This is a genomic window from Methylobacterium sp. J-001, assembly GCF_022829565.1.
Taxonomy (GTDB): Bacteria; Pseudomonadota; Alphaproteobacteria; order Rhizobiales; family Beijerinckiaceae; genus Methylobacterium.
Genome location: NZ_JAKSYN010000094.1, coordinates 1 through 57,040 on the forward strand (window position 1 = coordinate 1; position 57,040 = coordinate 57,040).

49 protein-coding genes and 2 pseudogenes (1 of these 51 cut by a window edge) are annotated in these 57,040 nt (G+C 68.9%); 28 read left to right on the forward strand and 23 right to left on the reverse strand.

Annotated elements, in window-relative coordinates; translation table 11 throughout:
* Positions 1-391 (forward strand): annotated as a pseudogene (locus MKK65_RS10135) (sugar transporter); the annotation flags it as partial.
* A 138-nt stretch (positions 392-529) separates the two neighbouring features.
* On the opposite strand, the gene MKK65_RS10140 reads toward MKK65_RS10135, so the two are convergent.
* From MKK65_RS10140 to MKK65_RS10150, 3 genes are all read right to left on the reverse strand, one after another.
* Complete coding sequence (locus MKK65_RS10140; RefSeq protein ID WP_243957461.1) at positions 530-1,897, reverse strand: aminotransferase class I/II-fold pyridoxal phosphate-dependent enzyme; 1,368 nt, start codon at positions 1,895-1,897, stop codon at positions 530-532.
* Entirely contained in the window at positions 1,894-9,336 is a 7,443-nt protein-coding gene (locus MKK65_RS10145; RefSeq protein WP_243957462.1) for a type I polyketide synthase, read from the reverse strand. Before MKK65_RS10145 ends, MKK65_RS10140 begins: the two co-directional genes overlap by 4 nt.
* A 369-nt stretch (positions 9,337-9,705) precedes the next feature.
* On the reverse strand, positions 9,706-11,061 hold the full coding sequence (locus MKK65_RS10150; protein ID WP_243957463.1) for a UDP-glucose dehydrogenase family protein: 1,356 nt from the start codon (positions 11,059-11,061) through the stop codon (positions 9,706-9,708).
* Positions 11,062-11,370: 309 nt separating this feature from the next.
* Here MKK65_RS10150 and argB point away from each other — a divergent pair, with 309 nt between their 5' ends.
* The 3 genes from argB (at position 11,371) to rplS (ending at position 13,802) form a co-directional block, all read left to right on the forward strand.
* Complete coding sequence (gene argB / locus MKK65_RS10155) at positions 11,371-12,264, forward strand: acetylglutamate kinase (RefSeq protein ID WP_058192023.1); 894 nt, start codon at positions 11,371-11,373, stop codon at positions 12,262-12,264.
* A 248-nt stretch (positions 12,265-12,512) separates the two neighbouring features.
* Positions 12,513-13,268 carry a pyrimidine 5'-nucleotidase gene (locus MKK65_RS10160; RefSeq protein WP_243957464.1) on the forward strand — a complete coding sequence of 252 codons (756 nt, stop codon included), beginning with the start codon at positions 12,513-12,515 and terminating at the stop codon, positions 13,266-13,268.
* A 135-nt stretch (positions 13,269-13,403) separates the two neighbouring features.
* Positions 13,404-13,802 (forward strand): 50S ribosomal protein L19, encoded by a 399-nt coding sequence (gene rplS / locus MKK65_RS10165; protein ID WP_058192021.1) that lies wholly within the window; start codon positions 13,404-13,406, stop codon positions 13,800-13,802.
* Positions 13,803-13,893: 91 nt separating this feature from the next.
* On the opposite strand, the gene MKK65_RS10170 is transcribed toward rplS, so the two are convergent.
* Both MKK65_RS10170 and MKK65_RS10175 read right to left on the reverse strand, forming a co-directional pair.
* Entirely contained in the window at positions 13,894-15,486 is a 1,593-nt protein-coding gene (locus MKK65_RS10170) for a methyl-accepting chemotaxis protein (protein WP_243957467.1), read from the reverse strand.
* Between the two features lie 567 nt (positions 15,487-16,053).
* Positions 16,054-17,253, reverse strand: coding sequence for a lytic murein transglycosylase (locus tag MKK65_RS10175; RefSeq protein ID WP_243957469.1), 1,200 nt, complete (start codon positions 17,251-17,253; stop codon positions 16,054-16,056).
* 241 nt (positions 17,254-17,494) lie between these two features.
* Between MKK65_RS10175 and MKK65_RS10180 the strand changes: the two genes are divergently transcribed.
* The 3 genes from MKK65_RS10180 to MKK65_RS10190 are packed head-to-tail and all read left to right on the forward strand — an operon-like array spanning position 17,495 to position 19,638.
* Complete coding sequence (locus tag MKK65_RS10180; protein WP_243957470.1) at positions 17,495-18,094, forward strand: hypothetical protein; 600 nt, start codon at positions 17,495-17,497, stop codon at positions 18,092-18,094.
* Positions 18,094-18,330: a helix-turn-helix domain-containing protein gene (locus tag MKK65_RS10185; protein ID WP_243957472.1), complete on the forward strand. Its 237-nt coding sequence runs from the start codon at positions 18,094-18,096 to the stop codon at positions 18,328-18,330. The genes MKK65_RS10180 and MKK65_RS10185 overlap by 1 nt, the downstream gene beginning before the upstream one ends.
* A gap of 54 nt (positions 18,331-18,384) precedes the next feature.
* A complete protein-coding gene (locus MKK65_RS10190) occupies positions 18,385-19,638 on the forward strand; it encodes a peptide-binding protein (RefSeq protein ID WP_243957475.1) in 1,254 nt (417 codons plus the stop codon).
* Positions 19,639-19,655: 17 nt separating this feature from the next.
* Here the strand turns inward: MKK65_RS10190 and leuD are convergent, their stop codons facing one another.
* Complete coding sequence (gene leuD / locus MKK65_RS10195) at positions 19,656-20,258, reverse strand: 3-isopropylmalate dehydratase small subunit (protein ID WP_058192016.1); 603 nt, start codon at positions 20,256-20,258, stop codon at positions 19,656-19,658.
* Between the two features lie 65 nt (positions 20,259-20,323).
* Positions 20,324-21,058, reverse strand: a complete 735-nt coding sequence (locus MKK65_RS10200; RefSeq protein ID WP_243957478.1) for a HisA/HisF-related TIM barrel protein — start codon at positions 21,056-21,058, stop codon at positions 20,324-20,326.
* Here MKK65_RS10200 and MKK65_RS10205 point away from each other — a divergent pair, their 5' ends adjacent.
* Genes MKK65_RS10205 through MKK65_RS10215 form a run of 3 tightly spaced genes read left to right on the forward strand, consistent with a single transcriptional unit; the run spans position 21,059 to position 23,119 of the window.
* Positions 21,059-22,108: a hydantoinase/oxoprolinase family protein gene (locus MKK65_RS10205; protein ID WP_243957480.1), complete on the forward strand. Its 1,050-nt coding sequence runs from the start codon at positions 21,059-21,061 to the stop codon at positions 22,106-22,108.
* A complete protein-coding gene (locus tag MKK65_RS10210; protein ID WP_058192013.1) occupies positions 22,105-22,305 on the forward strand; it encodes a hypothetical protein in 201 nt (66 codons plus the stop codon). The genes MKK65_RS10205 and MKK65_RS10210 overlap by 4 nt, the downstream gene beginning before the upstream one ends.
* A gap of 28 nt (positions 22,306-22,333) precedes the next feature.
* Positions 22,334-23,119 carry a hypothetical protein gene (locus MKK65_RS10215; protein ID WP_243957481.1) on the forward strand — a complete coding sequence of 262 codons (786 nt, stop codon included), beginning with the start codon at positions 22,334-22,336 and terminating at the stop codon, positions 23,117-23,119.
* A gap of 46 nt (positions 23,120-23,165) precedes the next feature.
* Here MKK65_RS10215 and MKK65_RS10220 read toward each other — a convergent pair whose 3' ends face one another.
* Together MKK65_RS10220 and hpnH are read right to left on the reverse strand one after the other, a co-directional pair.
* Positions 23,166-23,936, reverse strand: a complete 771-nt coding sequence (locus MKK65_RS10220) for a septal ring lytic transglycosylase RlpA family protein (RefSeq protein WP_243957482.1) — start codon at positions 23,934-23,936, stop codon at positions 23,166-23,168.
* A gap of 426 nt (positions 23,937-24,362) precedes the next feature.
* Positions 24,363-25,526, reverse strand: a complete 1,164-nt coding sequence (gene hpnH / locus MKK65_RS10225) for an adenosyl-hopene transferase HpnH (RefSeq protein ID WP_058192011.1) — start codon at positions 25,524-25,526, stop codon at positions 24,363-24,365.
* Between the two features lie 607 nt (positions 25,527-26,133).
* On the opposite strand from hpnH, the gene MKK65_RS10230 reads away from it, so the two are divergent.
* On the forward strand, positions 26,134-28,797 hold the full coding sequence (locus MKK65_RS10230) for an MMPL family transporter (protein ID WP_058192037.1): 2,664 nt from the start codon (positions 26,134-26,136) through the stop codon (positions 28,795-28,797).
* Positions 28,798-28,812: 15 nt separating this feature from the next.
* Here MKK65_RS10230 and MKK65_RS10235 read toward each other — a convergent pair whose 3' ends face one another.
* Positions 28,813-29,688: a helix-turn-helix domain-containing GNAT family N-acetyltransferase gene (locus MKK65_RS10235; protein WP_243957483.1), complete on the reverse strand. Its 876-nt coding sequence runs from the start codon at positions 29,686-29,688 to the stop codon at positions 28,813-28,815.
* Positions 29,689-29,841: 153 nt separating this feature from the next.
* Here MKK65_RS10235 and MKK65_RS10240 point away from each other — a divergent pair.
* Positions 29,842-30,099: pseudogene (locus MKK65_RS10240) on the forward strand (type II toxin-antitoxin system Phd/YefM family antitoxin); the annotation flags it as partial.
* Between the two features lie 4 nt (positions 30,100-30,103).
* Positions 30,104-30,541 (forward strand): type II toxin-antitoxin system VapC family toxin, encoded by a 438-nt coding sequence (locus MKK65_RS10245; protein ID WP_243957485.1) that lies wholly within the window; start codon positions 30,104-30,106, stop codon positions 30,539-30,541.
* On the opposite strand, the gene hpnK is transcribed toward MKK65_RS10245, so the two are convergent.
* The 5 genes from hpnK to MKK65_RS10270 all read right to left on the reverse strand — a co-directional run bounded on the left by hpnK (position 30,510) and on the right by MKK65_RS10270 (position 35,995).
* Positions 30,510-31,352, reverse strand: a complete 843-nt coding sequence (gene hpnK, locus MKK65_RS10250; protein WP_243957487.1) for a hopanoid biosynthesis-associated protein HpnK — start codon at positions 31,350-31,352, stop codon at positions 30,510-30,512. The genes MKK65_RS10245 and hpnK overlap by 32 nt on opposite strands.
* Before the next feature lie 123 nt (positions 31,353-31,475).
* Entirely contained in the window at positions 31,476-32,909 is a 1,434-nt protein-coding gene (gene hpnJ / locus MKK65_RS10255; protein ID WP_058192006.1) for a hopanoid biosynthesis associated radical SAM protein HpnJ, read from the reverse strand.
* Positions 32,910-32,966: 57 nt separating this feature from the next.
* On the reverse strand, positions 32,967-34,175 hold the full coding sequence (gene hpnI, locus MKK65_RS10260) for a bacteriohopanetetrol glucosamine biosynthesis glycosyltransferase HpnI (protein ID WP_243957488.1): 1,209 nt from the start codon (positions 34,173-34,175) through the stop codon (positions 32,967-32,969).
* A 102-nt stretch (positions 34,176-34,277) separates the two neighbouring features.
* Positions 34,278-34,892, reverse strand: a complete 615-nt coding sequence (locus MKK65_RS10265) for a phospholipid-binding protein MlaC (RefSeq protein WP_243957489.1) — start codon at positions 34,890-34,892, stop codon at positions 34,278-34,280.
* The gene (locus MKK65_RS10270) at positions 34,883-35,995 is read right to left on the reverse strand and encodes a flippase-like domain-containing protein (RefSeq protein ID WP_243957490.1); all 1,113 of its coding nucleotides are present in this window, start codon (positions 35,993-35,995) and stop codon (positions 34,883-34,885) included. Before MKK65_RS10270 ends, MKK65_RS10265 begins: the two co-directional genes overlap by 10 nt.
* 210 nt (positions 35,996-36,205) lie before the next feature.
* Here MKK65_RS10270 and MKK65_RS10275 point away from each other — a divergent pair, with 210 nt between their 5' ends.
* Positions 36,206-37,381 carry a hypothetical protein gene (locus MKK65_RS10275; protein WP_058192002.1) on the forward strand — a complete coding sequence of 392 codons (1,176 nt, stop codon included), beginning with the start codon at positions 36,206-36,208 and terminating at the stop codon, positions 37,379-37,381.
* Between the two features lie 272 nt (positions 37,382-37,653).
* Here MKK65_RS10275 and MKK65_RS10280 read toward each other — a convergent pair whose 3' ends face one another.
* Positions 37,654-38,652 (reverse strand): alpha/beta fold hydrolase, encoded by a 999-nt coding sequence (locus MKK65_RS10280; protein WP_243957491.1) that lies wholly within the window; start codon positions 38,650-38,652, stop codon positions 37,654-37,656.
* Between the two features lie 178 nt (positions 38,653-38,830).
* On the opposite strand from MKK65_RS10280, the gene MKK65_RS10285 reads away from it, so the two are divergent.
* Together MKK65_RS10285 and kdsA are read left to right on the forward strand one after the other, a co-directional pair.
* Positions 38,831-39,316, forward strand: coding sequence for a hypothetical protein (locus tag MKK65_RS10285; RefSeq protein ID WP_058192036.1), 486 nt, complete (start codon positions 38,831-38,833; stop codon positions 39,314-39,316).
* Between the two features lie 10 nt (positions 39,317-39,326).
* Positions 39,327-40,181, forward strand: a complete 855-nt coding sequence (kdsA, locus tag MKK65_RS10290; protein WP_243957492.1) for a 3-deoxy-8-phosphooctulonate synthase — start codon at positions 39,327-39,329, stop codon at positions 40,179-40,181.
* 6 nt (positions 40,182-40,187) lie between these two features.
* Here kdsA and MKK65_RS10295 read toward each other — a convergent pair whose 3' ends face one another.
* Positions 40,188-40,856: a class I SAM-dependent methyltransferase gene (locus MKK65_RS10295; protein WP_243957494.1), complete on the reverse strand. Its 669-nt coding sequence runs from the start codon at positions 40,854-40,856 to the stop codon at positions 40,188-40,190.
* Positions 40,857-41,222: 366 nt separating this feature from the next.
* Here MKK65_RS10295 and MKK65_RS10300 point away from each other — a divergent pair, with 366 nt between their 5' ends.
* Positions 41,223-41,564, forward strand: a complete 342-nt coding sequence (locus tag MKK65_RS10300) for a hypothetical protein (protein ID WP_058191999.1) — start codon at positions 41,223-41,225, stop codon at positions 41,562-41,564.
* A gap of 64 nt (positions 41,565-41,628) precedes the next feature.
* Here MKK65_RS10300 and queF read toward each other — a convergent pair whose 3' ends face one another.
* Entirely contained in the window at positions 41,629-42,081 is a 453-nt protein-coding gene (gene queF, locus MKK65_RS10305; RefSeq protein ID WP_243957496.1) for a preQ(1) synthase, read from the reverse strand.
* Between the two features lie 119 nt (positions 42,082-42,200).
* Here queF and MKK65_RS10310 point away from each other — a divergent pair, with 119 nt between their 5' ends.
* Positions 42,201-42,410 (forward strand): hypothetical protein, encoded by a 210-nt coding sequence (locus tag MKK65_RS10310; RefSeq protein WP_243957498.1) that lies wholly within the window; start codon positions 42,201-42,203, stop codon positions 42,408-42,410.
* Positions 42,411-42,563: 153 nt separating this feature from the next.
* Entirely contained in the window at positions 42,564-43,853 is a 1,290-nt protein-coding gene (gene eno, locus MKK65_RS10315; RefSeq protein ID WP_058191996.1) for a phosphopyruvate hydratase, read from the forward strand.
* 124 nt (positions 43,854-43,977) lie between these two features.
* Here eno and MKK65_RS10320 read toward each other — a convergent pair whose 3' ends face one another.
* On the reverse strand, positions 43,978-45,159 hold the full coding sequence (locus MKK65_RS10320) for an adenylate/guanylate cyclase domain-containing protein (RefSeq protein WP_409565397.1): 1,182 nt from the start codon (positions 45,157-45,159) through the stop codon (positions 43,978-43,980).
* A gap of 105 nt (positions 45,160-45,264) precedes the next feature.
* On the opposite strand from MKK65_RS10320, the gene MKK65_RS10325 reads away from it, so the two are divergent.
* From MKK65_RS10325 to lpdA, 7 genes are all read left to right on the forward strand, one after another.
* Complete coding sequence (locus MKK65_RS10325) at positions 45,265-45,576, forward strand: FtsB family cell division protein (protein WP_007566199.1); 312 nt, start codon at positions 45,265-45,267, stop codon at positions 45,574-45,576.
* A gap of 139 nt (positions 45,577-45,715) precedes the next feature.
* Complete coding sequence (gene pdhA, locus MKK65_RS10330) at positions 45,716-46,804, forward strand: pyruvate dehydrogenase (acetyl-transferring) E1 component subunit alpha (protein WP_058191994.1); 1,089 nt, start codon at positions 45,716-45,718, stop codon at positions 46,802-46,804.
* Between the two features lie 54 nt (positions 46,805-46,858).
* The gene (locus tag MKK65_RS10335; protein ID WP_243957500.1) at positions 46,859-48,301 is read left to right on the forward strand and encodes a pyruvate dehydrogenase complex E1 component subunit beta; all 1,443 of its coding nucleotides are present in this window, start codon (positions 46,859-46,861) and stop codon (positions 48,299-48,301) included.
* 70 nt (positions 48,302-48,371) lie between these two features.
* On the forward strand, positions 48,372-48,659 hold the full coding sequence (locus MKK65_RS10340; RefSeq protein ID WP_058191992.1) for a DUF5076 domain-containing protein: 288 nt from the start codon (positions 48,372-48,374) through the stop codon (positions 48,657-48,659).
* Between the two features lie 14 nt (positions 48,660-48,673).
* Positions 48,674-49,267, forward strand: coding sequence for a Uma2 family endonuclease (locus MKK65_RS10345; protein WP_243957501.1), 594 nt, complete (start codon positions 48,674-48,676; stop codon positions 49,265-49,267).
* A 4-nt stretch (positions 49,268-49,271) separates the two neighbouring features.
* Complete coding sequence (locus MKK65_RS10350) at positions 49,272-50,702, forward strand: pyruvate dehydrogenase complex dihydrolipoamide acetyltransferase (RefSeq protein ID WP_243957502.1); 1,431 nt, start codon at positions 49,272-49,274, stop codon at positions 50,700-50,702.
* A gap of 13 nt (positions 50,703-50,715) precedes the next feature.
* The gene (gene lpdA / locus MKK65_RS10355) at positions 50,716-52,155 is read left to right on the forward strand and encodes a dihydrolipoyl dehydrogenase (protein WP_243957503.1); all 1,440 of its coding nucleotides are present in this window, start codon (positions 50,716-50,718) and stop codon (positions 52,153-52,155) included.
* Between the two features lie 320 nt (positions 52,156-52,475).
* Here lpdA and MKK65_RS10360 read toward each other — a convergent pair whose 3' ends face one another.
* Complete coding sequence (locus MKK65_RS10360; RefSeq protein ID WP_243957504.1) at positions 52,476-52,661, reverse strand: hypothetical protein; 186 nt, start codon at positions 52,659-52,661, stop codon at positions 52,476-52,478.
* 322 nt (positions 52,662-52,983) lie between these two features.
* Positions 52,984-53,208 (reverse strand): hypothetical protein, encoded by a 225-nt coding sequence (locus MKK65_RS10365; RefSeq protein WP_243957507.1) that lies wholly within the window; start codon positions 53,206-53,208, stop codon positions 52,984-52,986.
* A gap of 302 nt (positions 53,209-53,510) precedes the next feature.
* Between MKK65_RS10365 and MKK65_RS10370 the strand changes: the two genes are divergently transcribed.
* Together MKK65_RS10370 and MKK65_RS10375 are read left to right on the forward strand one after the other, a co-directional pair.
* Entirely contained in the window at positions 53,511-54,506 is a 996-nt protein-coding gene (locus MKK65_RS10370) for a threo-3-hydroxy-L-aspartate ammonia-lyase (protein WP_243957509.1), read from the forward strand.
* A 122-nt stretch (positions 54,507-54,628) separates the two neighbouring features.
* Complete coding sequence (locus MKK65_RS10375; RefSeq protein ID WP_058191986.1) at positions 54,629-55,006, forward strand: HesB/IscA family protein; 378 nt, start codon at positions 54,629-54,631, stop codon at positions 55,004-55,006.
* A 9-nt stretch (positions 55,007-55,015) separates the two neighbouring features.
* Here MKK65_RS10375 and MKK65_RS10380 read toward each other — a convergent pair whose 3' ends face one another.
* Positions 55,016-56,077, reverse strand: coding sequence for a sensor domain-containing diguanylate cyclase (locus tag MKK65_RS10380; protein WP_243957511.1), 1,062 nt, complete (start codon positions 56,075-56,077; stop codon positions 55,016-55,018).
* Positions 56,078-56,170: 93 nt separating this feature from the next.
* On the reverse strand, positions 56,171-57,040 hold the 3' portion of the coding sequence (locus tag MKK65_RS10385) for a DEAD/DEAH box helicase (protein ID WP_243957512.1). The gene runs 735 nt beyond the window's last position; the window shows 870 of its 1,605 coding nt (coding positions 736-1,605); its start codon lies beyond the right edge, outside the window — the gene reads right to left on this strand; it ends in the stop codon at positions 56,171-56,173.

Below are 57,040 nucleotides of genomic sequence, written 5' to 3' on the forward strand. Positions count from 1 at the left end.
GGCGGTGGGCGCGCTCGGCCAGGCGACCGAATTGCCGTTCCAGGCCGACGGCATCACGCTCGCCCAGGCGCTCGCCAAGGCGCGCGGCCTCTCGGACTTCGCCGCCGATCCGGCCGGAACGTTCATCTTCCGGTTCGAGCCGGCAAGCGTGGTACGCCGCCTGAACCCGGCCACGAAGCTCACCGGCACGCCGCTGGTCCCGGTGGTCTACCGGATCAACATGCGCGACCCCAACAGCCTGTTCACCACCCAGGCCTTCCGCATGCGCAACCGCGACCTGATCTACGTTTCCAACGCGCCGTTCACCGAGGTCCAGAAGGTCCTGACCGCCTTCAGCGGTGTCACGGGCCCGCTCAGCTCCGCGGCCACCGCCTACGCCTACGCCAAGTAGGCCAGGCCATCCCGCCGGCTTCAGGGCCGGCGGGGTCGGGATCTTGAAAACGCAAACAGGGCGCGGATGCCATCCGCGCCCTGTTTGCGTTTCCACATGGTGGACCGCGCGGGAGTCCCCGGCGCGGCTCGGAAGAATTCAGCCGCGCTTGGCCAGCAGCTGCTCGATCAGCGAGCCGCCCTTGTCGATCGCCACCATCTCCTCAGCCACCGCGTTCACGGTGTCGCGGATCTGGTCCGCGGTGTGCTCGGAGGTGAGGAAGAAGCGCAGGCGCGAGGCCCGCTCCGGCACCGCCGGGTGGATGATCGGCTGGACGTTGATGCCCCGGCGGTAGAGCCGGTCCGACAGGGTCACGGCCTTGAGCGAGTCGCCCACGATGATTGGCACCACCGCGAGGCCGAGGCTGAAGCCGGTGTCGAGGCCGAGCTTCTTGGCGGTGGCGAGGAACAGGGTGCCGTTCTGGCGCAGGCGCTCGACCCGCTCCGGCTCGGCCTGCATCACCGCCAGGGCCGCCTCGGCGGCGGCAGCGAGCGGCGGCGACATGCCGACGCTGTACACGAATCCGCCGGCCGTGTGCTTGAGATACTCGATGAGCGCGATCGGGCCGCAGATATAGCCGCCGCAGGTCGAGAGCGTCTTGGACAGGGTGCCCATCCAGATGTCGACCTCTTTGGGGTCGACACCGCAATGCTCGAACAGGCCCGCGCCGGTGCGGCCGGTGACGCCAAGGCCGTGAGCCTCGTCCACCATGAGCCAGGCGTCGTAGCGCTTCTTGAGGGCGACGAGGCCAGCCAGGTCCGGCGCATCGCCGTCCATGCTGTAGAGGCCCTCGACCACGATCAGCGCCCGGCGGTGCTCGTGGCGGGTGTTCTGGAGCAGGCTCTCCAGGGCGTCGAGGTCGTTATGCGCGAAGGAGCGCCGCTGGGCGCCGGAGAGCTGCGCGCCGGTGACGATGCTGTTGTGGGAGAGCGCGTCGTGGAAGATCACGTCGCCGGCTTCCAGAAGCGCCCCGATCGTCGTGACGTTGGTGGCGTGGCCGCTCACCATCACGATGCAGCCCTCGGTCCGGTAATGCTTGGCCAGCGCCTGCTCGAGGCTGATATGGCCGGGCCGCTCGCCCGCCACCACGCGGCTCGCCGACGCCGAGGTGCCATAGGCCTCGATCGCCTCCCGAGCCGCGTTGCTGACCCGGGGATGCCCGTTCAGGCCGAGATAATCGTAAGAAGAGAAGTTGGTGAAGGTCTTCTGGTCGATCCGCGTGGTTGCGCCGGCCTTCGCGTCGTGGACGCGGAAGAACGGGTTGCCCAGGCCGATCAGCTGCGCCGCCTGACGTTGCAGCTGCAGCTCGCGATAGCCGGGCAGGTTCTCGAAGTTCTGCGCGGCCGACTGCCCGGCCGGGGAGGCCGCCTTGACGGGGGCCGGGCGCGGCGTCGCGCGTCCGAGGCGGTTCGTCACGAAGCCGGCGAGCGCCGCGCGCCCGCCGTCAGGCCGTGCCGTATCGGTCATGGGTTGGTCTCTTTGATCTCGCTGGAAGTCTGCGCGATGAGTTCCCTGAGCGGCGCCATCATCTGCGCGTCGATCTCACCGCCGATATGCTTCGAGACGAGGCTCATCGCGACACCGGCGGCCTCATCCATGGGGGCCGAAACCGCCTGAATTAAGGACTCCGACAGCTCATTGACCGTCATGCCGGACGAGAGACCGGCCGGCGGTGCGTCGAGGGCGAAGCGCTCCTGCAGGCTGGCGCCCAACTCGACACCCATAAGCGAATCGAGGCCGATTTCGGAGAGCTGGCGGACCCGGCTGATATCGTCCTTCGGCAAGCGCAGGATGCGGGCGATATCCTCGACAATCGCGTCCGACACGGACTTGCGGACCGCCTCCACGTCGCCCCCCTTGAGGAGCGCGCCGATATTGATCGCCTGGACGCCGCCGGCCTCCACCTGCTGGTCCGACCCGAGGTCGGCGTAGCTCGGCGAACGCATGGTCGCGAGCCGCTCGCGCGCCTTGCCCCAATGCATCGCCGCGATGGCGATCACCGCCTCGTCCGACGACGCGCCCTGAGCCTCCAGCGCATCGGCCATCAGTTCGAGGCAGCGACGGGCCTCCATCGGGGTGACGCCGACGCGGCCGGCGAGCCCTTCCATGACCGCCTTGTTGCGGGCGAGCATGCCGACATCGCCGATCGCGCCCCAGGCCACCGCCAGCGCGGGCAGGCCGCGGCGGCGGCGCTGCCGAGCCAGCCCCTCCATGAAGCCGTTGGCGGCGACGTAGGAGCCCTGACCGGGATTGCCGATGAAGGTGGTCGCCGAAGAGAACATGACGAAGTAGTCGAGGCTCCGGTCCCGGGTGGCGGCGTCCAGGTGCTGGGCGCCGATCACCTTCGGGCCGATCACCGCGTCGAGCGCTGCCGCGTCGATGTTGGCGATCAGGCCGTCCTGGAGTACCGCCGCGGCATGGAGCACGCCGGCGAGCTTCTTGCCGCCCTGCTCGATCTCCGCGATCAGGCGGTCCACCGCCGAGCGGCTGGTGATGTCGACGGCCTTGGCCTCGACCGTCACGCCGCGCCCGGCGAGTTCGGCGACGATCGCCTTGGCCTCGTCGGTGGTCGCGCCCTTGCGGCCGGCGAGCACGAGGTGCCTGGCGCCCTTGTCGACGAGCCAGCGCGCCGCCTCCAGGCCGAAGCCGCCGAGTCCGCCCGTCACCAAGTGGACGCCGTTCTCCGAGACCGTGAACGGCCGGCGCGTGTCCTTGAGGATCGTCCCGGCCTTGGGCGGGCTGATCACGATCTTACCGATGTGACCCGATTGCTGCATCAGCCGGAAGGCGTCCGAGGTCTCGGCTGCCGTGAACGGCTGGTAGGGCAGGGGCTTCAGGCCGCCGTCGTTGAACAGCGCCATCACCTCACGGAACATCCGCGCACCGTCGTCGCCCTGATGCTGGAGCACCTGGTCGAGGTCGACGCCGAAGTAGCTGAGGTTCCGCCGGAACGGACGCAGGCCGATATGGGTGTTGGCGACGTAGTCACGCTTGCCCAGTTCGACGAAGCGGCCGAAGGGCCGCAGCGCGTTGAGCGAGCGCTCCATCGCCTCGCCGAACAGGCTGTTCAGGACGATGTCGACGCCGTCGCCGGTGATCGCCCGGACTTCGTCCACGAAGGCGAGGGAGCGGGAATCGAGCACGTGCTCGGCGCCCAGGGCCTTCACCAGGGCCCGCTTTTCACGGGAACCGGCGGTGGCGATGACCCGCGCGCCCTTCAGCTTGGCGATCTGCAGCGCGGCGAGTCCGACGCCGCCCGCGCCGCCATGGACCAGCACCCACTCGCCGCGCCGCATCCGGGCGCAGGAGACGAGGCCGTAATAGGCGGTGAGGAAGGCCACCGGGACGGTCGCCGCGGCCATCGGGTCGAGACCCTGCGGCATCGGCGCGACCACGAGTTCGGGCACCACGATATGGGTGGCGAAGCCCGACTGGGCGAAGGCGACGACGGGGTCGCCGACCTTGAAGCCCTTGATGCCCGCCCCGACGGCCGTGACCCGGCCGGCGCATTCCAAGCCCAGGCGCGGGCCGGCGAAGCCGTCCTCCAGGATCTCCTCGGGCAGCATCGAGAGCGCCCACAGAACGTCGCGGAAGTTGAGGCCGGTCGCCTCGACCGCGATCTCGATCTCGCCCTTGCCGGGGGTGCGGCGCGCGGCAGGCCCCCAGACCATCTCGTTGAGGCCGCCGGTGTTGCTGCGCTCCAGGCGCGCGGCCTCGGCCGGGACGGCATCGGCCGGATCCCGGTGCTTCGGCCGGCCGGCATGGAAGCGCACGACCTGCGTCCGCTCGTCGTCGAGCACGATCTCGGTCTCCGGCGTGCCGGAGAGGATGAGGTCGCGCAGGCGCTCGGAGGCGCGCTTCGACGACATCTCGGGCGAGAGGTCGATGCGGCGCACGTCGAGATTGGGCGCCTCGTTGGCGAGGGTGCGGGAGAAGGCCCACACGCCGGCCTCGATGTTGGTGGTCTGGCCGCCGCGGTCGCGGGTGGCACCCGGCGCCACGACCCACAGGCGGGTCTGGCGGGCGCCGAGATGCTCGGTGCAGCGCTTCAGGCTGAGGCAGCGGTCGCGCAGACGCTCGGCCGCCTCGCCGCCGCGGGTGAAGGCACCGGCCAGGAACACCACCGTGTCGGGGGTCTCCTTCTCCAGCTCCATCAGCGAGGTCTCGGAGTCGAGGATGATCGAGACATGCACGCCGCCCGCGACCAGCAAGGTCGCCAGGGAGGAGGCGGTCTCGGCCGCGAACTCGTCGTCCGAACCGATCACGAAGGCGAAGCTCTGGGCCGGGGCGGGGCCCGGACGCACCGGAGCCTCGGCGACCAGCAGCAGGTCGTCGCCGTTGGCCGAGGCCGCGCGCTCGACCGCGACCTTGACCAGACCGTGGGCGCTGAGCGTCCGTTGCCAACCCTCGATATCCTCAAGGCGCCCGACCGGCATGCCGCCGACCGCCTCCTCGAACCAGCCGTTGGTGAGGCCGAACACGAGGTCGCGGAACAGGGACGCGCCCGGCTCCACGGCGACCAGCAGACCGCCGGTGGCGAGCGCCCCGGCGAGCTGGCCCGGGAGGGCGCGCTCGCCGCGATGCAGGCTGCCGGAGGCCAGGATCAGGTCGAAGCTGCCGGGGGCGAGCTCGTCGGCCGCCTCGACGACCGCGGCGCCGTGGGTGAGCGACAGGCGGGCACGCTCGGCGAGCCGGCGATCGGTCTCGAACACGGTGAGCCGGGCCTCGGCAGCCGCGGCGAAGGCCGCGGCCTGGGCCGAGAGCGGGCCGAACCCGACCTGCAGGACCCGCAGGGCCCGCTCCTTCGGGAGCTGCCCGCGGCTCGTCTCGATCAGGTCGGCGACCACGTCGGCGGTGTGGCGCGCGGTGGCCGAGCGCATCACGAAGGCGTCGATGGCGCCCTGCGGCAGGGCCGGGGCCTCGGTCAGCTTGCCCGCGAGCAGGCGGTCGACCATGGCGCCGACATCAGCGATCAGCACCAGCTCGGCGGAGAGATCGGGATGGTCGCCGGCGATCCAGCGCATGATCTCGTCCGGAGCCGGCAGCGCGGAGCCGTCGCCCAGGGTCCAGTTCTGGCCGGCACGCTCGGCGAGCCCGCTGCTCTCCAGGGCGTAGAGGGCGTTGAGCAGCCAGGGGCGCAGGGCCTCCGGCACGCGCCGGTCGGTGACCGAGACGGTCTCGCCCTCCGCCAGCCCGGAGGCGAGGCGGTAGGCCAGCGAAGTCGCCCAGCCCTCCAGCAGGAGGTGCCCCGGCGACAGGGCGGCATCGGCCGGACCCTTGGCCTCGGCGGTGAGCGGACGCAGGCGTGCCGCCACGCTCGGCCGGCGCTCCATCGGGATTGCGGTCGGCTCGGTGGCGAGTTCCGGCACCTGCGAGATCGCGTAGGCTGCGAGGTCGCCGCCGCCCTTGGCGCGCAGGGCCTGGAAACGGCCCTCGCGGATGGTCGCGACCACCGCGCCGTCGGCGTCGAGCAGGGTGAAGTCCGCCAGGATCGAGCGCTCGTTGCAGCGCCGGGTCCGGATGATCGAGCGGGTGATCACCGCGCCGGGGCGCAGCAGCCGGACCTCGCCGAAGCGGACCGGGATATAGGCCTTGCCGGCATTCTCGCCGAGCAGGTCCGCGAACAGCAGGATCAGCCCGTGGAAGCAGGCGTCGAGCCGGGCCGGGACCAGCGTGAAGCGGGTATCGGGCTCGGCCGGAGTGAGGTCCGACACGATGGTGGCGTCATCGAGCCGGGCGCTCATGGCGACCTGCCGGAAGCTCGGGCCGAAGCCGAGGCCGGAGGCGCGGGCGCGGGCATAGAGCGCCTCGCCGGTCAGAACCTGCTCGCCGGCGCTGTCGAAGTCGAACCCGTTCAGGTCGGGCGCCTTGGGAGCCGTGAATGTGCCATCGACGATCTTGGCCTGGGCGTGGAGCTGCCAGGGGGTCTGGGTCAGGCGCGGGCGACTGAGGACCTGGATGCCATTGCCGGTCCCCGACAGGCGTACCGCGACCTCGCGCAGGGCCTCCTCGGCGAACACCATCGGCGACAGGATCTCGAAATCCGCCAGGACGACCTCGTCGTGGCGCGTCGCCTCGCGGACGCAGGCCAAAGCCATCTCGACGAAGCCGGCGCCCGGCATGATCACCTGGCCTTCGACGCTGTGATCCTCGAGCTCCGGCAGGGTCGCGGGATCGACGAAGCCGTTCCACTCCAGACCGTCGAAGGTGGTCCGCGAGCCGATCAGCGGGTGATAGGGGCGGGCGCTCATGGCGCCGACGCTCTCGGGGGTGTCGGCCAGGCGGAACGGGCGCCGCTGCCACGGATAGGTCGGCAGGCGCACGTCGCCCCGGGGCGCGTCGCCGAAGAGCAGGGCCTCGTCGACCTGGGCCCCCTGAACCAGGGCGGCGCTGACCGCCTTGGCGATCGGGTCACCGCCGGACGCCTTGCGGTGCATGACGCCGACCGTGGCGGTCTCGATGCCGAGCGGCTCGACCGCATCGCCGACATGGGACATCAGGGTCGCACGCGGGCCGACCTCGACGAAGACGCGGGCGCCGCGACGGGTGGCATCCTGCACGGCCTCGCTGAAGCGCACCGGCTCGCGGATGTTGCGCCACCAGTAGCTGGCACCGAAATTGTCGCCCTCCAGCACGCTGCCGGTGACGGTGGAGACCATCGCGGTGATACCGGCGTTGGCCTTCAGCCCGGCGAGGTCGCGCAGCAGCGGCTTCTCGGTCGGGTCCATCAGCCTTCCGTGGAAGGCGTAGGCGAGGTCGAGCTTGCGGCCACGGCGGCGCTTGCGCGACAGGGCCTTGAGGGCGGCCTCGATATCGGCCACCGGCCCGGCGACCGTGACGGCCTTGGGGCTGTTGTAGGCGGCGATGTCGAGGGAGGGGTAATCCTTGAGGAAGGACTCGACCTCCTCGGCCGGCATCAGCAGCACCGCCATGGTGCCCTGGCCGTGCGTCGTCTCCTGGTGATGGCTGCGGTAGTAGATGACGCGGACGGCGTCCTCGAGGGTGAGGATACCGGCGGCCTCGGCAGCGGCGATCTCGCCGACGCTGTGGCCGAGCACGTAGGAGGGGATGAGCCCCTTGGCCTTGAGGGCCGCCGTCGAGGCGCTCTCAATGGCGAAGATCAGCGGCTGCGAGATGCTGGTGAGCGCCAGGCGCTCGTCCAAGTCCTCGGCGTAGAGGGCCTGCTTCAGCGACCAGTCGGCATAGGTCTGGAACAGCGTGTCGACCCGGTCGAAGGCGGCCCGGAAGGTCGGGTTCTCCTCATAGGCCTCGCGGCCCATGCCGGCCCACTGGCTGCCGTTGCCGGAATAGACGAACGCCACCTCGGCGGCGCGGTCGACTGCGGTACCGGTGAACGCGTCTTGGGCATCCTCACCCTCGCCGACGGCGCGCAGGGCGGCGGCCACGTCGGTCTTGCCGTCCAGCGCGATCGCCAGGCGGGCGGGCAGGCGCTCGCGCCGATGGGCGACCGCGGCGGCCACCGTGGCGACCCGGTCGGGCTCGGCCTCGAGGCGCTCGGCGTAGTCGAGGGCGAGCTCGTTCAGAGCGGCGCGGGTCTGGGCCGAGAGCAGCAGAACCTGGGCGGACGGCGCCGGGGTAACGGCGTCCGACTGGGAACCCGAATTGCCATCGGTGATCACGACGTGCGCGTTGGTGCCGCCGAAGCCGAAGGAATTCACGCCCGCATAGCGCTCGCGCGCGCCGCGGGTGATCGGCAGGGCTTCGCGGACGACGCGCAGATTCAGCTCGTCGAACGGGATGTCGGGGTTCAGCTCGGCCGCGTGCAGGGATGGCGGCACGAGATCGTGCTCCAACGCCAGCGTCGCCTTCATCAGACCGGCCAGGCCCGAGACCGGCTCGGTATGGCCGATATTGGTCTTAATCGAGCCGATCGGCAGCGGCGCCTGGCGGCCGCGCCCAAGCTTGGTCCCGATGGCTGAGGCCTCGATCGGGTCGCCGACCGGGGTGCCGGTGCCGTGCGCCTCCATGAACGCGAGATCGTCGAGGCGGATCTCCGCGTCGCGGTACACCCGCTCCAGCAGGGCACCCTGGGCGTAGCCGGAGGGCAGCGAGATACCGGTGGTGCGGCCGTCGGAATTGATGCCCGAGGCCACGATCCGGGCGCGCACGGTGGCGCCGTTGCGCCGCGCAGCCTCAGCCGATTGCAGCACGAACACCACGCCGCCCTCCGAGCGCACGTAGCCATCGGCGTTCTTCGAGAACGCCTGGCACAGGCCGGCGCGCGAGAGCATCTGCGCGGTGGAGAAGCAGATGAAGTTGAACGGGCTCGCCAGCACGTTGACGCCGGCCACGACCGCCGTGTCCACGCGGCCGGACTGGATCGCCTGCACGGCGTTGTCGAAGGCGACGAGCGAGGACGAGCAGGCGGTGTCGACCGTAAAGCTCGGACCCTTCAGATCGAAGATGTACGAGATGCGGTTCGAGATGATCGAGAGCGTGTTGCCCGTGGCCGCGTAGGCATCGCCCGAGGCCGCGTCGAGAATGCGCAGGTTGCCGTAATCGAGCGAGGAGGCGCCGACGAACACGCCGATGTTGCTGCCGGCCACGCTCGACGGGCGCAGACCCGCATCCTCGAGGGCTTCCCAGGTCAGCTCCAGCAGCATCCGCTGCTGCGGATCCATCTGCTCGGCCTCGCGCGGCGAGATGCCGAACACGGCGGGGTCGAACGACCAGATGTCGTCGATGATGCCGGCGGCCCAGGTGTAGCTCTTCCCGCGCTCCTGGGCGCGCGGATGCGCGAACCGGTCGAGGGAGAAGCGGTCGCTGGGGACCTTGCTGACGGCGCAGCGGCCCTCGGAGAGGAGTTGCCAGAGCCCGTCGACGCTGGGGGCCCCGGGCAGTCGGCATGCGCGTCCGACGATCGCAATATCTGTACGTTGTGTCACGTTCGGTTCGCACACGCTCGTTATCGGAAGTCGGCTCGGCTCGCGACGAGTGAGTAACCTCTCACCCCTTACTGTGGCACCATTGCGGTGTCCAACCTGCCCCCAGGCAAGGTCATCCCTGCCCAGCCAGATTGCGCTGGGCTGTGACATGTATTCATCAGACTGCAGTCTAGTGCCAACAGCCGAAATGCCAAGTTTGCACCATTTGACCGCCTGTTGAGACGGTCCCACGACCATCGAAATGCCACAGTTGCGGACTCGCGGACGGAGCCCGTCTAGCGGTATCGCCAGGGTTTTCCAAAGAGATCTTTGCCGCAGCCTGCAGATCTAAGACCGCAAAGCGACGACTCGACGCCGTCCGGCCGACGGTCAAGACGCGGCCGGACCGGCCTTATCCTTGGTGCTATCCTTCGATCGTCCGACGCCGCGATAGATGAACCCGTGACGCTCGGCGGTCTCCGGATCATAGATGTTGCGCAGATCGATCAGCACGGGCGCCGGCCCCACGGACGCCATGGTCTGGCGCACCCGGTCGAGGTCCAGCGCGCGGAACGCGTTCCACTCGGTGACGATCACCAGGGCGTCCGCCCCCTCCGCGCAGGCATAGGCGTTCGCGGCGTAGTCCACATCCGGCATCAGCGCGCGCGCCTGCTCCATCCCCTCCGGATCGTAGGCGCGCACCTTCGCACCCGCGTCCTGAAGTCCGGCCACGATCGACAGGGACGGCGCCTCGCGCATGTCGTCGGTGTCGGGTTTGAAGGTCAGGCCGAGCAGCGCCACGGTCTTGCCGCGGACGCTGCCGCCGCAGGCCTTGATCACCTTGCGGGCCATGGCACGCTTGCGCTGGTCGTTGACGGCCACCACGGTCTCGACCAGCCGAAGCGGCGTCCCGGCATCCTGCGCCGTCTTGACGAGCGCCAGCGTGTCCTTGGGAAAGCACGAGCCGCCGTAGCCGGGGCCGGCATGGAGGAACTTGCTGCCGATCCGGTTGTCGAGGCCGATACCCCGGGCGACCTGCTGGACGTCGGCGCCGACCTCCTCGCAGAGATCTGCCATCTCGTTGATGAAGGTGATCTTGGCGGCCAGGAACGCGTTGGCGGCGTACTTGGTCAGCTCGGCGGTCCGGCGGCTCGTGACCACGATCGGCGCGGCATTCAGGTAGAGCGGCCGGTAGACCTCGCGCATCACCGCCTCAGCGCGGGGATCCTCACTGCCGACCACGATGCGGTCTGGGCGCTTGAAGTCGGAGATCGCCGCACCCTCGCGCAGGAATTCCGGGTTCGAGGCCACGGCGACATCTGCCTCGGGACGAAGTTCGCGGATGATCCGTTCCACCTCGTCGCCGGTGCCCACCGGCACGGTCGACTTGGTCACGACCACGGTGAAGCCCGAGAGCGCCCCGGCGATCTCCCGGGCGGCGTCGAATACGAAGGACAGGTCGGCGAAGCCGTCGCCGCGCCGCGAGGGGGTACCCACCGCGATGAACACCGCATCCGCTTCGCCCACCGCGTCCCGAAGGCTCGTCCCGAAGGCGAGCCGGCCCTGGCGGACGTTCTCGGCCACCAGCGCATCGAGGCCGGGCTCGTAGATCGGCATGCGGCCGGCGTTCAGGCTGGCGATCTTGTTCGGGTCGCGGTCGATACAGACCACGCTGTGGCCGAAATCGGCCAGGCACGCCCCGGACACCAGGCCGACATACCCGGCCCCAATCATCGCAATCCGCATCCGGCCCTCCCGGCAGCCGGCCGCGCGGCTTGTTGCGACGCAGCATGGTCCGGGACCGGCAGCGATGCAACCCGGGCCGCTCGGCCGCGTCCGATTCTGTCGCGACGATGCAACACCGCGGAATCACGACTGTTTTTTGACACTGCGCCCGGGGCCGCGGTGACGTCGGCCGGAGCTTGTTGCCGGCGCGAGACCGGAACGTGCACGTTCGCGGCTTCGCAGCGCCGTCGGCTTCCTGTAGAAGCGCGGCCGCCGGCCTGGCGAGGCCGGGCGCCGCCAAGCCCATCGAAAAATCGGCGAAGGACCGCGATGACCGAATTGCCGAACGTGCACGTGCGCGCCGAAGTCTTGGCCCAGGCGCTGCCCCATATGCAGCGCTACGACCAGGAGATCGTGGTCATCAAGTACGGTGGCCACGCCATGGGCGACCGCGCCGCGGCCGAGGATTTCGCCGAAGACATCGTGCTGCTCGAGCAATCCGGCCTGAAGCCGATCGTCGTGCATGGCGGCGGCCCGCAGATCGGCAAGATGCTCGACCGGCTCGGCATCCAGTCCGAGTTCCGCGGCGGCTTGCGGGTGACCGACGAGGCCACCGTCGAGGTGGTCGAGATGGTCTTGGCCGGCTCGATCAACAAGCAGATCGTCGGCTGGATCTCGGCCGAGGGCGGCCGGGCCATCGGCCTGTGCGGCAAGGACGGCAACATGGTCCGCGCCAAGCGGGCGATGAAGACCGTGGTCGATCCCGAGAATCACACCGAGCAGGCGATCGATCTCGGCCTGGTCGGCGAGCCGGAGCATGTCGAGCGCGGCGTCCTCGACGCGGTGCTGAAGGCAGAGCTGATCCCGGTGCTGGCCCCGGTGGCCTACGGGGCGGACGGTCAGACCTACAACGTCAACGCCGACACCTTCGCGGGTGCCATCGCGGGGGCGCTCCGGGCCAAGCGCCTGCTGCTGCTCACCGACGTTCCGGGCGTGCTCGACAAGGACAAGAAGCTGATCCCCGAGCTGACCGTGGAGGATTGCCGGCGCCTGATCGCCGACGGCACCATCACGGGCGGGATGATCCCCAAGATCGAGACCTGCATGTACGCGATCGAGCGCGGCGTGGAGGCGGTCGTCATCCTGAACGGAAAGGTCAACCACGCGGTGCTGCTGGAGCTGTTCACCGATTACGGTGCCGGCACCCTGATCCGGCGGGGCTGATCCCCGGCAGGGCGGGACGACGGTGGGTGGATTGGACGCGGCAACGACGACGCCGCTACCGCATTATCGTCGTCCCGGCTCAGCCTCGCGCAAGCCTGCGCTGCAAGCCTGACCGTTTCAGGTCGCCGTTTCCGAAGGGACAGACGGCCGGGGCCGCGTCGCACCGCGGGTCTTAGGATTGCGCACGATTGCAACGCGATCGAGCCTGGTTCTAGAATCCCGTGGGATCAGGATCTCAAAGGGACACGGTGCACCACCCGGAGAAAGCCCAGTTCACCACCCCCGCGTCCCGAGGGTTTGCCGATGTCGACACCTGGGTGTTCGACCTCGACAACACGCTCTATCCGAGCGACGCGCAGGTCTGGCCGCAGGTGGACGAGCGCATCACCCTCTACGTCATGCGGCTCTACGGGCTCGACGGCATCTCGGCCCGCGCCTTGCAGAAGTATTTCTACCACCGCTACGGCACGACCCTGTCGGCACTGCTGACCGAGACGGACGTCGACCTGCACGAGTTCCTCGATTTCGCCCACGACATCGACCATTCGACGATCAAGCTGGACCCCGATCTCGGCGACGCGATCGAGCGGCTGCCCGGGCGTAAGCTGATCCTGACCAACGGATCGCGCCGGCATGCGGAGAATGTCGCGGCCAAGCTCGGAATCCTCGACCATTTCGAGGACGTGTTCGACATCGCCGCCGCCAACTTCATCCCCAAGCCCGAGCGCTCGACCTACGAGCGGTTCCTGGAGACCCACGGGGTCGAGCCGACCCGGGCTGTCCTGTTCGAGGACATTGCCCGCAACCTCGCGGTGCCGCACGATCTCGGCATGGCCACCGTGCTGGTCGTGCCCAAGATCGTCGACCCCTATCGGGAGGCCTTCGAGCAGGAGGCGGTGCGCGAGCCGCATATCGACCACATCACGGACGACCTCGCCACCTTCCTGTCCGCCTGCGTGCTGCCCGAGGTGACACGGGGCGCGCTGGGGGCGACGCGCCCCTGAGGCGGCGGCGCGCATCCCCAATCGACAAGCCAGCAACGATCCTGTAGAGAGCCGCCCAACTCACAACAGGATCGCCGAAATCCTGGTGCCGGACGCCCATGAGGGGCGACACGGCGCAACGGCTGGAGCTATGCCATGAACATCATCGAGCAGCTGGAGCGCGAGGAAGTCGCGCGCCTTGCCAAGACCATTCCCGATTTCGAGCCGGGCGACACGCTCATCGTCAACGTCCGCGTCAAGGAAGGCGAGCGCACCCGCGTCCAGGCCTACGAGGGCGTCTGCATCGGCCGCCAGGGCGGTGGCCTCAACGAGAGCTTCACGGTCCGCAAGATCTCTTACGGCGAGGGCGTCGAGCGCGTCTTCCCGGTGCATTCGCCGATGATCGATTCGATCAAGGTCGTCCGCCGGGGCAAGGTGCGCCGGGCCAAGCTGTACTACCTGCGCGACCGCCGCGGGAAGTCGGCCCGCATCGTCGAGCGGACCGATCGCTACAAGGCCAAGGATGCCCCGAAGGCGGCCCCCGCCGCCGAGTAAGGGGTTTCGGACGCCCCTGGCGCATCGCCGGGGGATCCATGGTTCTCGACCGGTCCGGCTCAGCCGGACCGGTTTTTTCATGCCTTGGGGGTCACGCGGCCCGGACCCGGTCGAGGAACTGGGTGATCTCGGCGGAGAGCCGTCCGGATTTCTGCGACAGGTCCGCCGCGGCGCCGAGCACCTGTTCGGCCACCGCGCCGGATTCTTGAGCGGCGATCGAGACCTCGGTGATGTTGCCCGTCACCGCGCTGGTGCCGTCCGCCGCCTGCGCGACGCTGCGCACAATTTCCCCGGTGGTCGCCTCCTGCTCCTCGATCGCAGCCGCGACGCTGGTCGCGAGCGTGTTGACCTCGTCGATGGTGCGGCCGATCTCCTGGATCGCCTCGACGGCCTGTCGGGTCGAGGCCTGCACGGCCCCGACGCGTGTCGCGATCTCCGCCGTCGCCTGCGCGGTCTGGTCGGCGAGTTCTTTGACCTCGGACGCGACTACCGCGAAGCCGCGCCCGGCCTCGCCCGCCCGGGCCGCCTCGATCGTGGCGTTGAGTGCGAGCAGATTCGTCTGGCTGGCGATCGCAGCGATCATGCTGGCCACGGCGCCGATCTTCTCCGCGCCCTCGGCGAGATCCCGCACGATCACGTCCGTGCGCTGGGCTTCGGTCGCGGCCTGCGCCGTCATGGCCGAGGAGCGCGCCATCTGGCCGGAGATTTCCCGAATCGTCGTCGACATCTCTTCGGTCGCCGCGGCCACGGTCTGTACGCTGGCTGAGGTCTCCTGAGCGGCATCGGCGACCTGACCGGAGCGCGCGCTGGTCCGTGCCGCGCTCTGCGCCATGGTGGCCGCATTGGCTTGCATCTCCGTGGCGGCGGAGGTCAGGCCCTGCATCAGGGTCCCGGCGCTGCCCTCGAACTGACGGGTGAGGGTGTCCAGAGCTTGGGCGCGCTCGATCTTGGCCCGGGCGTCCCGGGCGGCGGCGACATCCATCTCACCCTTGGCGACCAGGGCCTGGCGAAACACCTCCACGGCCTCGGCCATCCGACCGATCTCGTCGCGCCGCTCCGTATCGGAAATCAGGCTCGCGATATCGCCCTCCGCCAGCGCCTGCATCCGCCGATGCAGGCGGCCGAGCGGCCGGGTGATGCTGCGCCCGATCAGCAGCGAGCCCAACACCGAGACGCCGACGATGCCCACGAGCAGGCCCAGCACGATGATCGCCGCCGACCGGAACGATGCGTGGATATCGTCGATGTAGGCACCGGTGACGATGAAGATGTCCCACGGCGCGAAGCGGGTCGCGAAGGAAACCTTCGGATAGACACCCTCTCGACCGGGCCGGAGATACGCGTATTCCAGCAACGCCGTGTCGGACGATTTGAGTCCATCGAGGAATGCGCGGATGATCGGTATGCCGTTGACGGTGAGGTCCAGCTGATTCTTGCCGATATCCTGACGGTTCGGCACGGCCACGGCGACGCCGTCCATCGTGTAGATCGCGATGTAGTTGGTTCCGCCGCTGTAGCGCATCGCCATGGTCGACTCGGCCAGCTCGGACAGGGCCGCCTGTCTGGTCAGGACGCCAGCCTTGACGCGTTCGTCGAGAACCTGGGCGTGCGACTGAATGAGCTCGACGATCGTGCGCAGAGATTGGACGCGCTCATTGACTTTCTCGCGTTGGTAGAACTCCAAACCAACGCCACCCATCAGCGCAATAATTAAACATGTCAAAAGCGTTTGCAGCGAAAGCTTGTGAGAAAGCGATAAGTTCTTCAACGAAATGCGCATATCGATCTCAGCTCAACGCGTTGCTTGATCGATATATATTAACGCGCGTGCTGAACTCAAGATTTCGCTCTGCGGTAAAATTTTCGCAACTCAATATTTTCAGCAGGCAAATTGTTGAGATCGGAAATTGATACCTTAGCGTTGTCGTGCTACTGAACTGCACCAGCTCTCATGCAAGAGTTCGTATTGAAATCACATTTGCGAATATGACATTCTGAATAAAAAGACACAGATCCCTCCCATTGTTGCATGGCAGATCCGCGATTGGGCGTGGATGAAACGACCGCACAGGTATGTCTGCGCCGCGGTGCGACCATCGCCGTCACGCGCGCCGCACACGAGGATGCAAGGGGTCCGGGGAGGAATACTCGGACGGAAGCGGTGGTCTGGATCCGCTCCCCGGGATTGATGTCGGCGGACGGCCGCCTTCCCCAAACCGAGGGGCACCCAAATCCCGCGCAGGAGCCGGCCTCAGCTCCCGCGCAGGGCCTCCAGGACCTTGCCGCCGGGGCGGCCAGTGGGGGTCATGCCGAGCTTGCGCTCAACATCCTTGATCGCGTCGCGGGTCTTCTGGCCGACCTTGCCATCCGGCTCGCCGACATCGTAGCCGCGGGCGGCCAGCCGGGTCTGGAGGTCACGCCGCTCGGCTCGGGACAGGGGCGGATCGTCGGTGGGCCAGGCGGCCTGGACACCGGCCTTGCCACGCAAGCGATCGGACAGGACCGCGATGGCGAGCCCGTAGGATTCGGCCGCGTTGTACGAATAGATCGCATCGAAGTTCTTGGTCACGAGGAAGGCCGGCCCGTCGATGCCGGCAGGCGCGATGATACCGGCCGGTCCCTCGCCCGAGAGCGGGCGTCCATCCACGCGGGTCACGCCGAGGGAAGCCCAATGGGCGATCGGCTTCTTGTTCTTGCGGCCGGCGGCGCCAACGCTGAAGCTGCGGGGCAGCTTCACCTCGTAGCCCCAGACCTGACCGTTCTGCCACTTAGCCACGTGCAGGAAGTTCGCCGTGGAGCCGACGGCGTCGGCGACGGAATCGACCACGTCGCGCCGCCCATCGCCGTCGCCGTCGACCGCGAGCCGGTGATAGGTGGTCGGCATGAACTGGGTCTGGCCGAAGGCGCCGGCCCAGGATCCCGTGAGGCGCTCCGGCGCGATGTCGCCGCGCTCGATGATGCGCAACGTGGCGATCAGCTCGGACCGGAAGAAGTCGCGGCGGCGGTTGTTCGAGCAGGCGAGCGTCGCCAGCGACTGCACCAGCGGCATCTTGCCGAGGTTCTTGCCGAAATTCGATTCAACACCCCAGACCGCCGCGATCGTGTAGCGATCGACCCCGTAGCGTGATTCGGCCTGGGCAAGAGCGGACGCGTTCTGCCGCATGGCGGCGCGCCCGTCCTCGACCCGCTCGTCATCCACGAGCGCCGCCATGTAATCCCAGATCGGCGTCTTGAACTCGGGCTGCGCCTGGGAAAGCTCGATCACCTTGTCGTCGAAGCTGATGCCGCGGGTGGCCGCCTGGAAGGTCTGAGCCGACACCCCGGCCGCTGCCGCCTGACCCTGGATACCCGCGAGGCAGGAATCGAAATCCGCGCGCGCCGGCACCGCAGCCAAGCCCACGAGCAGACCGAACCCGAGCGCGAAGCCCGATCCAAGGGGGTGATTCCGCATCCTGGCGTTCCCGTTCGACGTCCGTTGTATGGGGATCGAATCAGGCAACACCAGGGTTAAGGACCCGTTAGGGCATCGTAGCGACGCAGCGTTTCCAGCGACTTGACGTGGCCGACGCCGAGCGAGATCCGCTGCCTCGGCCGATCCTTTGGGCCGAGGCATTCTCGGGCGAAAACGCTCTCGTTTGACAACAAATTATTGTTCCGCGATAATTTTTGTCGAAGCGAGTCGTCCCCTGCCTATGCCGAACGTCGTACCCCTGCCCACGGCGCAGACCGAGCCTCCGGAAACGGCGCATCCGGCGCTCCACCGCCAGGGCCGTTGTTTGGCGCGGCTCCTGACGTTTGCCCTGGGTCTGACAGTGTTGTTCGCCGTCGCGGTACTGGCCTGTAGCCTCCTCGCCGGCGACGCATGGCTCTGGCTTGCGCCGGGCGCGGCCTTTCTGGGTCCGCCGCCGGCCGACACGCCCGGCCTCGTGCCCTTCGACGCCCTACCCCAAGCGACTCGCTGGGCCTATGCCGCCACCTTCATCCTCGACACCCTCCCGGTGATCCTAATCCTCGCCGAGGGGCGCATCTGGGCCAAGGATGTCGGTGCCGGGATCGCCTTCAGCGCAGCGGGACCGGCCCGGATACGCCGAATCGCCGTCAGCTTGACGGACTACGCCGTTGCGCCCGCCCTCGGGCACGGTCTGGTCCTGCTGGCGGGGCACGGCGTCGACGTGGCTTGGTTCCATGCGTCGTCGCTGCACGCTCTGGTGCTGGCTGCCTGCCTCACGGTTCTCGCCGAAGTCGCGCGGATCGGGCACGCCGCCGCGTGCGATCTCGATGGGTTCGTCTGATGCCGATCGTCATGCGCCTCGACGTGATGCTGGCCAAGCGCAAGCGCCGCTCAAAGGATCTCGCCCAAGCCATCGGGATCACCGAGGCGAACCTCTCGCTGCTGAAATCCGGTAAGGTGCAGGGTGTCCGCTTCGCGACCCTGGACGCGATCTGCCGGGAACTCGACTGCCAACCCGGCGACCTGCTGGAATACCTGCCGGATCACGTGACCGAGCGCCCGCGCCGCGCCAGTTGAGGCCCGACGATCTCGCAAATCGCACCACCGTTCCGCGGATCGGGAGATCCTGCCGTGTCCCGTCGCTCTCTGCGCTTGTTCGTCTGCGGGTTGGTTGCCGTGCTGCCCGTATCCTGCACCCCGCCTATAAGCGCGGCCGGCCCGGCGGCCGTGGCGTCCGACGCAGCGACGACCCGCGTCCCGATCGTCTACGGATCTCAGCGCCCCCTCGTCGAACTGGTCTTCACCGGCGCCGACGGACGCGACCGGCACGTGCTGGCCTGGGTGAACATGGGCGCCCCGGCGTTCGTCCTCTCCAAGAGCCTCTATCGCGAACTTGGCGTCGGGGCCGGAGGCGACCTCGCGTTCCGGATCGGCGCACTCGGCATCACCGTGGCGGCGGCCTCCGTGACCGACGGCCCGGGAGAACTGGACGGCCGGGATTTGTTCGACCTTCTGTTCGCGCCGCGCCGGGTCGAGGCCGTCTTACCGGCGAGCGTCCTCCGCCGCTTCGCGATCGCGCTCGATCCGGCAGCCCGGACACTTACCTTGGCTCCGCCTGGGAACCTCAAGCCCACGGGCGTCGCGATCCCGATCCACGTCGATCCGGTGAGCGGGATCGCCACGGTCGAGGCTCATCTTGGCGATAGGGTCCTGCCGCTCGTCCTTGATGCGGGCGCGCCCTACACGTGGCTGCGGGGCAGCACGGCCGCCGAACTCCTGCGGTCACATCCGGATTGGTACCAGGCCAACGGCGCGGTGGGGCGCAGCAACCTCGCCATGGCCGATCTGGGCCTGGAGCGGGATGGCACCCTGCTTCGACTGCCCGACCTCGCCATCGGCGATTTGATCCTGCCGGCGGTCGGCGCCCTTGGCACGGGTTCAATGCTTGGGCGCGTCGGAGATGCGCTCGCCGGTGAACTGTTCTGGGACCTTTGGCAGAAGCCGGCGCCGATCCCGGTGGTGGGCTGGCTCGGCGGGAACGCGCTTTCAGATTTCAGGCTGACGATCGATTACGCCGCCGGCCTGAGCTACTGGCAGCGCGAGCGGCCCGCGGATCCGCACGACCTCGATGGCATCGGACTCACCTTGGTGCGCGCCGGGGACGCTTACCGAGTCGGCCGAGTCGCCGAGCGGGATGGTCGGCGCCTCGTCGCGGGTGTTGAGCCGGGCGATCGGCTCATCGCAGCCGATGGCCGGCCGTTCCGAGGCATGCCGCCCGAGGCCGTCTGGGAGCTGCTCCGGGGCCGGCCCGGTACGGTTCGGCACCTCGACCTGGAGCGCGACGGTCGCCCCCTTCAGGTCGCCGCGCCCGCCGTCCCGTTCTGAACTGCGGCCCGACCCGATCAGGCCCATTCCCGCGCGGCAAGCTTCTGCTCGTAGGCGTCGATCGCCGCGCCGCGCTGCAGGGTCAGACCGATCTCGTCGAGGCCGTTCAGCAGGGTGTGCTTGCGGCCGCTGTCGATGTCGAAATGCAGGGTCCCGCCATCCGGCCCCTTGATCGTCTGGGCCGCCAGATCCACCGACAGGGTCGCGTTCGAGCCGCGCTCGGCATCCTCGAACAGCTTCTCCAGATCCTCCGGAGAGACGGTGATCGCCAGGATGCCGTTCTTCGCGCAGTTGTTGAAGAAGATGTCGGCGAAGCTCGTGGAGATCACGCAGCGGATGCCGAAATCGGTGAGCGCCCAGGGGGCGTGCTCCCGGGAGGAGCCGCAGCCGAAATTGTCGCCGCAGACCAGGATCCTAGCATTCCGGTAGGCCGGCTTGTTGAGCACGAAGTCCGGATTCTCGGAGCCGTCGTCCCTGTAGCGCATCTCGGCGAACAGGCCCTTGCCGAGCCCGGTGCGCTTGATCGTCTTGAGGTACTGTTTGGGGATGATCCGGTCGGTATCGACGTTGATGATCCGCATGGGCGCCGCGACGCCCTCCAGCGTGGTGAATTTTTCCATCGTCCGAGGCTCTTGGAGGCAGGGTCTGGCCTCGGTTTAGCAGCCTCGGGGCCGGCCCGGAAGCGTCAGGCCAGATCCCCGGCCTCGGCCAACCGCAGGGTGCCGTCGTGGAGCGCGGAGGCGACCAGCGCCCCGGCGATCCCGGCGTCGCGCAAAGCCCGCAGATCGTCCGGCCCGCGCACGCCGCCGGCGGCGTAGACCCGGCGACCCGGCGCTCGCAGGGCTCGAAGCGCGTCGAGATCGGGGCCGGCCCCGGCGCCGACCCGGGCGAGCGTCATCGCGATCACGTCCGGTGGCCAGAGTGACGGATCGTCGTGGAGCGAAGCGGGCCCGAGGCGCTCCGTGCCGCGCGTATCGAGGGACAGGACGGCGCGATCCCCGAGATCCGCGACGAGCCGGGTATCCGCCTGGCTCTCGCTGCCGATCACCGGCCGCCCGAGGCCGGTGGCGAGGAACGTCGCGACGCCCGCCGATTCGGAAAAGCCCGCATCCACCCACAGGCCGATGCCCGGGCAGGCCCGGGCGATGGCCTCCAGCACGGCCAGATTCGGCCCGGCGCCGTCCATGATCGCATCGAGATCGGCGACGTAGAGGGTTCTGGCCGGCCACGCGTCGAGCAGCCCGCGCGCCACGGCGGCGGGCTCGGAGCCCTTTGCCAAGGGCGTCTCGATCGGGGCATAGGAAGAGCGCTCGCCCCGGCGCGCCCGCACCACGCGGCCCCCGCGCAGGTCGAGCACCGGGATCACCGCGAAGCCGGGGCGCCCGGTTCGATCATTCAGTGAGGCGTTCGTCGCGGTCATATGCGCATGCCAGGGGGAAAGACGATCGGGTGGGACCTCGGCGGGGTCCACGTCAAGGCCGCTCTGGTCGAGGATGGCCGGGTGGTCGCGGCGGCGCAGGTCCCGTGCCCGCTCTGGCAGGGGGTCGCGGCCCTCGCAGGATCCCTGGCGGCCCTGCCCGACTGGGCGAGGGGCGAGGCCCGGCACGCCGTGACCATGACGGGGGAGCTCACCGATTGCTTCGCCGATCGCCGCGAAGGCGTCGCGGCGCTCTCAGGCTGGGCGGACACGCACCTGTCCGGCGGCGTGCGGATCTATGCCGGCCGCTCCGGCCTGGTCGCCCCGGAGGCGGCCGCGGACGTGTTCGCGGACGTGGCCTCGGCCAATTGGCACGCCACCGCGGCGCTGACCGGTCGGCTCGCTCCCGACGCCCTGCTCATCGATATCGGCTCGACCACCGCCGACCTGATCCCGATCGTGCGCGGCCGCCCGGCCGCCACCGGTTACAGCGACGCCGAGCGCCTCGAGAGGGGGGAGCTGGTCTATACCGGAATCGTCCGCACCCCGGTGATCGCGCTGGCCGATCATGTCCCGTTCGCGGGCCGCCGCACCCGGCTCATGACCGAGACCTTCGCGCATATGGCGGACGTGTACCGGATCCTAGGCCTGCTCCCCGACGGGGCCGACCAGCAGGCGAGTGGCGACCGCAAGGGCAAGTCCGTGTCGGAGAGCGAGACGCGGCTCGCCCGGATCGTCGGGCGCGACCGGGGGGAGGGCACCTCCGAAGCTTGGACCCTGCTGGCGGCTCATTTCGCCGAATCGCAGCTGCGGCTGCTGCATGACGCCGCCGCTACCCTGCTCAGCCGGCCCGACCTCGCCCCGGCGGGGCCGTTGGTTGTCTGCGGCGCGGGCGCCTTCCTGGGGCCGCGCCTGGCCGAGCGGCTGGGGCGCGAGTCCGTCCGGCTCGTGAGCCTGCTGCGCGACCGGATCGCCGGCGATCCCGACTGGATCTCGACCTGCGGGCCGGCCGTCGCCGTCGGCCTCATTGCCTCGGAGGACGCATTCGCATGAGCGCCATCAAGATCCTGGCCCGGGTTCTCACGAGCCGGGTCGGACCGCATATCGAACTGGCCGTGGAGACCGAAACCGGCGAAGTCCTGAAGGTGCTCGCCACCGAGGACCAGATCGACCGGCTGGTGGACGAGCTGGAGGACATGCTGAACTCGCCCGGCGAGCCGGACGACGGGGAGCCGCCGGAGGCGGCCTGAGCGGGCCAGGGAGGGCCAGGCCCCCGCGATGGGTCTGATCGCTGCCAAGATCGCCATCACCCCGACGCTGATGTGGGCGGTGTCGGCGGCCTCACGCCGCTGGGGCAGCCTGGTCGGCGGGCTGCTCTCGGGCCTGCCGCTCACCTCGGCGCCGATCTCGATCTACCTTGCGGTCGAGCAGGGCGAGCGTTTCGCCGCGGACGCCGCCATCGGCTCGGTGGAGGGGCTGGGGGCGGTCACGCTCTGCTACCTCGCCTACGCCGTTTGCGCGCCACGGATGGGCCCGGCCGCGGCGCTCTCTGCCGCTCTGGCGGCCTTCGTGCTTGGCGGACTCGTGCTGCACGGGCTGATCCGGCCCGGCCTGTGGCTGGCGACCGCGATCGACCTCCCGGCCATGGCTTTCGTGGTGGCTCTCTGCTCGCGGACGGCCGGGCCCGATGCGCCGCCGCGCCGCCCGCGGCCGCCGCGCTGGGACATGCCAGCCCGCCTCGCCGCGGCGACGGCGCTCGTCCTGCTGGTCTCGGGCCTCGCGCCGTATCTCGGCTCTGGCCTGAGCGGGCTCCTGGCACCGATCCCGATCATCTCCTGGCCGCTCATCGCCTTCGCCCGCTTCCAGGACGGCGTCCGCGCCTCCCTCGAGGTGGTACGCGGCAGCGCCCAGGGCGCATTCGGCGTGCTGGCCTTCTACGTGTGCATCCACCTGCTGCTCGGCCGGACCGACATGGTCACCGCCTACGCGATCTCGATCGCCCTGTCGGCGACCTGCGTGCTGCCGTGGCTGTTCGCAAGTCGCCGCATCCGGGCGGCAGGATGACGGGATCGACGGCGCCCAAGCGTCCGACGTGAGGGACGCGACCGCGTCATTCGACCTGATACAGGGCGACGCGCCCGATGCCCGCGATCCCGATCCTCTGCGCGCTCGCGCGCGACAGATCGATGGCATAGTTCCGTTTGGCCTTGGTGCGCTCGTTGGTTCGATCCGTGATCCGAACGATGACGGATCGGCCGTTCCGAGTATTGACGACCTTGACCTTCGTCCCGAACGGCAGGGTGTGGTGCGCGGCCGTCAGCTTGTTGGGATCGTACTGTTCACCATTGGCCGTTCTACCGGGGTGCTTGTACCAACTCGCTCGTCCGCTCCCGAGAAGTCTCGCCTCAGCTGCTCGCGGCTCATGTCCGGGATAAGCATCGGCCGTCTCCGGCTGCGCTGCGACGGCGGTGGTGGTCGAAGGCTCGGCCGGGGAAGGCTCCGATCGGGCACCGGAGAGCCCCTCTTGTGCCGCCCCGGCATCGATCGTCTCCCCGAAGCGCCCCATGAGACCCGCCTGCTCCTGGCGGACCGGATGAACCGACGCCGGAAATTTCGGCTGCGCGGGGAGGCTGAACGTCGACGCCTCGGGCGGATCCATCTCTTCAGGTGACGATGAGAAAGCTGGAAGCTGGGCCGTGAAGTGCCGATAGGTGAACACTGGCGCTTCTCGTCTCAGGACAAACCCTTGATCCGCCTCACCGCGGCGTTCCAACTCCTGCGATTGACCATCCTGAGCCTGCGCGGCAGTGGCCGACAGGATCGAAACGAGAAGAAGGACTTGGCCCAACCCTAGCCTGTCTTGACCGATGGAGCGGATCATAGCTGTCACCCGCGATTATTGATAATCACCGGCTACTCAAATCATCCAGTCCACCGCAGTTCCAATAAATCAATAAACCGGCCTTATTGGAGGTGTCATTTGACGAACTATCGCTTCGGCCACGCTTGCCGATCGACCTGTCCGGTCATCCGCCTCTCGAATCCGCATTCGCTCGCACGAGGTGATCGATCGAACTCGGACGCGGCCCGCGGGAGCCCGTCGGCGAAGGTGTTTCGGCCCCGCCTTGCGAGTGTCGTGCAGCAATCCGGTGCCGCGCACGCTTCCCGCCCGGAACGGGTTCCTGGGTCGCTTCGATGCCGCCGCATGACTCACCGCGCGATCCAGCCGCCCGTCGCGCCAGACGCATAAACGAAAAGCCCGCGGCCGAGGGGCCGCGGGCTTTCCAAGTGTTCCGATGCGTGCGGATCAGGCCGCGGTGCGCTTGCGGGCTTCCTGCTTCGTGTCGACGCCGGCCGCTTTGATCTCGGACAGCTTCTGGGCGACGTTGCGTGAGAACACGAACTCGGCCGGACGCTGGTTCTCCAGGCTGACCTCCGGGGCCATCGCGCCGTCGGTCTTGATGCCGCGGATCGCATGAACCAGCGGCTTCCAGGGCTTGCGGACCGAATCGACCACCGAGGAGGCCTCGTAGCCCGAATGGACCATGCAGTCGGCGCACTTCTCGTAGTTGCCGGTGCCGTAGGAATCCCAGTCGGTCTCTTCCATCAGCTCCTTGAAGGTCGCCGCGTAGCCCTCGCCGAGCAGGTAGCAGGGCTTCTGCCAGCCGAACACGGTGCGGGTCGGGTTGCCCCAGGGGGTGCAGTGGTAGGTCTGGTTGCCGGCCAGGAAATCGAGGAACAGGCCCGACTGCTGGAAGGTCCACTTCTCGCGGCCCTTCTCCTTGCCGTGCCGGAACACGCCGCGGAACAGCTCCTTGGTCGCCTTGCGGTTCAGGAAGTGCTTCTGGTCGGGGGCTCGCTCATAGGCGTAGCCGGGGGAGACGGTAATGCCGTCGATGCCCATCCGGGTCACGCTGTCGAAGAAGTCTGCGATCTTCTCCGGCGAGGAATTGTTGAAGAAGGTGCAGTTGATGGTGACCCGGAAGCCCATCTCCTTGGCCTTGGCGATGGCCGCGACGGCCTTGTCGTAGACGCCGCGCTGGCACACCGACTGATCGTGCATCTCCTTGTCGCCATCCAGGTGGATCGACCAGGTGAAGTACGGGCTCGGCTTGTAGTCCTTGATCTTCTTCTCGAGCAGCAGCGCGTTCGTGCACACGATCGCGAACTTCTTCTGATCGATGATGCCCTGAACGATCTGCGGGAGATCCTTGTGCAGCAGCGGCTCGCCGCCGGCGATCACCACCACGGGGGCGCCGCACTCGCGCACGGATTCGAGCGCGTCGGCGACCGGGAGCCGCTTGTTCAGGATCTCGTCCGGGTAATCGATCTTACCGCAGCCGGCGCAGGCGAGATTACAGCGGAACAGGGGTTCCATCATCATCACCAGCGGGTAGCGCTTGCGGCCCGTGAGGTGCTGTTTGAGGATGTAGCCGCCGATCTTCGCGACGTACCGGAGGGGGATACCCAAGATTGCGGCTCCTTACTGCGTCGGCCCCGGGGCGTTGGGGTGCTTACCGCGAAAAAAACTCGAATTCCAGCGCTCTAGCTTGGAACTAATCTGAAACGACCCCATTTCGGCGAGGCCATAACGACTTATTCCGTTCCTGACGCAACCGCGCCACATGCATTGCCTGCGGCGGGGTTGGCGGATCAGATCGCCTGACGGTTGAGGACAGCACGTGCATTGCGTCCGCAATGCGACCGAAATCCCAAGATTTTGGTCGCCAGCCCGAGATTGCCGTGCGCCATCGCACATCCGCCTAGGCAAAGGCTGTACCGGGCCCATCGCGTTGCAATCTGGGACTGCCCTCTTTACTGAGCCCTGTGGCCGCGATGCAAGGGTTGGCACACGGCTGGCGGCTGCGGCAGCACTCCGTATCGGACAGCCCGGCTTGCGCAGACGCGTTGTGCGACCAGATTGTGCGGTGCGGCGTTCCCCGACACCGAACGGCGGCCGCGCGGATGGCGGGGCGGCCGTCACGCGGGCGTTTGAGCCCGGTCGCGCCGATCCTCGGGGCGAATGGGAATAGCCGGTCGCGCATGGGGCGCGTCCGGGGCGAACAGGCAGGGTGCTCGTGATCGAAGGTCTCGTCGCGTTCTCGGTGCGGTATCGGTGGATCGTGATCGCCCTGATGGCGTTCATCACGGTCGCGAGCCTCGGAGTCGCGGCACATCTCTTCCGCATCAACACCGATGTCGAGCGGCTCATCGATCCGAAGGAGCCCTGGCGCCAGGACGAGATCAACTTCGAGAAGGCGTTCCCGCAGCGCGGCAACACCATCGTGGCGGTCATCAACGGCGAGACGCCCGAAGAGACTGAGGAAGCGGCGGCCAATCTGGCCAAGGCGCTGACCGCCCACAAGAACCTGATCGAGACCGTCTACCGGCCCGATGGCGGCCCGTTCTTCGACAAGAACGGCCTGCTGCTGATGCCCCAGGCTCAGCTCGACAAGACGCTGGAGGAGCTGACCCAGCAGCAGGGCCTGCTCGGGCCGCTGGCCGCCGACCCGTCCTTGCGTGGCGTGATGCGGGTGCTCTCGCTCGGCGCGCGCGGCGTGAAGAGTGGCGACGCCAAGCTCGCAGATCTCGACAAGCCCATGGGGCAGATCGACGCCACGCTGCAGAAGGTGCTGGCCGGCAAGCCCGCGCGGATGTCCTGGCAGGAGCTGCTGGCCAACGGCGAGAGCAGCGTCACGGACAAGATGAAGTTCGTGATCATCCAGCCGGTTCTGGACTTCAACGCCCTGGAGCCCGGCTACCAGGCGACCAAGCTGATCCGCAACGTCGCGCAGGATCTCAAGATCGACGCCGAGCACGGCCTGCGCATGCGGCTGACCGGCACGGTCGCGGTGGCGGACGAGGAATTCGCGACCCTCTCCGAGGATGCAGCCCTCAACAACAGCATCATCGTCGGCGCGATCGTGCTGTTCCTGTGGCTGGCGCTGCGCTCCGGCAAGCTCGTCGGCGCGGTCCTGATCACCACCTTCGCGGGCCTCATCGTCACGGCCGCCCTCGGCCTGATCATGGTCAAGGAGCTGAACCCGATCTCGGTGGCCTTCGCGGCCCTGTTCGTCGGGCTCGGCATCGATTTCGGCATCCAGTTTTCCGTGCGCTACCGCGCGGACCGCTACGAGCAGCCGACCCTCCAGAGCGCGATCCGGGCCGCGGCCCGCGGGGTCGGCTGGTCGCTGACGCTGGCGGCCGTCTCATTGGTGGCCGGCTTCTTCGCCTTCCTCCCCACCGCCTTCCGGGGCGTCTCGGAACTGGGCCTGATCGCCGGCGTCGGCATGGTCGTGGCCTACCTGTTCTCCCTGACCCTGCTGCCGGCGCTGATCGCGGTGTTCGAGCCCAAGGGTGAGAAAGCCGCCGTACAGACCGAGTGGCTGGTCGGCGTCGATCCGTGGATCATCCGCCAGCGCAAGCCGATCCTCATCGCGGTCGGTTTGGTGACCCTGGCCGGAGCGCCGCTGCTCTGGCATCTGCCGTTCGATTCCAACCCGATGCATCTGCGCAGCACCAAGACGGAGTCGATCGCCACCTATCTCGACCTGATCAGTAACCCGGAGACCAGCCCCAACCTGATCGACGTGCTGGCCCCCAACGTCGACGCGGTACCGGCCCTGTCGAAGACCCTGGCGGCTTTGCCGGTGACCTCCTCGGTCAACAGCATCGATACCTTCGTGCCACGGGACCAGGACAAGAAGCTCGCGGCGATCGCCGACACGGCCCAGCTCCTCGATCCGGTGCTCAATCCCGGCCGCAAGCCGCCGCCGCCGACCGATGCCGAGAACGTCAAGGCGCTCAAGGATGCGGCCACGGCCCTGAATGGGGTCGCGGGCGACGGCAAGGATGCCGCGGGCGCACAGACCGCCAAGCAGCTTGCGGGCACCCTCGACAAGCTCGCCGGCGGGCCCGTTCAGCTGCGCGAAGCGGCCTCGGTCGCCCTGACCAAGGATCTCGTGCCGCTGCTGCAGCGCCTGCGCGACCTGCTTCACCCGGAGAAGATCACCCTCGACAACCTGCCGCCGCAGCTGAAGGCCGATTGGGTCGCCGCGGATGGGCGCGCCCGCATCGAGGTCCATCCCAAGGGCAATTCGAACGATGACGAGGTGCTGCGTACCTTCTCGGACGAGGTCCTGAAGGTCGCGCCCCACGCCACCGGGGCCCCCGTAGCCACGACGCAATCGACCTATACGATCCTGGGCGCCTTCGTTCAGGCGGCCGTGACCGCCTTCGTGCTGATCTTCGTCATCCTGTCGGTGGCGCTGCGCAAGCCCTGGGACGTGGCCATGACGCTGGGCCCGCTGGTCATCGCGACCTTGTGGACCCTGATGGCGCTGCGCATCATCGGCATGCCGCTGAACTTCGCCAACATCATCGCCCTGCCGCTGATGCTCGCGGTCGGCGTCGCGTTCCACATCTACTACGTGATCGCCTGGCGGGCGGGGGTGACCGACATGCTCGCCTCAAGCCTGACCCGGGCGATCTTCTTCTCGGCTCTCACGACCGGCAGCGCCTTCGGCTCCCTGGTCCTGTCGAGTCACCCGGGCACGGCCAGCATGGGCAAGCTGCTCGCCCTGTCGCTGTTCTTCACGCTGATCGCAGCGTTCTTCGTGGTGCCGGCGACGCTGGGCGAGCCGCCCGCGCAGCCCGACGACGACCGCCCGGAGGGTGAGAAGGCCGCCGGCGCCGCCTTACGGAAGAGCACCGCCACGGCGGATCCGGTGCTGGCCAAGTAGGCCGGCCCGGATCTTTCAGAGAACCTTCTCGAAGAAGTGGTCGGGATAGGGGTCGTCGTTGAAACGATCGATCTCGACCCAGCCTGCCTTGCGATAGAGGGCCAGAGCTTCCGGCAGGGCGCTGTTGGTGTCGAGGCGCAGCAGCGCGATTGACAGGTCGCGGGCGGCGGCCTCGACGGCTGCCATCAGGCGCCGGGCGAGGCCGAAGCCCCGGGCGGCGGGGTCGATCCAGAGTCGCTTCACCTCGGCGACCGGACCACCGCTGCCCTTCAGGCCGACGCACCCCACCGGCAGCCCGTCGGCCATGGCGAGCAGGAACGTGCCGCGCGGCCGGACCATGGCCTCCGCCTCCGGATCGCAGGACAGCGTGACGTCGAACCCGGTCGCCAGCCTGCGCGCCAGTTCGGCATAATACGCTTCCAGGCAGACGCGGGCGGCGCCGCTTCGCGGGTCGGCTTCCGCGATGGCGATCCGGTCGCGACCGAGGGTGAGGGCGACCAGGTCCATCGCACGCAGCAACTCGTCGGCGCGGGGCGCGCGCTCCACAAGCGCCGAAGCGCGCGCATCGGACAGCTCCTCGTAGGCCGAAAACTCTCTTTGTCCCGCCTCCGTCAGGCGCGCGATCCGGCGGCGGGCATCGGCGGGATGCGGCTCGGTGGCGACCAAGCCCTCCTCTTCGAGGCTCCGAAGGAGGCGGCTCATCAGTCCGGAATCGAGGCCGAGATAGGCGCGGATCTCGGCGACGTCGGTGCGCCCGGCGCCGATCGCGTTCACCACGCGGGCCGCCCCGAGGGGCCGGCCGCGTCCGAGGAAGGAACCGTCGAGGGCGCCGACCTCCGCGGTGACGGCGCGGGCGAACCGGCGGAATCGGGCGATCGAGTCGAACATCATAATATCTGACTTTAGTCAGGTATCTGCGGCGGTCAATCGTCGGTGAAGGCGGCACCGGAACCGGGCCGTTCGGTGTCCGAGGCGGCGACCGCACAGGCTATGCCCGATGGTCAGCCTCTTTTCCTTGGATGCGACGCGCTTTAACCTCACACCATGACCACGATCGCGTTGGAGAAGGCGGCACCGGCCTTGGCGGAACTCGCCGCACGCGTCGAAGGCGGTGAGACCATCGTCGTCACCCGGGACGGCAAGCCGGTGCTCGACATGGTGCCGCATCGCCATACCCGCGGGCTCGATCTCGAAGCCGGCGAGGCATTGCTGCGTGCCCGTGGGATCAGTCGTACGCCCGGCTTCATCACCGATGATTTCGACGCGCCCCTGCCTGAAGACTTTCTGATCCAGCCCTATCCGAGTCGTGAGGCTGATCTTCGACAGCCACGTTCTTCTTGCCGTCGCGCTGAAGCGGCTCGACTCGATGAGTCCCACGATCGCGCGCGCGATTGCCCAGCCCGATGTGGATCCGGCCGCCAGCGCCGCGAGCCTCTGGGAGATCGCCATCAAGGCGCGTCTCGGTAAACTCGATCCGGGCATGCCGCTCGGGATGGTGGCAGAGTTCTTCGAGGCTGTCGGGATCCGGATGCTACCGATCACGGCTTCACACGCCGTCGCGGCCGTCGAGCCGATGCCGCCGACGCGTGATCCGTTCGACAGGATGTTACTGGCGCGGTGTCTCGTGGAAGGCCGACGCCTGGTTATGCTGGACCACGCCTTGCGTGATCATCCTCTCGCGGCTCGCTTCGCGGCGAAAACCTCGGACGCTTTTAATCCGAAAAATCCGAAAACCCGCCCCTGAGCGCACCCGACGCGTCGGCGGCCGCCCGGGCGGCCGGAGCGATCAGCGAGTCGCGCTCGTCGGCGTAGAGGTAGCCCGGCGCCTCGCCGGGAAAGCCGCCTTCCGTGGCCGGGTGGGTGTAGAGCTCGGTCAGGCCGTCCGGCAGCTGCGCCAGGAGCGCTGCCACCCGGGGCGGCGTCATCGCGCCGGACCAGGCGAGTCCGAGGGTGCGGTCGGGGATCAGCAGGCCAGCCTGGCGGGCGCGCACGGCGAGCAGGGCCGCCCAGGGGGCGATGTCGAGGGCCGGCCGGGGCCGGGCGCTCGCCTCGGCCCGGCGGAGCAGCTGGCGCGGCTCCCGAGGGACGCGGATCGCCCGCATGCCGTAGCCGCGCCCGATGCGCAGCACCGCGCCGGCGATCAGCGGGTGGACGTGGAAATGCTTGTGGGCATTGACGTGGTCGAGGGGCAGGCCGGTCGCCCGGTAAGCCTCGAACTGCGCCGTGATTTCGGCGGCGAGCTGGTGCCGGGCGGCGGGCTTGCGGGCGAGGTCGAGGCCGACCCGGGCCATGTCGGCGCGCATCAGGCCGGCCGCGTCGGTCAGGTCCGGCAGCTGCGCCGCCGGCAGGGTCGGCCAGGCTTCCACCAGGACGAGGTGGAGGCCGACCCGCAGGGACGGCATCCGCTTCGCCCGGGCCACGGCATCGGCGGCGGCCGGCGCCGAGACCATCAGGCTCGCCGCGGTGAGGATCCCCCCCCGGTGAGCCTGCTCGACGGCCTCGTTGACCTCGAGGCTCAACCCGAAATCATCGGCCGTAACGACAAGACGCTTCACAATGACCTCGTCATGGGTGTCGAGAGGGCAAGCCCTCTCGCGGGTCCAGGGCAGAGCCCTGGAAAAGAGGCGGGGCTCCGCCCCGCACTCCCCGCCGGGGCCGCAGGCCCCGGACCCCTGTTCCTACGCCGCCTTGGCGGTGCCCTGACGCTCCTTGAGGAAGCGGTAGAACTCCACGCCTTCGCGCAGGCGGCGCTTCATCATGTCGGGGGAGCGCACCATCTCGCCGACGATGGAGGCGATCTTCGGGGCGCGGAAGTAGAACTTCTTGTAGAACTCCTCCACCGACGTGAAGATCTCGGTGTGCGACAGGTGTGGGTAGTGCAGCGGCGCGACCTGCACGCCGTTCTCGTCGACCAGCTCGGCGTTCTCGATGTCGAGCCAGCCGTTCTCCACGGCCTGCTTGTACAGGAACGTGCCCGGGTAGGGGGCCGCCAGCGAGACCTGGATCGTGTGCGGGTTGATCCGCTTGGCGAAGGCGATCGTCTCCTGGATCGTCTCCTTGGTCTCGCCCGGCAGGCCGAGGATGAAGGTGCCGTGGATGGCGATGCCGAGCTCGTGGCAATCCTGGGTGAACTTCTCGGCGACCTCGACGCGCATGCCCTTCTTGATGTTGTGCAGGATCGTCTGGTTGCCGGACTCGTAGCCGACGAGCAGCAGGCGCAGGCCGTTCTCCTTGAGCACCTTCAGGGTCTCGCGGGGCACGTTCGCCTTGGCGTTGCACGACCAGGTCACACCGAGCTTGCCGAGCTCGCGGGCGATCTCCTCCGCGCGCGGGAGGTTGTCGGTGAAGGTGTCGTCGTCGAAGAAGAACTCCTTGGTCTGCGGGAACTCCTTCAGGCAGTACTTGATCTCCTCGATCACGTGGGCGACCGAGCGGGTGCGGTAGGTGTGGCCGCCGACCGTCTGGGGCCACAGGCAGAAGGTGCAGCGGCTCTTGCAGCCGCGGCCCGAATAGAACGAGATGTAGGGGTGCTTCAGGTAGCCGATGAAGTACTTCTCCATCTCCAGGTCGCGCTTGTAGACGCTGGTGACGAAGGGCAGCTGGTCCATGTCCGTCATGATCTCGCGGTCCTCGTTGTGGACCACGACGCCGTTCGCATCACGATAGGACAGTCCCTTGATCTGGGACATCGGGACGCCGTCGGCGACTTCCTTGACGGTGAAATCGAACTCGTTGCGCGCGCAGAAATCGACCACCGGGGCCTGGGCCATCGCGCCGGCGGCATCGACCGCCACCTTGGCACCGATCAGGCCGGCGATGAGCTTCGGGTTCGCGGCCTTGAGGGCCTCGATCGTCTTCACGTCGGACTTGAACGACGGCACCGAAGTGTGGAGCACGACGAGGTCGAAGTCGTTGGCCTGAGCCACGATCTCGGGGAGCTTGATGTTGTGCGGCGGGGCATCGATCAGCTTCGAGTTCGGCACCAGGGCGGCCGGCTGAGCCAGCCAGGTCGGGTACCAGAACGACTTGATCTCGCGCTTAGCCTGATAACGGGAGCCGGCGCCGCCGTCGAAACCGTCGAAGGTGGGGGCCTGGAGGAAAAGCGTGCGCATGGGGTTCAAGGCCTCAGGGCGTTGCCGGGGGGAGGGGTGAGGAAGCGGAAGCCGCGTTCAGCGTGTCGGTGCGCCGGCATCGCGGCCGAGGTCTGCATCCGGGATCAAAGTACCGTCCGCAACCACGTGATAATCATGACCTTTCCATGTCACCGCCCCCGACACGAAGGCCCAGGAGAAGTTCAGGAACGAGAGGATGTCGCGGATCGGCAACAGTCCGTAGGGGTGCGGGGCGAGGCCGAAGGCCCGCTCCAGCTGCCGGCACAGGACGATCCGGCCGGCGAGCGCCAGGCCCGCCACCACCAGCGCGCCGGTTCCGGCGCCGGGCAGGAGCGCGCCCACGAGGGCCAGTGGAAAGGCGTGGGTCACGATCGAGCCGGCATAGCCGGCCGGGTCGACGTTGCGGATCGTGCGGTTCCAGCGCAGCTCGTGCCGCCAGAGGCCAGTGAGGTCGGTGTCGACGCTGGTATGGCCGATGGTGAAGCTCGGGATCACGATCCGGCCGCCGAGGCCGCGCAGGGCGGCCCCGATCGCGTAATCGTCGGCGAGGTCGTTGCGGAAGCGGCGGAAGCCACCCACCGCCTCGAGGCTCACCCGGGTGAACGCGATGGTCGAACCGAAGCACGGCTTGGCGAGCCCGAGGCTCAGGCCCATCACCACGTTGGGCAGGAACTGCGCGTCGATCGCCAGAGCCGAGAGCTGGTCGTAGAGGCCGCGGAAGGCCGGGACGCCGTGATACAGGCAGGTGACGCCGGAGACGCCCTCCTGCGACAGCTCGGCCACGAGCCGCTCCACGTAGTCCGGCCGGACCACCATGTCGCTGTCGGCCAGCACGATCACGTCGTGGGCGATCCGCTCGGCCATGTTGATCAGGTTCGAAACCTTGCGGTTCGAGCCGTGCTGGCGTCCGTCGATCACGAGGTCGATGCGGGCGGCCGGGTAGGCCTGCTTCAACCGCTCGACCACAGCGATGGCCGGGTCGGAGGCTTTCTGGACGCCGAACACGACCTGGACCGCGCCGGCATAATCCTGGCGCAGCACGGTCTCGAGATTCTCGTAGAGGTTGGGCTCCAGGCCGCAGAGCGGCTTGAGCACCGTCACCGACGGGCGAGGCGCACCCACGTCCAGCGCTGGCACGGGCCGAGCGGCGAAGCGGCCGGCCAGATAGGCGGCGACCAGCGCATAGAGACAGCCCGCCGCCGCCAGGAGAAGGCAGAGCAGCGAGAGCCACGACAATGCGGTGAGCGCCAGGGCGGTGAGGTCCATCCGGTCGGGTCCGTGCGGTCGTCCGGCCGCCTCAGGCGGCGATCGCCGCGTGCGCGCCGATCGGGGCGGCACGCATAGCGGCTATAGTTACGACGTCGGTAGTCACGGTGTCGGTTTTGCGGCGAGCATGCCGTCGGCCCGCTGGCGCAGGAATTTCACCACCGCGTCGGCACCGCCGGACTTCAGGGGCGCCGACAATGCGTTGCGCTGAGCGGCGATCTCGCTCACGTCGCCGTTGAGCAGTACGTCCTGGATGCGATTGCCGGCGTTGACCACGAAGTCGACCGCGGAATCGTCTCCGTCCGCCGCGGTGACCCGGGTGGGTACCACGCGCTGGCTGCCGCGCTCCTCCACCGTCGGGGTCACCTCGAACTTGCCGCCGGCCGCCCGGGCGAGGCGATTGGCGTAGGTTACGGTGAGGCTGCGCTTGAACGCGTCGGTGACCGCCTCCTGCTGCTCCGGGGTGAAGCTCGACCATTTCGGGCCGACCGCGACGCGGGCCATGGCGGGAAAATCGAAGGCCTTTTCGAGCGCGGGACCTATGGCGGCGACCCGAGCGGGCAGGGGGCTCGGCCCGCCCTTCAGGGCATCGGTGAACGCGGCGTAGAGATCGCGCACGGTCTGCACCGCGGGATCGTCCGCAGCCCAGGCGGAGACTGGAGCGAGGAGGGGGGCGGCCAGCAGGGCGACGGCCGCGAGCCGACGGGTCAGGCGCACTTCTTCAACTCCTCGCCCTCGCCAATCCGCGAACCCATGCGGGGCGGGGCGTAGCTGTAAAACGGGCCGAGCGTCGCCGGCTGCGGGACGAGCTTGGCGGTGCGCCCGGGGGCGACCTCCGGCTCACGATCGGTTTCCGCCGCGGCCTCGACCGCGAGCTTGGCCTCGATCCGGTGCCAGAGCAGCAGACCCGGCACGCCGACGCCGAGATCGGCGAAGCGCTTGACCAGCGACAGGGCCAGGGCCGCCTCCGCAGGAATATTGAACAGGCCGCAGAGCGCGATCAGACCACCCTCCTGGGCCCCAAGGGCCCCCGGCACCGCGAAGGCCGCGCCACGGACCGCCTGAGCGAGGCTCTCGATCACGAGCGCCTGCGCGAAATCCACCGGGTAGCCCATGAAATGCAGGCAGATATAGACTTCGAGGGTGCCGATGACCCAGCCCACGAGGTGGATCGCCAGCGCGGCGACGAAGCGGCCGTGGTTGCCGTACATCCGGCGCAGGCTGTCATAGAGCTGGTCGATCGCCCCGAAGGCGCGCCACTCGCGGCCCGAGGCGAAGCGGCTCATCAGGCCCTGGATGATCCGGTGTCCGGCCCGCCGCTGGATGAGATAGAAGGCGCCCAGCGCCGGCACCGCGACAGCCAGGCCGCCCGCCACCGTCCGGGCGATCGGGCCATCGCCGGCGATCAGCACCAGCAAGCCGAGGCCGATCACCGTGAACAGGAGCTGCGTCAGCGCCTGCGTCATCAGGTCCACGAACATGCTGGCGCCCGCCATCGCACCGGGCACGCCGCGCTTGGACATCAGCCGGGCGCCGACGAAGTCCCCGCCCACCGTCGCCACCGGCAGCAGCGTGTTGATTCCCTCGCGCACGAACCGCAGCGACACGCAGTCGGCGAGCCTGGCCGCGCCAGCCGGGAACACGACGTGCCAGCCGAGCCCCGCCCAGGCGACGGCCGCCAGGCGGGCCACCACCACCAGGGCGGCGCCCCAGCCGGCGCTCATGACGGCGGCCGACACGTCCTCCAAGCCGGAAGACATGAACAGGCCGACGACCGTGCAGAGACCGGCGATCGAGGCCAAGGTCGTCAGGCGCTTCATAATGGTCTTTCAAGCTCGCAAATGGCTTGATGCGGGAAATCGGTCACGGTCGCGGCAGAAATAGGTCCGGGCGACCAAGAACGTTTCTGCCACGTTGCAGCACGGATTACCGGTGTCTATCACCCGTTTGACACACCGGGAGCCAAAGCGGTGGCCGGGCCGAGGAGCCCGCGCAGAAGACCGCGGCACGTCGCAGAAGGGGCACACGTCATGGAGCGCGAATCACCGATCACGGCCGTCGAGGCCGTGAGCGACGACACGCATGCCGGCGGCCTCCGGGGCGGAATGGAGCCCGGCGTGCCGGCGCCTCACTCCCCGGTCATGGCCTGGAACGAGTGGGACCCGCTGGAGGAGGTGATCGTCGGATCCCTCGACGGCGCCACCATCCCGACCCACCACCTGACGGTGATCTTCAACCTGCCGCGGGCGGCCCAGCCGTTCTACCGCTTCGCCAGCGGCTGGAGATACCCGAAGTTCATGAAGAAGCTGGCGCAGCAGGAGCTCGACAACTTCATCAAGATCCTCGCCGGTGAGGGCGTCAAGATCCGCCGCCCCGACGCGGTCGACTTCTCCCGCAAATTCAAGGCGCCGCGCTGGACCTCCCGGGGCTTCTGCGTCGCCTGCCCGCGCGACCCGTATCTCGTCATCGGCGACGAGATCATCGAGAGCCCGATGTGCTGGCGCTCGCGCTACTTCGAGGGCGACGCCTACCGGTCGCTGTTCAAGGAATATTTCCGCGCCGGCGCCCGCTGGACCTCGGCCCCGCGGCCGCAGCTGACGGACGACCTCTACAATTACGATTACCGGGTGCCGAACCTGAAGGCCGGCGAGCCCATGCAGTTCACGGTCAACGAGTTCGAGCCGGTCTTCGACGCCGCCGACTTCGTCCGCTGCGGCCGCGACCTGTTCGTGACCCGCTCGAACGTCACCAACCTGATGGGCATCGAGTGGCTGCGCCGCCACCTGGGCCCGGGCTTCCGCATCCACGAGATCGAAAGCCGCTGCCCGCAGCCGATGCATATCGACTCGTCGTTCATGCCGCTCGCACCCGGCAAGGTGCTGGTGAACCCGGACTATATCGACGTCGAGAAGCTGCCCGCCGTGCTCAAGAAGTGGGACGTGCTGATCGCCCCGCGCCCCGACCCGGTCGAGGGCTTCATGAGCAAGATCTCGATGTGCTCGCCCTGGACCTCGATCAACGTCCTGGCGATCACCGAGAAGAAGATCGTCGTCGACCAGAGCCAGCCGACCCTGATCAAGGCCCTCAAGGATTGGGGCTTCGACCCGATCCCGGCGCCGTTCCTCAGCTACGGCCCCTTCGGCGGCTCGTTCCACTGCGCCACCCTCGACGTCCGCCGCCGCGGCGTGCTGAAGTCGTATTTCTAGGACCTGCTCGCCCATCCCCGTCTCGGGGATGGGCGAGCACGCGGTGGGCCGTTTTTCCAATGACGGCTGCCGAATAGAACACCGTGTCATTCCGGGGCGCCGCAGGCGAGCCCGGAATCCGGAGCCGCCGACGGCGCAAAACTCTGCAGCATCTGAGTTTCTGGATCCCGGGCTCCGCTGCGCGGCCCCGGGATGACAAACCGGTTCCCCCTAGCCCGACGCAGCCTCTTCGTCGGGGAAGAGAAGACCACCGTCAGTGGTGATGACGCCATTCAGGGCGCCGAAATCCCCGCGATCAGCGCCGCATTGAACCCCTCGGGGTCGGACATCTGCGGCGCATGGCCCAGTGCCGGGAACTCCACGAGCTTGGCCCCCGGAATCGCCTTGGCGGCCGCCTTGCCCAGCGCCGGGTAATTCCCGAGCGAAGCCCGCATCTCCGGCGGGGCGAGATCCTTGCCGATCGCCGTGTTGTCCTTCTGGCCGATCATCAGCAGGGTCGGCACCGCGATCTGCGGCAGCCGGTAGACCACCGGCTGGGTCAGGATCATGTCGTAGAGGAGCGCCGAGTCCCAGGCGACCGCCTCCTTGCCCGGGCCGGCGTTGAGCCCCGCCAGCATCGTCACCCAGGGCTCGTAGCGCGGCTCCCACTGGCCGGCATAGTAGGTCGCGGTCTCGTAGGCGCGGATCGATTCCGCGGAGACCTTCAGCTCGCGCTGGTACCATTGCTCCACAGAGGTCGGCGGCACGCCCTTGGCGCTCCAATCCTCCAGCCCGATCGGGTTCACCAGCACCAGCTGCGCCACGTCCTTCGGGTAGAGCAGGGCGTAATGTGCGGCCAGCATGCCGCCGGTCGAATGGCCGACCAGGATCGGCTGCGCGATCCCGAGCGTGTCGAGCAGGGCGTGGGTGTTCTCGGCGAGCTGCCGGAAGGTGAACTGGTAGGCGGCCGGCTTGCTCGACTTGCAGAACCCGATCTGGTCCGGGGCGATCACCCGATAGCCGGCCCCGGTCAGCGCCCGGATCTGGCTCTCCCAGGTCGCCGCGCAGAAATTCTTGCCGTGGAGCAGCACGGCGGTGCGGCCGTTCGGCCTCTCGGGCCGGACGTCGAGATAGGCCATCTGCACGGGCTGGCGCTGGGACGTGAAGGCGAAGCGCTCGACCGGGAAGGGATATGCGAACCCTTCGAGTTCCGGGCCGTAGGTCGGCTCGGCCAAAGCGGCACCGGGGAGCATCAAGGCCAAGAGGGCGGATGCGAGGACGGATCGGAGCATGGGCTGCCTTGGGCGCCTGATCGGGGGCGGCGGGACGCGCCGCGCCGCCCGCTCAGATCGGGCATCGGGGCCGTCCTGTCCAATCGATGAGCGCGTGCATCTTCGCGGCTGCGCCGACCCGCGCTATCTCCGGGACGTCCCGCCCGGTCCCCGCCGCGGTGCGCAGGAGTCCACCGCGATGCGCCTTCCCACCCTGGCCGTCCTCATCGGCGCCCTGGTCCTCGCCGCGGTGCCGGCCCGGGCCGCGGATGCCTGCGATGCGCTCGCCGCCAAGGTCATCCGGATCACGGGCGCCTCGCTCGCCGGGCGGGAGGGGCCCTACGCGGTGTTCCGGGCCCAGGATGCCGAGCGGATGAGCCTCGATTGCCGGGCACCGGCCCGGATCACGATCGCCTCCCGCGACCGGGAGCCCGCAATCGCCTACTTCGTCCTGGTCGGGCTAGCCGCCCGGGCGCTCACCGGCGCGGAGCCGCAAGCGGCCGAGGTGCTGGCGCTCAACCTGCATCAGGACAGCCTGCTGGCCGACGCGCCGCGGCGCGGCGGTACCGGCAGGACCCTGATGCTGTGCGAGACCGGCCCCCGGACGGATGGGCTCCGGGACGACCTCACGGTCTGCCGGGTCGCGCCTCGGCCCGGGGTTTCCCGAATCCGCCGCGCGGGTTAGAGCGCAGCCCATGTCGACACTCGAAACACCCGGCCCCGTCGTCCAGGTCGGCGAAGCGCGCTTCGCCAACCACCTGCCGCTGACCCTGATCGCCGGCCCGTGCCAGCTCGAGGGGCGCAATCACGCCCTGGAGATCGCCGCCGCGCTCAAGGAGATGGCGGCGGGCCTCGGGATCGGCCTGGTATTCAAGACCTCGTTCGACAAGGCCAACCGGACCTCCGGCAGCGCGGCAAGGGGCATCGGCCTCGAGGGGGCCCTGCCGGTCTTCGCCGAGATCCGGGAATCCTTGAGCCTGCCGGTGCTGACCGACGTGCACGCCGCCGAGCACTGCGCACCCGCCGCCGAGGCGGTGGACGTGCTGCAGATCCCGGCCTTCCTGTGCCGCCAGACCGACCTCCTCCTGGCCGCCGCCGCCACCGGCCGCGCGGTCAACATCAAGAAGGGCCAATTCCTGGCGCCCTGGGACATGAAGCATGTCGCCGCCAAGGTGACGGAGGCCGGCAACCCGAACGTGATCGTCACCGAGCGCGGCGCCTCCTTCGGCTACAACACCCTGGTCTCGGACATGCGCAGCCTGCCGATCATGGCGCAGGTGACCCACGGCGCGCCGGTGGTGTTCGACGCCACCCATTCGGTGCAGCAGCCGGGCGGGCAGGGCGCCAGCTCCGGCGGCCAGCGGGAATTCGTCGCCGTGCTGGCCCGGGCCGCCGTGGCGGTGGGCGTGGCCGGGGTGTTCATCGAGACCCACCCCGATCCGGACCATGCGCCCTCGGACGGCCCCAACATGGTGGCCCTGCGGGACATGCCGGCGCTGCTCGAAGAGCTGATCGCCTTCGACCGCCTGGCCAAGCGCCGCTACGCCTGATCCCGGTCAGGCCGGCCGGAGCACATGGATGCGCAGGGGCTGGACCAGGGCGTAGCGCCCGTCGGCCTCGCGCTCGACCGCGCTCAGGAATGCCGCCTCCACGATCGGCCGCCGGGCCCGGATCGTCGCCTCGCGGGCGGGATCGACCGCGCTGACCCGCGCCAGGAAGGCGTCGAGCGTGGCGAATGCCTCGCGCCGCGCCACCGTCACGTCCTGACGGCACAGGAAGGCGCCGCCCGACAGGGCCGCCGCGATGGCATCCTGCGCGGCGGCCCGAACCGCCGTCTCGTCCTCGATCGGCCGTAGGGCGTCGAAGAAGCTGCCCTCCGCCAGGGGCTCCACCACCACCAGGGTCCCGCCCGGCGCCAGGATCCGGGCCGCCTCGCGAAGGGCGGCGGCCGGATCGGGCACGTGATGCAGGGCGTTGAGCATCACAGCGCCGTCGAAGCTCGCCTCGGGAAACGGCAGGGCCTCGGCTGAAGCCGCCTCGAACCGCGCGTCGGGCACGGCGTCCCGGGCCCTCGCCAGAGCGGCCACGCCCGGATCGACACCGGTGACGGCCGCGCCGTCCTCGACGAGGCGTTTCGCCAGGGTCCCGGGTCCACAACCGATGTCGAGAATGCGCTTGCCCGGAAGCGGCGCGAAGGTCTCGCGGATCAGCGTCAGGGCATCCATCGCGGGGCTCTCCGGTACGGCGCCATCGGGGGCGCTTTCGCACATAAGCAGTTTCCGTTGGGAACGGGATGCCCGCATCAGCGTCATCCCGGCTGATACCGTCCCAGGGCGCCGCAGCCTCGCGCGCCCCCCGGTGCCCCCGGAAGAGCTTCCGCGCTGACGGGCGCGTAGCGGAAAATATTCGCAAGACGAATGACGGGCGGGGGCGACCGCCGAAGCAGCAGAGACCGCCTCCACCGGCACCGTCTGAGATGAACCGCTGTTCAGCCGGACCTAGCCTTCAGAAACAGCCAGCGAAAACTTGGAACCCTTCGGCCGACAGCCACGTTGAGGGGCATGTTCGATCGAGGATCGAGAAGGAACATTATGCGCAAGATTGGTATCATCGCCACCGCCGCCGCTCTGGCTCTCGGCAGCGTCGCTGCCACGACCGGCGCTGAGGCCCGTCCGTACGGCTTCCACGGCGGATACGGCCATGGCTATGGTCACGGCTACGGCTATCGCGGTGGGCGTCGCGGCATCGGCACCGGTGCGGCCATCGGCCTCGGCATTGCCGGTCTCGCGGCTGGTGCAATCGCCGCCGGCGCTGCCAACAATTACTACAATGGCGGCGGCTACGGTGGCGGTTACGGCTACGCCCCGGCTTACGGTGCTCCGGCTTACGGCTACGGCGCCCCGGCCTATGGTTACTACGGCGCGCCTTACTAAGGGCGGCAATCCTAACAGATGAGAGGGCGACCGGCGCGAGCCGGTCGCCTTTTTCGTATGGGCGTCAGCGCCCGCGATAGGGAGCGACCCCGGTCTCCGGCAGCCAGATCGTCTTGGGCGGCTCGCCGGTCTGCCAGAACACGTCGATTGGGATACCGCCCCGCGGGTACCAGTAACCGCCGATGCGCAGGTAGCGCGGCTCCAGCAGGTCGCGCAGCCGCTTGCCGATCGCCACCGTGCAATCCTCGTGGAACGCCCCGTGATTGCGGAATGCGCCGAGGTAGAGCTTCAGCGACTTCGACTCCACGAGCCAGTCGCCCGGCACGTAGTCGATCACCAGGATCGCGAAATCCGGCTGGCCGGTGACCGGGCAGATCGAGGTGAACTCGGGCGCGGTGAAGCGCGCCACGTAGTCGGTATCGGCATGCGGGTTCGGCACCCGGTCGAGGCGGGCGTCGGCCGGCGAGGTGGGCAGCGGCGTAGCTTGGCCGAGTTGGAGCGTCTCAGGTGTTGTCATAGGGCTTCTATAATGCCGCACGCGGTGCAGCGCACCCATCCGCGCCGCGACCAAATTTTTACTCTTCTCAGCTAAGCTTTCGGCGATCGTCGGCGTGGTCCGATGCAGACCCCGGCACCATGCGTCTCACCGTCCTCGGGTTGATTGGAATGATCACGGTCGCGGCCCTGCCGGTCCAGGCGAGCGGGGAACTCGCGACCCAGCGCATGCTCGACGCCATGACCCGCCACGACCTCTGTGCCCGCAACGATGGACAGTTGCGCAAATTGAACCGGTCCCTGGCCACGACCCCCATCGGCCACCCTTCTACCCGGACGCTAACACGGTAGGGTTGACGCGCCGTCTGTCACAACACGTGCACAGGCAGCGCCTACGCCGGTGCTTGCCGCCGAACGCGGCTTGACGGATAAGCCGCCGCGATGCGCGACGCCCCGGGCTCGGGGCTGCCGCCGCCGACCCGCGGCCCCGCGAGAGGACCTTCCATGACCGCGATCACCAATATCAGCGCCCGCGAGATCCTCGACAGCCGCGGCAACCCCACGGTCGAGGTCGATGTCCTGCTGGAGGACGGCTCCTTCGGACGCGCCGCGGTTCCCTCGGGCGCCTCCACGGGCGCCCACGAGGCGGTCGAGCTGCGCGACGGCGACCAGAGCCGCTTCCTCGGCAAGGGCGTGCTAAAGGCGGTCGAAGCCGCCCAGACCGAGATCCTGGATGCGATCGGCGGCATGGAGGCCGAGGAGCAGGTCGCCGTCGACGAGGCGATGATCGAGCTCGACGGCACCCCCAACAAGGCGCGCCTCGGGGCGAACGCGATCCTGGGCGTGTCGCTGGCAGTCGCCAAGGCGGCGGCCGAGGCCTCCGGCCTGCCGCTCTACCGCTATGTCGGCGGCGTGCAGGGCCGGGTCCTGCCGGTGCCGATGATGAACATCATCAACGGCGGGGCGCATGCCGACAACCCGATCGATTTCCAGGAATTCATGATCATGCCGGTGGGGGCGGAGTCGCTCGCCGACGCCGTGCGCATGGGCTCCGAGGTGTTCCACACCCTCAAGGGCAAGCTGAAGAAGGCCGGCCACAACACCAATGTCGGCGACGAGGGCGGCTTCGCCCCGAACCTGCCATCCGCCGAGGCTGCCCTCGACTTCGTGATGGACGCGATCAGCGCCGCCGGCTTCAAGCCGGGCACCGACATCGCGCTCGCCCTCGACTGCGCCGCCACCGAATTCTTCAAGGACGGCGCCTACGCCTACGAGGGCGAAGGTACGACCCGGTCCATCGAGGCCCAGGTCGATTACCTCGCCCAGCTGGTGGCCAACTACCCGATCCTGTCGATCGAGGACGGCATGTCCGAGGACGACTGGGCCGGCTGGAAGCTCCTGACCGACAAGATCGGCGATCGCTGCCAGCTCGTGGGCGACGACCTGTTCGTCACCAATGTCGAGCGCCTGTCCCGGGGCATCGCGGAGCGCACCGCCAACTCGATCCTGATCAAGGTCAACCAGATCGGCTCGCTCACCGAGACCCTCGCGGCGGTCGATATGGCTCAGCGCGCCGGCTACACCGCGGTGATGTCCCACCGCTCCGGCGAGACCGAGGACTCGACCATCGCGGATCTCGCGGTCGCCACGAATTGCGGGCAGATCAAGACCGGCTCGCTCGCCCGCTCCGACAGACTGGCCAAGTACAACCAGCTGATCCGCATCGAGGAGGGCCTCGGCCCGCAGGCGCTCTACGCCGGCGCCTCGGCGATCAAGCATCTGGCGCGCGGCTGAGCGCGCCCGCGTCGTCTCTCGCCACCGCGCGGTGAGGGACGACATAAGCGGCTCGTTTTTCGGGCCCGGACGATCCCGAAAGCGACGGGTGAACGATCTCCCTCAAGATCGCTCGCCCGGACCGTCATTGCGCCGGCAGCGTCCAGACCTTCTGCGGTCGTGCCAGGCCCCGCAGCTCGATGATGCCCACGGCGTTGAGCGCCCGGCCGCACCTTTCCGCGAACGAGTCCGAGATCAGCAGCGTGTGGCCCAGCGCCTCGCACTGGCTCTCGATCCGGCTGGCCTCGTTCACCGCGCGCCCGATCACCGTGAAGTCGAGGCGCCGTTCCGTCCCGACATTCCCGTAGACCACCGTGCCGAAATGCACGACGCAATCGGCCGTCAGCTCCGGTAACCCCGCTTCGCCGCGCCGCCGATTGAGGGCGGCGTTGGCCGCGAGCCCATCCGCGGCCGCGTCGAGGGCGCTGCTGCAGACAGGGCAGGGAAGGATGCCGGCATCGGGAACCGGGAAGATCGCCAGGAAGCCGTCGCCCAGGAATTTCAGGATCTCGCCGCCGTGCCGCGACACCGGATCGCCCAGCGCGTCGAAATGCTCGTTGAGCCAGGTCACCATGTCGTAGGGATCGGCCCGGTCGGACAGGGCCGTGAAGCCGCGCAGGTCCGTCATCAGGATCGCGGCCGGCACAGCCCGTCCCTGGCCGCGCTGGATCTGGCCGTCGAGGACGCGTTCCGCAGTCGAGCGCCCGAGATAGGTGGCCGTGACCTCGCGCAGGGTGTGCCCCAGGCCGAGCTTGGCGACCGCCAGGGCGAGCACGGGCAGGACTTCGGCCACCGCCGTCAGGTGGGCCGGGGCGAAGCCCGAGCGCGCCCGGGTACAGAACGAGATCGCGACGCCGCGTAGCGCCGTACCCGGCGCGAAGCCGACGATGTGGACCGCGTATTCGGTGCAGCCCTCGGCGCGGAGATCGTGCAGGACAGGATAGTCGGTTTCCGGGCCGGGGCTGTCGAGGCGCCAGCGCCCGAAAACCTCCTCGCGCTCGAGCATCGCGAAGATCGGGCTGCGCAGCCAATCCGCCTCCTGCTCGGCGCCGTGGGGATTAGGCACGAAGCTCAGGCCCTGGCCGAGATGCCAGTTCAAGCTGACGCCGCGGACCATCGGGTCGATGGCGGGCGTCATGACGCTGACCCGCCAGAGCGGGACGCCAGATCCGCACAGGCCCTCGCAGACCCGGGCGAGCATCGTGTCGTAGTCATCGGTCGCGGTGGCGTGCTCGGCGATCCAGCGCGTCAGCTCGGTCATGTCCATCTGCGCGCATTCACTCCCTGATCCGGCCCAGCAAGATCATACGCCGCGGGCGCGATCCGGCAGCCTCGAAAAGCTCCGTTAACCTTTCCGCGCGAGGCTCCCGCCATGGTCGTCCGCCGCCGCGTCAGAATGGTCCTCTTGCCCCTGGGTCTCTGGACCCTGTCGGCGCTCGTGGTCGGCTTCTTCGTGTGGCAGGCCGAGAGCGGCAATCGCGGCCTCGAAGCCAAGAAGGTGCTCAAGATCCGCGCCTACGGCCTCACCCAGGAACTCGCCGCCGTGCGGGCGGAGCGCGCCACCTGGGAGCACCGGGTCGCGCTGCTGAAGAGCGACCAGATCGACCGCGACCTCCTCGAGGAGCGGGCGCGGATCGTGCTGGGCCGGGTCCACGCCAACGACGTGGTCATCATCACGCCGTGACCCCGCGCCCGACCTGTCCGCCGCGACTTTAGATCCCCTCTGACAAGAGGGGCGACCTGTCAGAGCGTCCGCCCTCGCTTTCCAAACGGTGCTGTCCTACACCCCGTTCCAGTCGCGTGGAATCACGGGGAGAGCGCCGATGGACGCCGCCAAGGAGCCTGCGAAGGACGCTTCGTCCTCGCAACCGCAGGTCGCGAGCCCGGAGGCTGGAAGCTCCCAGGCTGTCGAGGCGCACAAGCCTGCGCCGAACATGCCGCAATTCACCCGCGCGGAAGATCTCCACGCCTATCACGAGATGCTGCTGATCCGGCGCTTCGAGGAGAAGGCCGGCCAGCTCTACGGGATGGGCCTGATAGGGGGCTTCTGCCACCTGTATATCGGCCAGGAAGCCGTGGTGATCGGCATGCAGATGGCCTCGATCGACGGCGATCAGGTCATCACCGGCTACCGCGACCACGGCCACATGCTGGCCTGCGGCATGGACCCCAAGGGCGTCATGGCCGAGCTGACCGGGCGCCGGGGCGGCTACAGCCGCGGCAAGGGCGGCTCCATGCACATGTTCAGCCGCGAAAAGCAGTTCTTCGGCGGCCACGGCATCGTCGGCGCCCAGGTTTCCCTCGGCACCGGCCTCGCCTTCGCGGACCATTACCGGGAGAACGGCAAGGTCAGCCTCACCTATATGGGCGACGGCGCGGCCAACCAGGGCCAGGTCTACGAGAGCTTCAACATGGCGGCGCTCTGGAAGCTGCCGGTCGTCTACGTGATCGAGAACAACCGCTACGCCATGGGCACCTCGGTGGCCCGGGCCTCGGCGCAGACCGACTTCTCCAAGCGCGGCATCTCCTTTGGCATCCCGGGCGAGCAGGTCGACGGCATGGACGTGCGCACGGTGCGCGAGGCGGCGGCGCGGGCGGTCGAGCATGCCCGCTCGGGCCAGGGCCCCTACATCCTCGAGATGCAGACCTACCGCTATCGCGGCCACTCCATGTCCGATCCGGCCAAGTACCGGACCAAGGACGAGGTCTCGAAGATGCGCGACGAGCACGATCCGATCGAGATGGTGCGCAAGCGCCTGATCGAGCTGCACGGGGTGCCGGAGGCGGAGATCAAGGCGACCGACGCCAAGGTCCGCGAGACGGTGAACGCAGCGGCCGAGTTCGCCACCAACGATCCCGAGCCGGATCCCGCCGAGCTGTGGACCGACATCCTCCTGGATGCGCACGCCTAGCGCGTTCCCGAAACACTGGCCGCCCCTACCGAAAAGACGACCGCAGAGCTGAGCATGGCGATCGACATCCTGATGCCCGCCCTCTCCCCCACCATGGAGGAGGGCAAGCTCGCCAAGTGGCTGAAGAAAGAAGGCGATCCGGTCAAATCCGGTGACGTGCTCGCCGAGATCGAGACCGACAAGGCGACCATGGAGGTCGAGGCCATCGACGAGGGCGTGCTCGCCAAGATCCTGATCGCGGAGGGCACCGAGGGCGTCGCGGTCAACACGCCGATCGCCATCATCGCCGGCGAGGGCGAGGACCCGGCGAGCGTGCAATCCGGCGGCACGCCGAAGCCCAACGGCGCCGGTGGCCATCCGGCCCCGACCCCGGACATGCAGGCCGAGGGGATGGCCGACAAGCCGGCCCCGGCGTCGAAATCCGGCGAGGATGCGCAGAAGGCCCCGGCGGCGCCGGCCGTCATCACCAACAAGGCCGACGAGCCGGTGATGGAGGAGTTCCCGGCCAACACCCCGATGGTCACCACCACGGTGCGCGAGGCCCTGCGCGACGCCATGGCCGAGGAGATGCGCCGAGACGGCGACGTCTTCGTCATGGGCGAAGAGGTCGCCGAGTATCAGGGCGCCTACAAGATCACGCAAGGTTTGCTGCAGGAATTCGGCGCCAAGCGGGTGGTCGACACCCCGATCACCGAGCACGGCTTCGCCGGCATCGGCGTCGGCGCGGCGCTCTCGGGCCTGAAGCCGATCGTCGAGTTCATGACCTTCAACTTCGCCATGCAGGCGATCGACCACATCATCAACTCGGCGGCCAAGACCCTGTACATGTCCGGCGGCCAGCTCGGCTGCCCGATCGTGTTCCGCGGCCCCAACGGCGCCGCCGCCCGGGTCGGCGCCCAGCACAGCCACGATTACGCCGCCTGGTACTCGAACGTGCCGGGCCTGAAGGTGATCGCCCCCTACACGGCCTCGGACGCCAAGGGCCTGCTCAAGGCCGCGATCCGCGATCCGAACCCGATCATCTTCCTCGAGAACGAGATCCTGTACGGCCAGTCCTTCCCGGTGCCGCAGCTCGACGACTTCGTGCTGCCGATCGGCAAGGCGCGGGTCCACCGCACCGGCAAGGACGTGACCATCGTGTCCTTCGCGATCGGCATGACCTACGCGCTCAAGGCCGCGCAGATCCTGGCCGACGAGGGCATCGAGGCCGAGGTGATCGACCTGCGCACGATCCGGCCGATGGATTCGGAGACGGTGGTGCGCTCGGTCAAGAAGACCGGCCGCTGCATCGCCGTGGAGGAGGGGTTCCCGCAATCCGGCATCGGCGCCGAGATCGTCGCCCGCCTGATGGTCGACGCCTTCGACTATCTCGACGCCCCGGTCCTGCGCATCACCGGCAAGGACGTGCCGATGCCCTACGCAGCCAACCTCGAGAAGCTCGCCCTGCCGAACGTGGCCGAGGTCGTCGAGGCGGCCAAGAGCGTCTGCTACAAGTGACGGGCGTCGCGGGCGGACAAGCCGCCCCGTCATCCCGCCCCGTCCGGGTTCGGAGACCAGCCGGCGCGCCATGAGCCAGGATCCCACACAGGACTTCGTCGAACTCGCCATCCCGCCGGACGCGCGCGCGCAGGGCGGCATCGAGGTGCTGCGCGCCGCCGTGGTGGACGGCGCCGTCAGCGTCGCCCTGCGCCGCTCCTTCGACGACCCCGCGACCTGGGGCCGGCTGCTGATCGACCTCGGCCGGCAGGCGGCCCGCGCCTACGCGCTGGAGACCGACATGTCGGAGGAGGAGGCGTTCGAGCGCATCCGCGCCGGCTGGGAGGCCGAGGGGCTCGACCCCGGCGGCTTCAACTAACGATGGTGCCGACCATGGCTGAGGCGGCTGTCCGGCAGGCGACCTACGCGGATCTCATGGCGGTGCCGGAGCATCTCGTCGCCGAGATCATCGATGGGGTGCTGGAGACGCACAGGCCACTGCCACCCTTACAGAGCGCAGCCGCTTTCTCGCTGGCGGCGACCCTGGGTTCGCGCACGCCCCGCAGACGCGACGATCCGGATGCCTGGATCTACATGAGCAAGCCGGAGCTTCACTTCGGCCCTCAGGTGGTGGTGCCCGATCTCGCGGGATGGCGTCGCAGGCGGATGCCGACCGAACCCACGGCTGCCTTCATCGAAACGCCGCCGGATTGGGTGTGCGAGATCCTCTCGCCCTCCACGATCCGCCTCGATCGCGGCCGCAAGCGCCGCATCTATGGGGAGGCCGGAGTCGCGTTTCTCTGGCTGCTCGATCCAGCCGAGGGGGTGCTCGAAGGCTTCGCCCTCGCGGACGGTTACTGGCTCCTCGTAGACACCGTGCAGCGCGGCGAGACCGTCGCGCTGCCGCCCTTCGATGCCGTGCCGTTCCCCCTCGACGACCTGTTTCCCTTCGACGATCCGGCCGCCCCGGCCTTGCCCGAGACCTGATGCCATGCCGATCAACGTGCTCATGCCCGCCCTCTCGCCGACCATGGAGAAGGGCAACCTCGCCAAGTGGCTGAAGAAGGAGGGCGACGCCGTAAAGTCCGGCGATGTCCTTGCCGAGATCGAGACCGACAAGGCGACCATGGAGGTCGAGGCCATCGACGAGGGCGTGCTCGCCAAGATCGTCGTGCCCGAAGGCACCGCCGACGTGCCGGTCAACGACCTGATCGCGGTGATCGCCCAGGAGGGCGAGGATCCCTCGAGCGTCCAGGCCGCGGGTGCCGGCGGCGGCAAGGCCGCGCCGGAGGCCAAGGCCGAGGCGCCGTCGCAGCCGACATCCATCGCCGCGCCGGCACCGGCCGACCAGAACACCACGCCCGGCGGCGGCCACATGTCCTACGGGCGGGTGAACGAGGCGCCGGAGGGCGCGCAGCCCGGCGGACCGGCGAAGCCGCCGCAGGGCGACGGCGGACGGGTGTTCGCCTCGCCGCTCGCGCGCCGGATCGCCAAGCAGGAGGGCGTCGATCTCGCCGCCGTGTCGGGCAGCGGCCCGCACGGGCGGATCATCGCCCGGGACGTCCAGGCCGCCAAGGCCTCGGGCGGCACCAAGGCGCCGGCACCGCAGGCCGCTGCGGAAGCGCCCAAGGCGGCCGCGCCGGCTCCGAAGGCGGCGCCGGCGGGCGGGGCGCCGGCCGGGCTCACCCTCGATCAGGTCCGGGGCTTCTACGCCAAGGGCTTCTACGAGGAGGTGCCGCTGGACGGCATGCGCAAGACCATCGCCAAGCGCCTCACCGAGGCGATGCAGGTGGCCCCGCACTTCTACCTCACGGTGGATTGCGAGCTCGACGCGCTGATGAAGCTCCGCGAGACGCTCAACGCCTCCGCGGGCAAGGACAAGGACGGCAAGCCGGCCTTCAAGCTCTCGGTGAACGACTTCGTCATCAAGGCGATGGGCCTGGCGCTCACCCGCGTGCCCGCCGCCAACGCGGTCTGGGCCGAGGACCGGGTGCTGCGCTTCAAGCAGGCCGAGGTCGGGGTCGCGGTGGCGATCGACGGCGGCCTGTTCACCCCGGTGATCCGCCGGGCCGACGAGAAGACGCTCTCGACCATCTCCAAGGAGATGAAGGACTTCGCCGCCCGGGCGCGTGCGAAGAAGCTGAAGCCCGAAGAGTACCAGGGCGGCGTCACCTCGGTGTCCAACCTCGGCATGTTCGGGATCAAGCACTTCACCGCGGTGATCAACCCGCCGCAATCGAGCATCCTGGCGGTGGGCGCCGGCGAGAAGCGGGTCGTCGTCAAGGACGGCGCCCCCGTGGTGGCGCAGGTGATGACCGCCACCCTGTCCTGCGACCACCGCGTCCTCGACGGCGCGCTCGGCGCGGAGCTGATCGCGGCCTTCAAGGGGCTGATCGAGAACCCGATGGGCATGTTGGTCTGAGCCGGAGCACGCAATGTCCGACACCTACGACATCCTCATCATCGGCGCCGGGCCCGGCGGCTACGTCACGGCGATCCGGGCGGCGCAGCTCGGCTACAAGACCGCGGTGGTGGACCGGGAACACCTGGGCGGCATCTGCCTGAACTGGGGCTGCATCCCCACCAAGGCGCTGCTGCGCTCGGCCGAGATCTACCACTACATGCAGCACGCCTCCGATTACGGCCTGTCGGCCAAGGAGGTGTCGTTCGACACGGCCGCCATCGTGAAGCGCTCGCGCGGCGTCTCGGGCCGGCTCAACGGCGGCGTCGGCATGCTGCTCAAGAAGAACAAGGTCGACGTGATCTGGGGCGAGGCGTCGGTCGACAGCGTCGCCAAGGGCAACCAGCCCGGCCAGGTCACCGTCAAGGAGTCGACGCGCGCCGAGGCTCCGAAGGGCGCCAAGGGCGCCGGGAGCTACCAGGCCAAGCACATCATCGTGGCCACCGGCGCGCGGCCCCGGGCGATCCCCGGGATCGAGCCCGACAAGAAGCAGATCTGGACCTATTACGAAGCCATGGTCCCCGAGACCATGCCCAAGAGCCTGCTCGTCATGGGCTCGGGCGCGATCGGCATCGAGTTCGCCTCGTTCTACCGGACCATGGGCGCCGAGGTGACCGTGGTGGAGCTGCTGCCGCAGATCCTGCCCGTGGAGGATGCCGAGATCGCCGGCATCGCCCGCAAGCGCTTCGAGAAGCAGGGCATCAAGATCCTCACCGGCGCCAAGGTGACCAAGGTCGAGAAGGGCGCTGACACCGTCACCGCCACGATCGAGGGCGGCGACGGCACATCACAAACCATCACGGCCGAGAAACTGATCTCGGCGGTGGGCGTGGTCGGCAACATCGACAATATCGGCCTCGAAAAGCTCGGAGTGACGATCGACCGGGGCATCGTCGTCACCGACGGGCTCGGCCGGACCAACGTGCCCGGCCTCTACGCCATCGGCGACGTCGCCGGCCCGCCGATGCTCGCCCACAAGGCCGAGCACGAGGGCGTCATCTGCGTCGAGACCATCAAGGGCCTGCACACCCACCCGATGGACAAGGCCAAGATCCCGGGCTGCACCTATTGCCAGCCGCAGATCGCCAGCGTCGGGCTCACCGAGGCCAAGGCCAAGGAGCTGGGCTTCGCCGTGAAGGTCGGCCGCTTCCCGTTCGCGGGCAACGGCAAGGCGATCGCGCTGGGCGAGCCGGACGGCCTGGTCAAGACGGTGTTCGACGCCAAGACCGGCCAGCTGCTCGGCGCCCACATGGTCGGCGCCGAGGTCACCGAGCTGATCCAAGGCTACGTGGTGGCGATGAACCTCGAAAGCACTGAGGAGGAGCTGATGCACACGGTGTTCCCGCACCCGACGCTCAGCGAGATGATGCACGAGAGCGTGCTCGACGCGTATGGCAAGGTGATCCACAGCTGAGACCGCTACGGCGCGGGGCGGCTCGTCCGGCCCGCGCTTGAAGCAGCTCAGGGACACATCGTGCTCCGGGAGCGCTGAGCTCCCCTCTCAAGGACGATTGCTGCTGCGAGCACTCCAAAAATCCCAACCTCTCCCCTCATCCTGAGGTGCCCGGCGATCGCAGATCGTTGGGCCTCGAAGAGGCCCTCCAGGGATCGCGCGGCCGGCTAGAGGGCTCCTCCGAGGCCTCCGCCTCGCTCCGGCATCTCAGGATGAGGGTGAGGGTGGGAACACCCGCTCTGAGGAGAAGTCGTGGCTGAAAAGGCCCGCTCAACCCGCCGCTAGGTCGGCGACTCGGTGTTCTGGCGCGACCGGGCCGTCAGGGCGAGGCTTACGGCCTGGAACAGGGCGATCACGAACAAGGTCGCGACACTGCCCCCGATGGGGATCAGCACCAGGGCCCAGGGGTCGAAGCCCCGGACCAGAACGAGCGTAATGGCGCTTCCGATCACGGACGCGATGATCATGCGAAAGATGCAGCATTCCGACGGTTGCATGAAACCTCCCGGTCGGCAGCCCTCTCATCGATAATCCAAAGATCGATCGAATTTTGCAACCACTAATAGTACGCATCTTGCGAACTCTCGGGTGGCGATAAACGTGCCGGTCTCGCGGACGCCGCTCACGCGCGCGTCCCGGCATCACGGCAAGCGCGATGGACGCGTACTGGACAGCGAAGACCCGGCACGGGGGCTCGTCCGCACCTGGGGAACCCGGTCCTCCGACCGTATCACCCCCGCGTGCTGGGTTGCGCAGCCCGGATTTGGGGCGCCGCCCGCGCCCGCAGGTTCACCCGGCCCCGCGCTCCACTGGCTCGGCCTGGTCCTGCGAGGGGACATAGGCGCACCATTCGCAGATGCCCCGCTCGGCGCCGCGGCTGGCATTGCGCTGCGAGCAGAGTGGGCAGACCAGCAGGATCAGCCGGCCCCCGGACCGCAGCGCGAGCCCGCGTCCGCGGAAGGTCACCTCCGTCGCCTCGTCGCCGGCCCGTCGATCGCGCAACCTGTCGCTCATCGGGCCTCCGCGGAACCGCGGGTCTGGCCGCGTGGTGAGGCGATCCGGATCTTCGCGTCCCTCTGCATGGCTCCGCTTCCCCCGACCGAGTCCAGGGATACAAGCGGCGGGCCAACGAATGGCTCCGCTTGGCCTGCAAATCCCCTGGATGCGCCGGGTGCGAATCCTGCCTATGACTCTGCCCCGACTCGGAGGCTGGCCGCCGACGGGAGGGGCGGCCCGGGAACGGCGTGCGTCCGATCGGGACCGCGGCGCCGGGCCCGATCGCGTATGATCGCCAGGCAGGAGCGGTTTGGGACACGATGCCGGAGCAAGCAGACATGCAGGCGCTGAAGGCCCTGCCGACCTACGCGGATGTCGCCCGGGCGGCCGAGCGCATCGCCGGGGTCGCGCATCGCACCCCGGTGCTGACCTCGCGCACCGCGGACGCGATGACCGGCGCAAAGCTGGTCTTCAAGGCCGAGAACCTGCAGCGGGGCGGGGCCTTCAAGTTCCGCGGGGCCTACAACGCGATCAGCGCCCTGCCGGAGGCGGTGCGTTCCCGCGGGGTGCTGTCGTTCTCCTCGGGCAACCACGCCCAGGCGATCGCCCTGGCGAGCCAGCTGCTCGGCATCCCGGCGACCATCGTCATGCCGTCCGACGCGCCCGCCGCCAAGATCGCCGCGACCCGGGGCTACGGCGCCGAGGTCGTGCTGTACGATCGCTACAGCCAGGATCGCGAGGCGCTCGGGCGCGAGCTCGCCGAGCCCCGGGGCATGACGGTGATCCCGCCGTTCAACCATCCGGACGTGATCGCCGGGCAGGGGACCCTGGCGCAGGAGCTGATCGAGGAGGCCGGCCCCCTCGACGTGCTGGTGGCGTGCCTGGGCGGCGGCGGCCAGCTCGCGGGCTGCGCGCTCGCCGCCGCCGCCCTGTCGCCCGGCTGCCGGGTGCTCGGCGTCGAGCCGGAGGCGGGCAATGACGGGCAGCAATCGTTCCGCTCCGGACAGGTCGTCACCATCCCGGTGCCCCGGACCATCGCGGACGGGGCGCAATCGACGGCACTCGGCGACCTCACCTTCGCGATCATCCGCCGGGACGTGGCCGACATCCTCACGGTCTCGGACGCCCAGCTCGTCGCGACCATGCGGTTCTTCGCCGAGCGGATGAAGCTTCTGGTCGAGCCGACCGGCTGCCTGGCGGCGGCGGCGGTGCTGCACGGGCTGGTCGACGTGAGGGCCAAACGCGTCGGCGTGGTGATCAGCGGCGGCAACGTCGATCTCGCCACCTTCGCGCGGCTGGCAGGCGAAACCGCCTGACGCGCCGAATGCCGCGGCCCTGTGGCCCGGCCGGAGTGGACCGGGGGGCGACGGATGCTTATCTTGTGCCTGTCAGAATGCGCGCTCCCGGGCCTTGAACCCGGATGGGCGGGAGGGTGACGATGTTTGCTGGCTTCAAGGTTCTTTCGCTGACCGATCGCGCGGCCGAGCGGATCAAGGCGATTATGGCGGATGCCGACCGGCCGATCGCGGGCCTGCGGGTCGGCGTCCGGAACGGCGGCTGCGCCGGCATGTCCTACACGATGGAATATGCCGAGGCGGCCAAGCCCGGTGAGGACGTGGTCGAGGATCGCGGCGTCCGGGTGTTCGTCGATCCCAAGGCGGTGCTGTTCCTGCTCGGCACCGAGATGGACTTCACCACCAACAAGCTCGCCTCGCAGTTCGTGTTCAACAACCCGAACCAGACCTCGGCCTGCGGCTGCGGCGAATCGGTGGCGATCACGCCGGTCTCGGAAGACCGGATCCCGGCGCGGGTCTGACGCCGCGCGTCAGGCGACGTGCGGGAGCGCCTCGGCCGCGTCGTCCACGATGCGGTTCCGGCCGGCGCGCTTGGCCGCGAACATGCACAGATCCGCCCGCTCCAGGAGCGAGGCCGGGCTGTCGCTGGCGTGCAGCACCGCGACGCCGAGCGAGACCGTGACCTTGCCGAGCGACTCGCCGGTCGAGCGCTTGATTAGCTCCCGCCCCATCACGCTGGCCCGGATCGTCTCGGCCATCTGCCGGGCCAGAGCGCGGTCGGCGCCGGGCAGAACGATGCCGAATTCCTCGCCGCCGAACCGGGCGAGCAGCGCCTGCTTGCCGGCATTCTCGCGCATGACGATGGCCACCAGCCGCAGGACCTGATCGCCCGTGAGATGGCCGTAGAGGTCGTTGAAGCGCTTGAAGAAATCGATGTCCAGGACGATCAGGCTCATCGGGGTGGCCCCGAGCCGGGCGGCCTCCAGGGACGCCTGCAGCATCTCCTCGAAATGCTTGCGGTTCGCCAGCCCGGTCAGCGCGTCGGTCAGGCTCTCCAGCCGGCTCGCCTCCAGCTTCTCGCGCAGGGTCTCGATCTCGCTGCGGGTCTCGCGCATCCGCGCCTCGAGGACCCGGTTGTTCACCACGACCTCGCGGGTGGTGGAGACCAGGGTCGAGACGATCTCGCCGAGTCGCGCCCGGGTCGGCAGGCCCTCCTGCGCCAGATCCTGCGCGAGCGCGCGCAAGGCCTCGCCGTACTGCGCGGTCGAGCCGAGCGACAGGTCGAGGATCTCGGTCACCGCGGCGATCTCGTCGAGCATGCCGCGGCTGACGTCACCGGTCGCGCTCGCGAGCAGCCGGCCGTCGAGATAGGTCTCGTGGAGGTCGTCGATATCGGCGTCCGTGAGGCTGCCGTTCTGCGTGGTCAGACGCTTGACCGAGTCGCCCAGCAGCGGCAGCTCGCCCGACACGTAGGCGTACCACACCGCGTAGGCGCGGGGCGTCGCCGAGGGACCGTAATCGCGGATCAGATCGTGGGCCCGCTTCGCCAGGGCGAAGCTGCGATCGCGATCCGAATGGGTCTCCTGGCTCATCTGTAACCCACGGTCCGGGGCCGCCGGTGGATTACTAAACACGGCCCAAAACCAGTCTAGTGCGTGTTCGTAGCCGGAACGTTAAGCCCGACGTTACTTCTCTTTCTTTGCCAAGACTGGTCGAAGCAAGAAGGCCGGAACATGTGAGCCGAGACCGATCGGCGTATCGCCGTCGGGCTCGTTGCGGCGGCCGCGCTCCTCACGCACCCGCTCCTCGCGCACGGGCTCGGGACGCGGGGCCGGACGGCCCTCCGCCCGCGCGCCGGCGGAACCGCCACGGGACCGCTGACGGCCCCCAGCCTCGCCGGAACCGCGCCCGCTGGACCGGCTTTCGGACCGCGCCTCGGACGATCGGGTCTCGGTCGACCGAGCCTCGGGCCTGCCTTCGGACGACGCCTTGCCGTCCGCAGCCTTGCCGTCCGCAGCCCTGCCCTCGACCGCCCGGCCTTCGGACGCACGCTTCTCGGATGCGCGCCCCTCGGACTTGCCCGCGCGGCGCCCGCCGCGTCCCTCGCCCGACCGGCCGCGATGGCGCGTGCCGGTATCGGCGGACGCGTCATCGGAGACCGTGGACAGGTCGCCGTCCAGCCAGGGAATCGGCTGCCCGATCAGCGCCTCGATGGCGCCGAGCGAGCGATCGTCCCCGGGCGCGACCAGGGTGTAGGCAGCGCCGCTCCGACCCGCCCGGCCGGTGCGGCCGATCCGGTGGACGTAATCCTCCGGGTGATGCGGGATGTCGAAGTTGAAGACGTGGCTCACCGCCGGGATGTCGAGGCCGCGCGCCGCCACGTCGCTGGCGACCAGCAGGGCGGTCTCACCGGCGCGGAAGGCATCGAGCGCCGTGGTGCGCGCCCGCTGGTCCATGTCGCCGTGGAGCGCCGCGGCGTCGAAGCCGTGACTGACGAGCGACTTCTGCAGCAGCGCCACGTCGCGCTTGCGGTTGCAGAAGATGATCGCGTTGTT

Bases quoted from the DNA above. Each gene is read 5' to 3' on its own strand.
- MKK65_RS10140 (WP_243957461.1), bottom strand. From the start codon at position 1,897: ATGACCGATACGGCACGGCCTGACGGCGGGCGCGCGGCGCTCGCCGGC.
- MKK65_RS10175 (WP_243957469.1), bottom strand. From the start codon at position 17,253: ATGCGGAATCACCCCCTTGGATCGGGCTTCGCGCTCGGGTTCGGTCTG.
- MKK65_RS10210 (WP_058192013.1), top strand. From the start codon at position 22,105: ATGAGCGCCATCAAGATCCTGGCCCGGGTTCTCACGAGCCGGGTCGGA.
- MKK65_RS10295 (WP_243957494.1), bottom strand. From the start codon at position 40,856: ATGGATGCCCTGACGCTGATCCGCGAGACCTTCGCGCCGCTTCCGGGC.
- lpdA (WP_243957503.1), top strand. From the start codon at position 50,716: ATGTCCGACACCTACGACATCCTCATCATCGGCGCCGGGCCCGGCGGC.
- MKK65_RS10360 (WP_243957504.1), bottom strand. From the start codon at position 52,661: ATGATCATCGCGTCCGTGATCGGAAGCGCCATTACGCTCGTTCTGGTC.
- MKK65_RS10285 (WP_058192036.1), top strand. From the start codon at position 38,831: ATGCGCCTTCCCACCCTGGCCGTCCTCATCGGCGCCCTGGTCCTCGCC.
- MKK65_RS10150 (WP_243957463.1), bottom strand. From the start codon at position 11,061: ATGCGGATTGCGATGATTGGGGCCGGGTATGTCGGCCTGGTGTCCGGG.
- MKK65_RS10300 (WP_058191999.1), top strand. From the start codon at position 41,223: ATGCGCAAGATTGGTATCATCGCCACCGCCGCCGCTCTGGCTCTCGGC.
- queF (WP_243957496.1), bottom strand. From the start codon at position 42,081: ATGACAACACCTGAGACGCTCCAACTCGGCCAAGCTACGCCGCTGCCC.
- MKK65_RS10275 (WP_058192002.1), top strand. From the start codon at position 36,206: ATGGAGCGCGAATCACCGATCACGGCCGTCGAGGCCGTGAGCGACGAC.
- MKK65_RS10280 (WP_243957491.1), bottom strand. From the start codon at position 38,652: ATGCTCCGATCCGTCCTCGCATCCGCCCTCTTGGCCTTGATGCTCCCC.
- MKK65_RS10365 (WP_243957507.1), bottom strand. From the start codon at position 53,208: ATGAGCGACAGGTTGCGCGATCGACGGGCCGGCGACGAGGCGACGGAG.
- rplS (WP_058192021.1), top strand. From the start codon at position 13,404: ATGAACATCATCGAGCAGCTGGAGCGCGAGGAAGTCGCGCGCCTTGCC.
- kdsA (WP_243957492.1), top strand. From the start codon at position 39,327: ATGTCGACACTCGAAACACCCGGCCCCGTCGTCCAGGTCGGCGAAGCG.
- MKK65_RS10270 (WP_243957490.1), bottom strand. From the start codon at position 35,995: ATGAAGCGCCTGACGACCTTGGCCTCGATCGCCGGTCTCTGCACGGTC.
- MKK65_RS10375 (WP_058191986.1), top strand. From the start codon at position 54,629: ATGTTTGCTGGCTTCAAGGTTCTTTCGCTGACCGATCGCGCGGCCGAG.
- hpnI (WP_243957488.1), bottom strand. From the start codon at position 34,175: ATGGACCTCACCGCCCTGGCGCTCACCGCATTGTCGTGGCTCTCGCTG.
- MKK65_RS10180 (WP_243957470.1), top strand. From the start codon at position 17,495: ATGCCGAACGTCGTACCCCTGCCCACGGCGCAGACCGAGCCTCCGGAA.
- hpnJ (WP_058192006.1), bottom strand. From the start codon at position 32,909: ATGCGCACGCTTTTCCTCCAGGCCCCCACCTTCGACGGTTTCGACGGC.
- MKK65_RS10185 (WP_243957472.1), top strand. From the start codon at position 18,094: ATGCCGATCGTCATGCGCCTCGACGTGATGCTGGCCAAGCGCAAGCGC.
- MKK65_RS10205 (WP_243957480.1), top strand. From the start codon at position 21,059: ATGCGCATGCCAGGGGGAAAGACGATCGGGTGGGACCTCGGCGGGGTC.
- MKK65_RS10320 (WP_409565397.1), bottom strand. From the start codon at position 45,159: ATGGACATGACCGAGCTGACGCGCTGGATCGCCGAGCACGCCACCGCG.
- MKK65_RS10370 (WP_243957509.1), top strand. From the start codon at position 53,511: ATGCCGGAGCAAGCAGACATGCAGGCGCTGAAGGCCCTGCCGACCTAC.
- MKK65_RS10380 (WP_243957511.1), bottom strand. From the start codon at position 56,077: ATGAGCCAGGAGACCCATTCGGATCGCGATCGCAGCTTCGCCCTGGCG.
- MKK65_RS10220 (WP_243957482.1), bottom strand. From the start codon at position 23,936: ATGATCCGCTCCATCGGTCAAGACAGGCTAGGGTTGGGCCAAGTCCTT.
- pdhA (WP_058191994.1), top strand. From the start codon at position 45,716: ATGGACGCCGCCAAGGAGCCTGCGAAGGACGCTTCGTCCTCGCAACCG.
- leuD (WP_058192016.1), bottom strand. From the start codon at position 20,258: ATGGAAAAATTCACCACGCTGGAGGGCGTCGCGGCGCCCATGCGGATC.
- MKK65_RS10200 (WP_243957478.1), bottom strand. From the start codon at position 21,058: ATGACCGCGACGAACGCCTCACTGAATGATCGAACCGGGCGCCCCGGC.
- argB (WP_058192023.1), top strand. From the start codon at position 11,371: ATGACCGAATTGCCGAACGTGCACGTGCGCGCCGAAGTCTTGGCCCAG.
- MKK65_RS10335 (WP_243957500.1), top strand. From the start codon at position 46,859: ATGGCGATCGACATCCTGATGCCCGCCCTCTCCCCCACCATGGAGGAG.
- MKK65_RS10350 (WP_243957502.1), top strand. From the start codon at position 49,272: ATGCCGATCAACGTGCTCATGCCCGCCCTCTCGCCGACCATGGAGAAG.
- MKK65_RS10325 (WP_007566199.1), top strand. From the start codon at position 45,265: ATGGTCGTCCGCCGCCGCGTCAGAATGGTCCTCTTGCCCCTGGGTCTC.
- MKK65_RS10345 (WP_243957501.1), top strand. From the start codon at position 48,674: ATGGCTGAGGCGGCTGTCCGGCAGGCGACCTACGCGGATCTCATGGCG.
- MKK65_RS10215 (WP_243957481.1), top strand. From the start codon at position 22,334: ATGGGTCTGATCGCTGCCAAGATCGCCATCACCCCGACGCTGATGTGG.
- eno (WP_058191996.1), top strand. From the start codon at position 42,564: ATGACCGCGATCACCAATATCAGCGCCCGCGAGATCCTCGACAGCCGC.
- MKK65_RS10340 (WP_058191992.1), top strand. From the start codon at position 48,372: ATGAGCCAGGATCCCACACAGGACTTCGTCGAACTCGCCATCCCGCCG.
- MKK65_RS10310 (WP_243957498.1), top strand. From the start codon at position 42,201: ATGCGTCTCACCGTCCTCGGGTTGATTGGAATGATCACGGTCGCGGCC.
- MKK65_RS10235 (WP_243957483.1), bottom strand. From the start codon at position 29,688: ATGATGTTCGACTCGATCGCCCGATTCCGCCGGTTCGCCCGCGCCGTC.